Raw genomic sequence first — 57259 nt, forward strand, 5'->3', positions numbered from 1 at the left:
TATTTAACCGCTGGACTCTCGTTATGACTGAGGGACTGCCGGGGGGCAGGTCACATACATCACGGCTAAATTCAAAATAGGTTCAATTCCCCAAGCCGGAATCGAGAATGGTTCCTCCGGGCCAAATCATCTCGCGCATCAGCAGACTTTGGCACAACGCAGCGTTTGCCTGTTTGTGACGCACACGTCAGGAACCGGCCAAAGCGGTCACTGCATGCGCAAGTCTAGACGGTAATGAAAATTGCGATGTCAGCGTAAAGGATCAAGCGGGGTCTGGTACTGTGTGAACGAGAGGCCATTCGTTCTACGTATGCAACGGGGGTAGACCCCCGCCACACCACTTGGCAATTTTGGCCAACCAAGCCGCCCGATGGCAGAAATATACCATATCATGCACTCAAATTTCACGATGCAAGTTTGGGTCAATTCCAAATTCTCCCTAGCACCTAGCCTGACACGAGACCATTCCAGCCATGGATGTTTCGGCGGGGGGCTATTCAGGGGAGTCAATTATCATGGGCAGGCACATTTCTCGCCTTTTTGCGACCGGTACGGCGCTCACGACACTGCTTGCCGGCCAGGCGGCCATGGCACAGGCCGATCAGGCGGCGGCCGGCGATCAGCCAAGTAGCGAAATCATCGTCACGGCCACACGCAAAAGCGAAAGCATCAACAAGGTCCCGCTCAGCGTCAGCGCTCTCTCGCGCGAAGCGCTCGACAGCCGCGGCATCCGCAACTTCAGCGACGTGATCCGCCAGACCCCGGGCGTCAGCTTCGAGAAATCGAACACCACGACCAACATCGCGATCCGCGGCGTGAACTCCTCGGTCGGCGCGGCGACCACCGGCATCTACATCGACGACGTGCCGATCCAGATCCGCCAGCTCGGCTATGGCGGCGGCAATGCCTATCCGGTGGTGTTCGATCTCGACCGTGTCGAGGTGCTGCGCGGGCCGCAGGGTACGCTGTTTGGCGCCGGGTCCGAAGGCGGCACGGTGCGCTTCATTACCCAGCAGCCGAGCCTGGATGTGCTCAAAGTTTATGGGCGTGCGGAAGGCAGCGCGACCCAGCATGGCGCAGCCAACGGCGAGGCCGGTGTTTCGGTCAGCGCGCCGCTGATCCCGGGCAAGCTCGGTCTTGTCGCCAGCGGCTACTACCGCCGCGATGGCGGCTTTGTGGACCGCATCAGCTCGTTCACGAACAAAGTGGTGCAGAAGAACGCCAACTCCACCGACAGCTATGTCGGGCGCATCGCGCTGACTTGGCAGCCGGTGGACAACGTCAGGATCACCCCGGCGGTATTCTACCAGAACGTGAAGGCTGCAGACAGCGGCGAGAGCTGGGAGAAGTACTCCAACTACGACAAGCATGTCTTCATCAACGCTAACCAGCTGGCCGAGACGAGCAAGGACCGCTTCACGCTGGCCTCGCTCAATGTCAGCGTCGGGCTCGGCGGGGTCGATGTGATCGCGGTCGGCTCCTACTTCGATCGCCGCCAGGCCTTCGTGCAGGACTACACAAACTTCGACCAGACGCTGTTCACCGGTGTCAATGCCCTGCCGTTCTTCCCTCAGCAGAACGCACCTTCGGACTTTGTGGTTGCGCAGAAGAACTGGACGGGCGAGCTCAGGCTGCAATCAAACAATACCGCCAGCCCGCTGACTTGGGTGCTGGGCGGGTTCTACAGCCACGCCGAGCAGACCTCGATCCAGATCGTGACCGATCCTTATCTGCCCGTCTACCTGTTCGGCGGGCCTGCCCCGGTTCCGGGCTTTTCGGTCTATGACCAGAACGCGCTGTCGACCGACGAGCAGGCCGCGGTCTTCGGGCAGGTCACCTACAAGATCACCGACAAGCTCTCGGTGCTCGCCGGTCTGCGCTACAGCCACACGATTTTCACGATCAAGGACATCGCGCAAGGCTTCGTGGTCGGCCCGCTGGTCGACGACCGCGGCCGCCAGAGCGAAAATCCGGTGACACCCAAGTTCGGAGTCAACTACCAGGTCACACCCGATACCCTGCTCTATGCCTCGGCCTCGCGCGGTTTCCGCGTCGGCGGCTACAATCCGCAGGTCGGCACCTTCTGCGGGCCGGAGCTTACCAGCATCGGCTATCCGAATGGCCGCCCGACCAATTTCAAGTCGGACTCGGTGTGGAGCTACGAGGCGGGTGTGAAGAGCAAGTTCGGCGGGATCGGCAGCGTACAGGCGAGCGTCTACCAGATCGACTGGACTGATATCCAGCAGGCGGTCGCGCTCAATAGCTGCGGTTTCCAGTTCACCTCCAATCTGGGCAAGGCGCGCAGCCGCGGCTTCGACCTGCAGGTAGAAGTTCGCCCGACCAATCGCCTCACGCTTCAGGCCGAAATCGGCTATGTCGATGCCAAGTTCCTTGACACGATCCGCGGCGGCCCGACTGCCGCAGCACCGTTCGTGAGCAAGGGCGATGCCGTGCTCGGCGCGCCGTTTACGGCCTCGTTCCACGCGCAATACGATTTTGACGCGTTTCGCGCCAAGGGCGGCTACATCCGGTCCGACTTCGACTACCGCTCGAAGCAGACCAAGCTGCCACCCTACCTTAATCCCGCGAACGGCGCGATCGATACTGCTCTCACCTTGCCGCCGGCGGTAGCGTTCTGGTCGGCGCGACTTGGCGTGAGGCCGGGCAATTTCGACATCTCGCTGTTCGTCAACAACATCCTCGACAAGTCCACCTGGACCCGGCGCGAGCGGGCGCAGAACCCGTTCGAGTTCTTCCGCCGGGAGACCCTGCGGCCGCGCACGTTTGGCGTGACCGCGTCCTACCGCTACTGATCGGAGCCGGATGCGCCGTCTGGCCCAAAGGCCGATGGCGCATCCGGGAGAGGGGAGAATGCCACGATGAGCATGCTGCGCCGCGCTATCACCGCCTCCGGTTTCGCGCTCTTTGCCTGCACTGTGCCGTTTGGCGCGCAAGCAGCGGAAAAGCCGCCGCTGCGCTTCATCAACGGGCACATCTATACGCCGCAGGGCTGGCGCAGCGTGATGGAAGTGCGCGGAGACCGGATTGTGCGCATCGGCACGCGGGCGCAGGCAAAGAATTGGACGCGCGGCGCCGCGAAAGTGGTGGACCTTGGCGGGCGAACCATTTTGCCCGGTCTCTACGACATGCACGTCCACCCGGTGCTTCAGGCCAAAGGCGACGAAGGCCGCTGCCGCATTCCGCAGGACGCCGGGCCGCAGCGGCTGCTTGAACTGGTGGCGGCCTGCGTGAAGGCGACCAAGCCCGGCGAATGGGTGAGCGGCGGCCAGTGGCAGTCCTCGCTGCTCGCCGGTACTCCGATCACGGCGGCCACGCTCGATGCTGTTTCGCCGGACAATCCGGTCATGCTCTACGATGTCAGCGGGCACAGCGTCTGGGCCAATTCCCGTGCGCTCGCCTCGGCAGGGATTGGCGCCGGCACGCCCAACCCCGAAGGCGGAATCATCGAGCGCGACAGCGCAGGCAAGCCCACCGGCGTGCTGCGCGAAACCGCTGGCCGGCTCATCACCGTCAAGGTTCCGCCCCAGCCGCTGGCCGAAACCGAACGGCAGTTGACCGGACACCTCACGATGCTCGCGGGCTTCGGCGTGGTCGGCTTTGTCGAGGCCATGGCCTACCGGGACGACCTCACGGTCTATGCCGCGTTGGCAGACAGGGGCATTCTGAAACAGCGCGTGCAGGCCTGCATCGCGTTTTCGGAATCGGGCAAACCCAATCCGGAATTCGAACGCACGCTGGCAGACCGGAAGCAGTTCGTGCGGGCCACGTTCAACGCCGATTGCGTCAAGGTCTTCGCAGATGGCGTGCCCACCGAAAGCCATACCGGCGCGATGCTGGCAGACTATCAGGCCGGCCAGCCCAACGCCCCGGCCAAGGGCCTGCTGTTGTTCGATCCGGCAGCGATGGCGGCCGACGTGACGCGCTGGGACAAGCTCGGCGTGACGGTCATGTTCCATGCGGCGGGTGACCGCGCGGTGCGTGCGGCGCTCGATGCGATTGCTACAGCACGAAAGGCCAACGGCATGCGCGGACCGATCCACCAGGTCGGTCATTCCACCTTCGTCGATCGAGCTGACATGCCGCGCTTCAAAGCTCTGAACACGGCGGTCGAATATTCGCCCTATCTGTGGGACCCGCAGCCGATCAACGACGATATTACCAGCGCCGTGGGCAGCCCGCGGATCGACCGGGTCTGGCCGATTCGCGAAGGCTTTGAATCCGGCGCGCTGGTTATCGCCGGGTCCGACTGGGCGGTGGTGCCCTCGCCCAATCCGTGGATCGGAATCGAAACCGCCGTGACCCGGCGCAACCCGGGCGGCGGCGCGCGGAGCTATGGCTTGAAGGAGGCGATCACGCTGCGCCAAGCGATCACCATGTTCACCATCGATGCAGCGCGGCGCATGGGCATGGGTTCCAAGGCGGGCTCGCTCGAGCAGGGCAAGCTGGCGGATTTCATCGTGCTGGACCGTGATCCCTTCGCCATCCCCGTCACCGAGATTCACAAGACCACCGTGCTCGAGACCTGGGTTGGTGGCAAACAGATCTTTGCGCGGCCCAAGGGCTAAGCCGATGCGCGGATGGCTTGCACTCGTTCTGGCGATGGCAATGGCGGGGTGCCAGCAAGCCCCCGATCCAGCGCCCGTCCATGCAGGGCCAGCCATTGCCGCCATTGAAGCGGCTGCGACCGATTGGCCGAGCTACGGCGGACAAGCCTCGTCCACCAAGTACTCTGCGCTGGACCAGATCAACCGGGAGACGGTGAAGCACTTGCGCAGGGCCTGGACCTGGCATTCGGGCGAAATCTCGTTCGGAAGCGACACGGTCGATTTCACCGTCAGCGAAATGACGCCGATCTACGCCAACGCCCGGCTCTATGGCTGCACGCCCTTCGGCCGCGCTGTCGCGCTAGATCCCGCGACCGGCCGTGAAGTCTGGTCGTTCGATCCGCGCAAGCCGCGCACCGGCAACATGTACCATGAGAACTACTGCCGGGGCGTCGCCTATTGGCAGGCGGATACCGCCGAGGCCCGCGCACAACCTTGCGGCAAGCGCATCCTCTATGCCGCGCAGCATGCCGTACTTCACGCGATTGATGCCGATTCTGGCCGCGTCTGCACAGGCTTCGGCACAGGCGGGCACGTCGATCTCGCCGCGCTCGACTACAAGGGCGAGGGCAAGCCCGCCACCACTTCGCCGCCTGCCGTCTGGGGCAATGTCGTCGCGCTCGGCGCGGCGGTGCAGGACAACATGTACCGCAATTCGCTCGACGGCATCGTGCGCGGGTTTGATATCGTGACCGGGCGGGAGCTGTGGAACTGGAATCCTATCCCGGACGATCTTTCGGCGGTAACCGGTGCCGCCAATGCCTGGGCGCCGCTTTCGGTCGACGCCAAGCGCGGCTGGCTGTTCCTCCCCACCGGCAGCGCCAGCTGGGACACGCTGGGGGTCAACCGCATTGGCCGCATCCCCGATGCCAATGCCGTCGTCGCGCTCGACATGCGCACCGGCCAGAAGGTTTGGTCGTACCAGACGGTGCACCACGACCTGTGGGACTATGATCTGCCCGCCGCGCCCACGCTGGCGACGATCGACCACCAGGGCCGCGCGGTCGAAGCGGTGATCCAGGGCACCAAGACCGGCAATGTCTTCGTGCTCGACCGCGCGACGGGCCAGCCGCTGTTTCCGGTGAAGGAACGCCCCGTCCCTCGCAGCGACATGCCAGGCGAACAGGCCGCCGCGACGCAGCCGATGCCGGTCCTGCCCCGGCCGGTCACCTCGCAGACGCTCAAGACCTCGGATGCGTGGGGTCTCCTCGGCTTTGACACCTCCGCCTGCCGCAGCCGCCTTGCCGGCCTTCGCAACGAAGGCCTGTTCACCCCGCCGAGCATCAGGGGATCGCTGCTCCATCCAAGCTTCCTCGGCGGCACCAACTGGGGCGGGATTGCCTATGATCCCACGACCGGCCTTGCCGTGGTCAACTCCTCGAACCTCGCCGCCTCGGTCCGGCTCGTGCCGCGTGCCCGGTTCGACGCCAAGCGCGATGTGCATCCCGGTGTCTCGTACTATGAGATGCAGGGCTCGCCTTATGTCATGCTGCGCGAGGTGCTGCTCTCGCCGCTCGGCGCCCCCTGCAACCCGCCGCCCTGGGGACAGCTCACCGCCATCGACATGAAGACGGGCCAGACGCGCTGGCAGGTGCCCTTTGGCCGCCTCAAGCTCTCCACCGGGCTCCTGACCCCGAGTTCCTGGGGTGCGCCCAATCAGGGCGGGCCGATCGTGACGCGCGGCGGGCTCGTGTTCATCGGTGCCAGCCTCGACAGCGTGTTTCGCGCCTATGACATCCAGACGGGGCGGCAGGTGTGGTATGCAGCGGTCCCCGCGCCGGCCACCGCCACGCCGATGACCTTCCGGCACACCGACGGGCGGCAATATGTCGTGGTGTCCGCCGGCGGCCATGGCGGCTTCGGCACCCAGCTGAGTGATGCACTGGTCGCATTCGCCTTGCCGTGAGCAGAGCCTATGCGCGCGGCGGGTTCTCGGCACCTGCCTTGCGAAAACGCTGAGGGGTGGTGCCGAAATGGCGGCCAAACCGGCGCACGAAGCTCGCGCTCTCGGCAAATCCAACAGATAGCGCGATCTCGGCGACATCGCGCTGGCTTTGCCGGAGCAGGCGAGCCGCCGCATGCATCCGCCGGTCGTTCACGAGATCGCGCCAGCGCATCCCTTGGGCCTTGAGCCTGCGGCTCAGCGTGGCCACCGAGACACCCATGCTGGCCGCCACCTCGTCCAAGGTCGGCGTCCGGTCGAGCGGGCTCGTTTCCAGCACCCGGATGATGTCCTTGTGCGACCGGGCCCGCCGCGCGCTGTCTGCCACGCGGCGGCGCAAGTGTTCCTCGACGATCGGGTACAGCTCCGGATCGATCACCGGGCTCTTGCAGCCGAGGAAATGATCCTCGAACGAAAACGAATTGGTATCCTGATCGAAGAACACACCGCAGCGGAAAAATTCGCGGTAGACCCGCTCATCACCCTGGCAGGCATGTTCGAAACGCACTTCGATCAGCTCGAATTCCCCGCCGACATAGTTCCGACACATGTTGTGCATCAGCGCGATCGAGAACTCTGCATCCTGCCGCCGACTCTGCAACGTTTGATCGGTGATCATGTACTCGAACGTCGCGATCCCGCCTTGCGCCGAGAAGCGGTTGCGCACGGCGTCCTGAATCGTCGCCAGATAGGAATCGAACCCGGTGAAGGCCGCGCGCAGCGACGGGGCGCTGAGGAACAGGAAACCGAGCGCACCAAGGCTGTTGAGCGCCCCAAGCCGCCCCGCCTGCAGCCCGAGATAGGGATTGGCCGCTTTCACCGCGGCCAGTTCCAAGAACCCGAGGAAATCCTCAAGCGGCATGACGCCCTTTGCATTGTCCAGATCATTGCGGCGCAAGTGGAACCCGGCGAGCAAAGGCTCGGGATCACAGCCCACCAGATCGAGGCAGTTTGCAACATGGCGCAGGACGAGCACCGAAATCGTCGGCTTCAGCACGCCGCGCCCCCGCTTGCGCTAGTCGTCCCTGCGGTCGCCCCTGAATGCCTTGCCTGCACGCGCGAAGGTCCCCTTCCCGCCAAATCACGCCGACAATCCACCACTCAGCCACCACTTTCAATGCCAATGACAGACATTGGCCGCTCCGGCCAAGCCGGGGACTGCGCGGCCTTGGCCTATTGGCAAACCAAGCGGGACGCGTTTCTCTCGGTCGCACTCCTGCAGGAAGGACCCATTCCGCATGCCCTTAGCAAAAGCGCAGTCCATCGTTCGGTTTGGCACCGCCTCCCTCCTCGCCATGGTCGCCGCAACGGGACCGGCTCAGGCGCAGCCCGCGCCGGTCGACCTGGTCTTTGTCCACGGCACGGTGCTGACCCCTGCCGGAAGCGCGCAGGCGCTCGCGGTGGCGAACGGCACGATTGTGGCAGTCGGCTCGGATGCCGAGATCGAGGCTATGGCGCCCGCCGCTGCGCAGAAGGTCGATCTGGCGGGCCGGACTGTGATGCCCGGGCTCTATGACATGCACGTCCACACCTATTTCGCGGGGCGCGACAAGCTATCGTGCCGCTTTGCGCAAGGCGCAGGCGCGGCGGCGATTGCCGCCGCGGTAAAAGCCTGCGCGGCCAAGGCCAAGCCGGGGGAATGGATCCTCGGCGGCAGCTGGGTGGGCGCGGCCTTCAAGCCGGGCGAACAGAACCGCCGCCTGCTCGATGCGGCAGCCCCGAACAATCCGGTCATGCTCAACGACGAAAGCCTGCACAGCGTGTGGGTCAATTCGCGCGTGCTCGAGATTGCCGGGATCACGCGTGCCACGAAGGCACCTGAGGGCGGGGTGATCGACCGCGATGCCAAGAGCGAACCCACCGGCGTGCTTCGCGAGGTGATTGCCCGCGATATCGAGCGGTTCATTCCCAAGCCCAGTGCCGAGATGCAGGCAAACGCAATCAAGGTCGCGACCGACGAGATGCTCTCCTACGGCATAGTCGGGTTCACTGACGCTGCCGTGCGCCGCGAGATGATCGAGGGCCTGTCCGGCTACGCGCGCTCGGGCGGCCTCAAGCAATATGCGCGCGGGTGCATCGTCTGGGGCCCGAATTCGGGCGACAGCGAGGCGTTCATTCCGCAGCGGCAGGCGTGGAGCGTTGGGCGGCTCAAGCTGGATTGCGTGAAGATGTTCCTCGACGGCGTGCCGCTCGAAGGCCGCACCGCCGTCATGCTGGTGCCGTATGAACACCGCGGCGGGGCGCATGATGATCAGGGTCCGGGCGAGGGGCGCGGCCTCAAGCTGATCCCCGAGGACAAGCTTTTCCCGGCTGTGACTGCGTTCGACCGGCAGGGCATCCAGGTCAAATTCCACGCAGCGGGCGATGGTTCGGTGCGCGAGGCGGTGGAGGCCATCGCCGCGGCCCGCAAGGCCAACGGCGACACCGGTCCGCACCACGAGATCGGCCATAACACCTTTATCGACGTGGCCGATGTGACAAAGGGCCGCGAGCTGCACTTCACCTGGGAGCTTTCGCCCTACATCTGGTGGCCCACCCCAATAACCTCGGTGGATATCGCCAAGGCCGTCGGCGCGGAGCGCATGAAGCGGCTCTGGCCGATGCGCGATGTCGTCGAGAGCGGGGCCAACGTGGTCATCGGCTCCGACTGGCCCGTGGTGCCCTCGGTCAATCCGTGGATCGCTTTCGAAACGCTGGTCACGCGCCAGGTACCGGGTGCGACGGGCGATCCGATCAACGCGGGCCAACGCATTTCGCGCGAGCAGGCCATGGCGCTGCTGACACGCAATGGCGCGGCGGAAATGGGGCGGCTCGATCGCGGCGGGACGCTGGAGCAGGGCAAGCTCGCTGATCTCATCATCCTCGACCGCAATCCGATGACCGTGCCTGTCGGCGAAATCCATCAAACCAAAGTGCTGGCGACCTACATCGCGGGCGAAAAGGTGTTCTCCGCACCCGAAGGAACCTCGAAATGAGCGGCCCCACCCTGTTCCTCACCGACGAGCGCACCTTTTGGCACAGCACCGGAGTACAGGCGCTGTTTTTGCCGATTGGCGATTGGGTCGAGCCGCCCTCGGGCAGCTACGGTGCCGATACGCCGGGATCGAAGCGGCGTCTGCTCAATCTGGTTCGCGCCGCCGGGTTTGACCAGCATCTGGAGGTGCGCAGCGCCGCCCCCGCCACACGCGAGGATCTGCTGCGCATCCATCCCGCCAGCTATATCGACGAGTTCAAGCGGCTGAGCGACGCTGGTGGCGGTGAACTCGGCGTGTTCGCGCCGTTCAGCAAGGGCGGCTTCGAAATCGCGACGCTGTCTGCGGGGCTCGCTATTGAGGCAATCGACGCGGTCGCCAGTGGCCGCGCGCGGAATGCCTATGCCCTGTGCCGCCCGGCAGGGCATCACTGCCTTGCCGACCAGTCGATGGGCTTTTGTCTGCTTGCCAACATTCCGATTGCGATCGAAGCCGCCAAGGCGCGGCATGCCTTGGCCCGCGTGGCGGTGGTCGATTGGGATGTCCACCACGGCAACGGCACGCAGGCAATCTTCTATGACCGCGACGACGTGCTGACGATCTCGGTCCATCAGGACCGCTGCTTCCCGCCCGGGTACACCGGCCTCGATGATCGCGGGGAAGGCGCAGGACTTGGCGCGAACCTCAACGTGCCCCTGCCTGCCGGCAGCGGGCATGAGACCTATCTTGCGGCGCTCGAACGAATCGTGGTCTCCGCCCTGGAGAGCTACAAGCCCGATCTGATCGTCGTTGCCAGCGGCCTCGACGCCAACGCCGTAGACCCGCTTGCCCGCCAGCTTCTGCATTCCGACAGCTTCCGCGCCATGACGGCGCGCATGGTCGAAGTTGCGGACGACCTGTGCGGTGGGCGCCTCGCCGTAATCCACGAAGGGGGCTATGCAGAGGCCTATGTCCCGTTCTGCGGGCTTGCGATCCTCGAAGCCCTGAAAGGCGAGCGCAGCCCCGTTGTGGACCCTGAGCTCGACTTCTTCGCAGCACAACAGCCCGATTCGCGTATGGTCGCCTTCCACTTCGAATTGATCGAGGAGATGCGCAGCGCCGCAGGGCTGTGAAGCTGCGCCTGTCACGCGGCAGGCTGATCGGCGAGGACTGCCCGGCACATCTGCCGAGCCGATGGGGGCGAGTGCATGAGCGGTCGGGATTGGGTTATCTGGGCAATCGGGCGGATCGAAGCGGATTTCAACCGTTCTGCCGATACCCACCTGATCCCGCTGCCGGTCCCAGCATTGCCGCATATCGCGCTCTATCTGAAGGACGAATCGAGCCATCCGACCGGCAGTCTCAAGCACCGGCTCGCTCGCTCGCTGTTCCTTTATTCCCTATGCAATGGCTGGATTGCCGAAGGGCGCCCGATCATAGAGGCCTCGAGCGGTTCGACCGCGGTTTCGGAGGCCTATTTCGCCCGCATGCTCGGCCTGCCGTTCATCGCGGTGGTGCCCCGCAGCACCGCCCCGGCCAAGATAGCTGCCATCGAATTTCATGGCGGAAAATGCCACTTCGTCGAAAGTGGTGCCCAGATGTACGAGGCAGCACGCAGCCTCGCTGCCGAGTTGGGTGGTCACTACATGGACCAGTTCACTTACGCAGAGCGCGCAACGGACTGGCGCGCAAACAACAACATCGCAGAATCGATATTCACGCAGATGACCCGCGAACCGCATCCCATCCCAGCGTGGATCGTTTGCGGCGCGGGAACGGGCGGCACATCAGCCACGATCGGTCGCTATGTTCGCTACAATTGCCACCCGACCCGGATCTGCGTTGCCGATCCCGAAGCTTCGGTGTTCCACAAGTACTGGGCCGACCGGAGGGTGACCAGCACGATTGACCCGGCCAGCTTGATCGAAGGCATCGGGCGTCCGCGGGTCGAGCCCAGCTTGATGCCCGATGTGGTCGATCACATGGTTGCCGTGCCAGACGCGGCCAGCATCGCCGCTGCCCGCGTCGTCAGTCGCTGGCTCGGCAGATTGTGCGGCGGGTCAACCGGCACCAATATCTGGGCCTGCGCTACGCTTGCCAGCGAAATGCTGGGGCGCGGGGAAACCGGATCGATCGTCTCGATCCTCTGCGATGACGGGGCGCGTTACCGGGATACGATCTTCAATGACACATGGCTGCGCGCACAGGGCATCGACTGCGGCGCATACGAAGCGGTCATGGAGCGGTTTTTCGAAACCGGACAATTCGTCGCCGTAGCTTAGGCCGTCTCGCCGTTGTCGATCACCATCGACGCTCCGTTGAGATACCGGTCTTCCAGATAGATCGCCTGCACCTCACGGGAATGGCTGGTGCCTCGATCGGTCCTCTACGCCCCATCGGCAACACGCAGAGCGCTTCGATGATGGCCGCTTCGAAGCGACTTATCGGCAGCTTAGGCTCCTCCGGTCAGGTCTCTCATGCTCTTGTTGATCATGGGCACAAGGACCCGGGAACATGCTGTTTGAAGGGGGGGAGTAGACACACCCTACGCGACTTGTCGTTGAGCTTAAGAGTTTGAAAATAATGAAAGCTTGAGTGATTCTCGTCTGATGTTGCAACTCAGGTAGAGTGACTTCAGGGGCTGCAGCGCTGTGCAATGTGCATGGTCCGGAACACGAAACGCAGGAGCAACGCGCCGTTTGAAGCCCGCAAATGGGCTGAGCTCGCGACTTACTTTACGATACGGACGCTTCGCCCCATTTCCCCGCACGGACCGCTTCCATTGGGCGAGATGCCCGTTGAAGTTATCCCGCCTCCGCCTTCCTGATTGCAGTCACGTTCTCCGCGACGCCTGACAGCGAGGGCGCGGCAAATCGGCCCCAGGCGTCCATCAGCGCGCGGCGCAGGTCGCGCAGGTCGCTGCGGAGGTAGGCCTGCTCGGTTGCGGTGCCGACCTTGTGCGCGAGTGCCATCTCGGCGACCATGGCGGGAATTGTCGGGCAGCGCTCTGCAGCGAAGTCGCGGAAGGCGGAGCGGAAGCCGTGGACCGTTTCATCCCGCCCAGCCGTCCGCAGCGCCTTGGTGAGCGACATATCAGAGAGCGGGTTACCTCTCAGACCGGGGAAGATCAGACCATCCCGCAACGCTTCATCTGGCTTCCACTGCTTTAGCAAAGCTATCGCTGCATCCGAGAGGGTGACGACTCTTCATCAGCGCTGCTGGCCGGGTCCATGTGCCGGCCTCGAGATCGATCTGTGCCCACGTGGCGTTTCGCACCTCGCCGGATCTGGCGGCTGTCAGGATTGCAAACAGCATGGCGAATCGGCTGGCCGTGGCCTCCTTGGCGAGCTCATCCGCGAAGAAGGTTGGGATCTCTAAAAACGGCATGGCAGCGAAGTTCTTGCCCTGCTCCTGCTTGGCGAGACCCGAGCGCAGTTCCCGTGCGTCCGGCAAGGCATCCCGCCGCCAGCCACGCGCTTTTGCGAAGGCCAGCACCTGGCCGATGCGGCTGCGCACTTTGCGAGCCATAACAGGCTTGCTCGTCCGGATCGGTGCCAAGGCGACGATCACGTCCGCGCTGCCAATGACGTCGACCTTCGCAGTGCCAAGCCTCGGCACCGCATGTTCCTCCAGCGATGCAAGAAACGCGTTGGCCGTGCGATCTGACCAGCCCGACTTGAGCGCCGCGTGCGCCTCGGTGACGGCGATCGCGAATGTGGGGGTGGCACGCCGCTCGCGATCGCGTTCTGCGATAGGATCGGCGCCGGCCTTGGCCAGCTTCCGAAGTGCGGTGGCTTTCTCCCGCGCCTCCGCGAGCGAAAGGATCCGGCGAAGCATAAGAGGCGTTTCATCGACCTCGCCTCTATTCCGCCCCGCCATCGATGTCGGCCGCGCCGAGCCCGATGTCGCGCCGGCGCTGGCCGTCCTTGATGCGGAGGACCCAATTGCGAGCACCAGTCGGCGCGACGATCAGGAGCAGGCCAGTACCGTCCACCAGGACACGCTTGCGGCGCTTGCCGTCCGGGCCGACGCCCGGCTTCGCATTCCTGACTTGCAACACCGTCAGCTTGCCCATGTCTTCCCCACTTTTTTCCCCACATTTTGTGCTGGAAGTCGGTGGAAGTCAACGCAGGTATTTGCAAACTCGCGTCAGAGGGATATTGAAAAAACGAGAAAAAACAGAATTATCTTGGAATTAGTCGGAAGCTTGCGGCAGCAGGCCCTAGTCTTCGCGGGGCATCCATTTTCCATTGCAAGCACGCCTTAGCCGGGCGGCCTGAAGGCCGGACCGGCTGGTGGCCATCGCCTCCGGTACAGCCCGGGTCTTGATCGCGGCGGCAAGTTGCGCTTCGGTGGCTGCAGGGCTGGAAGGTGGTTCGGTGTGGCATGGTGACAACAGCGCGCAGGTTCGGCAGCGAGATCGACCGTCCGTTCTTCACGGGGATGTCTTTCCTCCTCGCTGCCGTGTTCGCGGTCGGTTTCGGCCGATCATATGTTCATGATTTCGGCAAGCTCGACACCTGGCCGATCTGGGTCCATCTCCACGGCGCAGTCATGATATCGTGGGTCGTGCTCCTGCTGGTGCAGGGCGCGCTTGTCCGCAGCGGCGCAAGGGCGGTGCATCAGCGGCTGGGGCTGCTTTCGATCGGGCTTGTGGTGATCATGGTGCCGCTAGGCATGGCGACCAACGTCATGGCGATCCAGCGCGGCGCGGTGCCGCCGTTCTTCACGCCCGCCGAACTGTTTGCCGTCGATCAGCTCGACGTGGCGCTGTTTGCGGCACTCTTTGCCTGGGCGCTGGCGCTGCGGCGCACACCGGCCTGGCACAAGCGGCTGCTCATCAGCGCCACGGTTCTGCTCACCTATCCGGCCATCGCCCGGATCAGCCTGATCCGCGCGTTCGGGCCCGATTGGGTCGTTCCGCTCTCGGTCGGCCTGATGCTGGTGCTCGCGCTGCTGGGGCCGCTGCACGATCTGGTGCGCTACAGGCGGGTTCATCCTGCCTTTGCGTGGGGCGCGGGGATCGTCTTTCTGGCGCAGCCGGCGCACACTCTGCTGGCCGCCAGCGCGCCCGTGCAGGCCATCGTCGGCGAGATTCTGGCGTCGGCGCCCCGCACCTGAATCGGGTAGCGACGCGGCAAAAACGGCAAACCGGAGGCATCCGCCATTGCGATTCGATGCGCCGCTTGCGACATGCTGGCAGCATGACCGACGATGAGACCAGCCACGAGCTGACCGACCGCAAATTCTACAAGGCAGAGCAGGAAGCGAGCTTTGTGGAAGCGCACGAGCGCACCACGCCGCAGCAGCAGGACCCGGCCTATCGCCTCGCTTTCCGCGATACCGATTTCCTGCTGCGCGAGGAGCTGCGCCCGGTGCGCTTCCAGCTGGAACTGCTCAAGCCCGAGATGCTGCTCGACGAGGCGGGGATCGGCTCGACGCTGGTGATCTACGGCTCCGCGCGCATCCCCGCGCCCGAGGAAGCTGAAGTGGTGCGCGCCGCCGCGTCCAGCCCTGAGCAAACGGCCGTGGCCGAGCGCCTTATCGCCAAGTCGAAGTATTATGAGGAAGCGCGCGAATTGGCCCGGATTGCCGGCCGGAGCGCGGTGGTCGAGGACGGCAAGCGCCACTTCGTGATCTGCTCGGGCGGCGGGCCCTCGATCATGGAGGCGGCGAACCGCGGCGCGGAGGAGGTCGGCGCGGAATCAATCGGGCTCAATATCACGCTAAGGCACGAGCATACGCCCAATGCCTATGTCACCCCGCACCTCTCGTTCCAGTTCCACTACTTCGCGCTGCGCAAGATGCACTTCCTGCTGCGCGCACGGGCAGTGGCGGTGTTTCCCGGCGGCTTCGGCACGTTTGACGAGCTGTTCGAGCTTCTGACCTTGATCCAGACCGGCAAGATGCAGCCGATCCCGATCATGCTGTTCGGCGGCGATTTCTGGCGCCGGGTGGTGAGTTTCGAGGCGCTGGCCGAGGAAGGCGTGGTCAGCGCCAAGGACCTCGACCTGTTCCACATCGTGGAGACGGCGGCCGAGGCCTGGGGGCATATCACCGCGTTCTACGGGCTGGATCTGGCCTAGCGGACCGCGAAGTGCCCCAGCGGCCCGTGCCCCGCACCGAAGCCCGGCGCGGCCAGCAGCGCGGCGCGGACGAACTGGCGGGCCTCGGCCACCGCATCGGCGAGTGACAATCCGCGCGCCAGATATGTGGCGATGGCGCTCGATAGCGTGCAGCCGGTGCCGTGGGTATGGCGCGTGGCGATGCGCGGTGCAGTCCAGACCACATCCGCTTCGCCCGGCACAGCCAGCCGGTCGGTGACGTCCGGCCCTTTCGCATCACCGCCCTTCGCGAGCCACGCGATGCCCCTCGCGCGCAAGGCCGCTTCGCCGCCAAGCGCGACAAGTTCGGGCACGTTGGGTGTGGTCAGGGTGGCAAGCGCCATCAGCCGTTCGAACGCGGCAATCGTGGCTGCGTCAGCCAGTGCCGCGCCGCTGGTCGCGATCATCACCGGATCGAACACGATGGGGACGGCGAAGCGCTCCAGCCGATCTGCCACAACGGCAGCGATTTCGGGCGAACCAAGCATCCCGATCTTGACCGCATCGACGCCGAGATCGCCGGTGCAGGCATCTATTTGTGCCGCCACCATGGCGGGGCTTGCGGCCTCAACCAGATGCACCCCGGTCGTGTCCTGCGCGGTGAGAGCGGTCACGGCGGTCATGGCATAGCCGCCGAGCATGGTGATCGTCTTGATATCGGCCTGTATGCCCGCCCCGCCGCCTGAATCCGAACCGGCAATGGACAGCACGCGGGGAGGGGTCATCCCTTGAATTTCCGAACCGTTGAAGGCGGATGCTTGGCGTGGTGCTTTGCCGCGCGGCTGGGGCGGTCCAGCAGCTCGCCGCCGCAGTTGGGGCAGCGGTCATCGAGCGCTTCGGCACATTCGGCGCAGAAGGTGCACTCGAACGAGCAGATGAAGGCGCCCGGCGCCTCTGCCGGAAGATCGGTGCCGCAGCGTTCACAATCGGGGCGCATTTCCAGCATGGCAGGTTCTCCTCAGGCGGCTTTGCGTACCGCATCGCAGATCGTGTCGACCACTTGCTCAACCTCGCGCGCGTCGTCGCCTTCGGCCATTACGCGAATGACCGGTTCGGTGCCCGAGGGACGGATGACAAGGCGCCCGCGCCCGGCCAGTTGGGCTTCGGCCTCGGCAATCACCGCCTTGACGCTCGCGGCCTCGAGCGGCTTGCCCCCGGCAAAGCGCACGTTCTTGAGGAGCTGCGGCACGGGATCGAACAGGTGCAGCGTCTCGCTCGCGGGCTTGCCCGAAGCGACCAGCGCGGCGAGGACCTGGAGTGCGGCAACCGTGCCGTCGCCGGTCGTGCCGTGGTCGGTGAGGATCATGTGGCCCGATTGCTCGCCGCCGACATTGTAGCCGCCCTCGCGCATCTTCTCGAGCACGTAGCGGTCGCCGACGGCGGTGCGGACGAGATCGAGGCCAAGGCTGTTCAGATAGCGCTCGAGCCCGAGGTTCGACATGACCGTGGCGACCACGCCGCCGCCGCGCAGGGTGCCGGCTGCGTGAAGCCGCCCGCCGATCAGCGCCATGATCTGGTCGCCGTCCACGGTCTGGGCCTTCTCGTCGACCACGATCAGCCGGTCGGCATCGCCGTCGAGCGCTATGCCGATATCGGCGCGCACTTCGCGCACGCGGGCTTTCAGCGCGTCGAGATGCGTGGAACCGACCCCGGCGTTGATGTTCTTTCCGTTGGGTTCAACGCCGATGGCGATGACTTCGGCGCCGAGTTCCCACAGCGCGGAGGGTGCGACATGATAGGCCGCGCCGTTGGCGCAATCGACCACGATGCGCAGCCCGTCGAGCCGGACATTGTGCGGAAGCGAGGCCTTGACCGCATGGATATAGCGGCCGCGTGCGTCCTCGATGCGGCGGGCCCGGCCCACATCGCCAGAGTCGGCAAGCGGCATTTCCTGTTCGAGCATGGCCTCGATCGCTAGCTCGGATTCGTCCGACAGCTTGTAGCCGTCGGGGCCGAACAGCTTGATCCCGTTGTCCTCGAACGGATTGTGGCTGGCGGAGATCATCACGCCGACATCGGCGCGCATTTCGCGTGTGAGGAGCGCGACGGCGGGGGTCGGCATCGGGCCAAGCAGGACCACGTCCATGCCCACGCTGGTGAAGCCGGCGGTCATCGCGTTTTCGAGCATGTAGCCCGAAAGGCGCGTGTCCTTGCCGATCACCACGCGGTGGCGGTGATCGCCGCGCAGGAAGTAAGTGCCGGCAGCCTGGCCGACTTTCATCGCGGTCGCGGCGGTCATCACACCGGCGTTGGTCCGGCCCCGAATGCCGTCGGTGCCGAAGAATTTGCGTGCCATGGCCTGAAACGTATCCCTGTCTGCCAAGAGTGTCTGCCGCGGCGGACGGCGCGGATTGCCTTATGCCCCTACACGCTTAATGTCACCGACCCATGAACCAAGCGATTAACGATCCTTCATCCGAGGGTGATGCCCGTCAAGCGAGCACGCTGCCCGAGATTACCCGCGTGCCGACACTGTGGACTTTCGTGGGGCTGGTCTGCGGGCTCGGGCTGGGTCTCCTGCTCGCGGTGCGCGCGCCGGGCGCGCTGGCACCGGTGCTGGCAGTGGTCGAGCCGGTGGGGGACATGTGGCTGCGCGCGCTTCGCGCCACGATCATTCCGCTGGTCGTCTCGCTGCTGTTCATGGGTGTGGTGCAGACCGTGGCCGCCGCGCGCGCCGGAGCCATGGCGCGGCGCGCGCTCGGCTGGTTCTATCTCATCCTTGCGGGCGGATCGGCCATGGCATGGGCGGTAACCCCTGCCTTGCTGGCGCTGATCCCGAGCCCGCCCGGCGCGGCCGCGGCACTGCGCGCGGGGTTGGATTCCACCAAGGCCGACGCTGCAGGACCATTGCCGGGGGCAGGGGATTTCGTCGCCTCGTTCGTGCCGGCCAATGTCTTTTCGGCCGCTGCGAATGATGCGATCCTGCCGCTGCTACTGTTCACGGCGATCTTCGCAGTGGCTGCCGCGCGGCTCGGCACGCGCCACCGTGAGAGCCTGCTGACCTTCTTCGAGGCGATTGGCGGGGCAACGCTGATTGTCGTCGGCTGGATCCTGTGGACCGCACCGGTCGGCGTCTTTGCGCTCAGCCTGGCGGTTGCGGCGAAGACCGGCACGGCCGCGATCGGTGCGCTGGCGCATTATGTGCTGATCGTCACGCTCACCGGCACGGTCATGTTTCTTGCGGCCTATCCGATCGCGGTGATCTTTGGGCGCCAGCGACTGGGAGCCTTTGCCCGCGCGGTGATTCCGGCGCAGGCGCTCGCCTTGTCCACGCAGTCCTCGCTCGCCTCGCTGCCGGCGATGCTGGGGGCCTGCCGCCAATTGGGCGTGCGCGACCGCGCCGCCGAGTTCACTCTGCCGCTCGCCGTCGCGCTGTTTCGCGGCACTGGTCCGGCGATGAACTTCGCCGTGGCGATCTACCTTGCGCACTGGCTGGGCGTGCCGGTCGATGGCTGGCACATGGCGGCGGGCTTTGCGGTCGCCTCGGTGATGAGCTTCGGCGCCGTGAGCCTGCCGGGCGCGATCAGCCTTGTCACCTCGTGCGGGCCGATCGCGCTGGCGATGGGTGTGCCGGTGGGGCCGCTCGCGTTGCTTGTGGCGGTGGAAGTGCTGCCCGACCTCATGCGCACGCTTGGCAACGTGACGCTCGATGTTGCGGTGACAACGGTGGTCGATGCGATGCCAGGTCTCGACGACGAAGCTAGCGACTGAGCCCGGAGGCCGGCCGGAACAACGGTTCGCCAAGCAGGAAACCGATCACGTTGGGGCGGCCGAGATTGTCGAGCAGCGCCTCGATGATCAGCAGGATCGGCACCGACAGCAGCGCGCCGGGCACGCCCCAGATCCACGAGAAGTAGCTGATCGCGAGCAGGATCGAGACCGGGCTCACCGTCAGGCGCGCGCCGAGAATGGCGGGCGTCACGAAGTTTGCCTCGATCGCATGAAGCCCGAGGAAGGCCAGCATGGGCACCAGCCCCACCGCGACCGAGCTGGCCGTGCCAAGCCCGACCAGCCCAAGCAGGGCCATCATCGCCAGCGGGCCGAGATAGGGCAGGAAATTGAACACGAAGGCGAGGCCGCCCCACATGATCGGCGCGCTGAGGCCAAAGGCATAGGCCCCGCAGGCGACGATCACGCCGACACCGAGATTGATGAGCGCGACAGTGAGCAGATAGCCCGCCACCCGGTCCTGCACATCGCGCATCACGCGGGCGATGCGCACCGAGGCGTTGACGCTTTCGCCATCGCGCGTGAGGCGGCGGCGCACGCGGATGCGCGTATCGATCATGAAGAAAGTCATCAGCAGGATCAACAGCGCTTCCAGCACCACGCTCGGCGTGGCGAAGGCGACCTGCTCGATCACCGACGGCGTGGCCAGGACCACCTCGCGCGGGCTGTGGCCCATGAGGCGGGCCAGCTGGCGGTTGAAATCGTTGATCCACGCAAGGTTGCCGCGCAGCTCGGCAAAGCGGCGGCTGACGACGCTCAGCATGTCCGGCACCTGATCGACCATGGCGAACGCGGGCTGCAGGATCAGCGCGAGCGCCAGCACGATCACCCCGGCCATGGTGAGGATCGCGATCAGGGCTGCAAGCATGTCGGGCAGGCCAATGCGGCTCAACCGGTCGGCCAGCGGCGCAAGGATGATGGTGATGACGACTGCGGTAACGGGCGGGAGGAAGACCACCGAGCCGATCGAGAGCACAAATGGCAGCGCCAAGAACAGGCCTAGCATGAGCAGCAGCACGATCGCCGATTGCAGCCGTGCGCGCGCATCGCCGGCCCATTCGCCGGTCTCGTCGACAAGGGCGGGCACCGCTGCACGGGCTTCGAGTTCGGGATCGGGCATGTCGGCCATGATGCCTTGCTATCTGGCCCGCCGATGTGGCGGGATCAAGGCCGCCCGGGGCACGTGCGCCTTACGTAGCGAGCGGCTTGCCGTAGATTACGTATTCCTTGTTGACGGTGCTATCGATGGCATCGGCGATGGCGACCATCCCCTGGTTGTCATCGAGGATCCAGCCGATTTCGCCGCGCGTCGAACCATAGCGGGTAACCGAATTGCGGCGGATGTATTCGATCATCATGAAAGCGAGCTGGCTGGCGAGGCGCGAGGCCTGCAGCTTCTTGCGTACGCCCATCAAGGGTACGCGCATCGTGCGCACGCGCGGATTGCGCAGCCAAAGGAGGAGCTTGGCCCAGCCAAACGGAAACAGCGAGCCGCCCATCGGTTTGATCACTTCGTTGAGATCGGGCAGGGTCATCATGAAGGCCACCGGCTCGCCGTCATACTCGGCGACCATGATCAGGTCCTCGCGCACGATCGGTTTGAACTTCTTGCCGGCATAGGCGATCTCGGTGTCGGTGAAGGGAACGAAGCCCCAGTTGTCCGACCATGCGTCATTGAGGATGTCGAGGATCAGCTTGGCCTCGGCATCGAACTTGCTCTTGTCCACCCCGCGAATGCGGATGCGCGGGTTCTTCTCGCCCGAGGCGACGATGCGCTGGATGAGAGGTGGGAACTCCTTTGTGATATCAAGTTCGTACGTCAGCAGCGACTTGGCGGGCGTGTAGCCCAGCGCCTCGATGTAGGCGGGGTAGCGCTTGCTCTGGTGACCCATCATCACCGTGGGCGATTGCTCGAAGCCGCGCACGAGCTGGCCCGGCTCTTCCCAGATCGACATCGAGATGGGGGCGAGCACGCGGTCCATGCCCTTCTCGCGCAGCCAGTCCTCGGCGCGGGTGATCAGCGCCTTGGCAACCGCCTCGTCCTCGGCTTCGAGCAGGCCCCAGTTGCCGACACCCGGGCCCATGCCCTGCACCGGATCCATCGCGGTGGCGAGGTGGTCGATATGTGCCGAAATGCGCCCGACGACCGCACTGCCGCGGCGGGCGAGGAACAGCTGCACATCGGCGTGCTCGAAGAACGGGTTCTTGCCCGGGGTGATCAGTTCGACCGCCTCCATGCGCAGCGGCGGCACCCAGGCCGGATCATCCGCGTTGATGCGGTAGGCCAGGTCCACAAAGGCAGTGCGATCGGCCTTGCCGGAAACCGGGGTGATGCTTACTTCGCCGCTAGTGTCTGGGGTTCCGGCCACGATCTTGCCTTTGTTTGTAAGTAATCGAAACGATGAAAGGCTTGCCTGCGTTGGCCCGTGCCGGATTGTCAAGCCGGACGCAGCGCAGAGAAGCCTTCGGGTCAATCAGGATAACCGGATGCTTGCCTCTCCCTCTCTCGATTCGGACGCTGCGCCTGATCCGCAGATGGCGCGCGAAGCGTCCGGAGAGGCCTCGATTCTGGCGCGCACGCCGGATGACAAGGCAATGCTGCGCGCCGCTGTCGAGCTGACGCGCGATCTGGGCGAGGCGAAGCCGTCGGTGTTCTGGCCGGATATGCTGGCGTCAGCGCTCACCGGCTATGCCGCTTTGGCGGGGACGATTCTGGCCGGAAACGTTTGGGTGGCGGCTATGCTCGGCCTGATCTCGGCGCTCGCGCTCTACCGCGCACTGCTGTTCATCCACGAGCTGTCGCATATCCACAAGAACGCGCTGCCGGGCTTCCGCCTTGGCTGGAACCTGCTTGTCGGCATTCCGCTGCTAACGCCCTCGTTCATGTATGAAGGCGTGCACCCGCTGCACCATGCGCGCACGCGCTATGGCACAGTGGAAGATCCGGAATACCTGCCGCTCGCGCTGATGAAGCCGTGGTCGCTGCCTGTGTTCCTGCTGACCGCGCTGCTGCTGCCGGTGGCGCTGCTGGTGCGCTCCGCCGTGCTGGTGCCGCTGGGCGCGGTACTCCCGCCGCTGCGCCGCCTGGTCTGGGCGCGGGCCTCTGCGCTGGCGATCAACCCGGCCTTCAGCCGCCGCCCGCCCGAAGGTGATTTCGCGCGGATGGTGTTCTGGCAGGAAGCAGGCGCAGCTGCTTGGGCGTGGTTCCTGCTGGGCTGGTCGGCGACGCATGGCTGGCGCCCGCTGCTGATCGGCATTGCGGTGATCGCGCTCGGCGCGGTGCTCAATCAGGCACGCACGCTGGTGGCGCATCTGTGGGAGAACGAAGGCGAGGCGATGACGGTGACGGGGCAATACCTCGATTCCGTCAACGTGCCGCCGCCGGGTTGGGTGACGGTGCTGTGGGCACCGGTCGGCCTGCGCTACCACGCGTTGCATCACTTGCTGCCGAGCGTGCCCTATCACGCGCTGGGTGAGGCGCACCGCCGGCTCAGCGCGGAACTGGGTGCGGGCTCCACTTATGCAAGGTCCAGTTATGCCGGGCTGTTCCCGCTGCTCGGGCGGCTGGTGCGCAGCACGATGACTGCGCGCTAGCGCATCACTGCCACGTAGATCCCTACCGCGATCACCAGCACCGCAAAGCCGCGCTCGACGATGCCGCGCCGGGCAGCGAGGTAACGCGCGCCGGCAAGGCCCAGCGCCGCACCACCAAGGCCGCCCATGACGAGCAGCGCGACCAGCGGCCAGGCCACAAGACCCGAGAACGCATAGGACGTGGCGGTCGTGGCCCCTAGCGCGGCGACAACGACCAGCGAGGTGCCAGTTGCATTGCGCATCGGCATTGCGGTCGCCGCGATCAGGCCGGGCACGATCAGGAATCCGCCGCCGATCCCGAAAAAACCCGCCAGCAGCCCGGTGCCAAAACCTATGGGGATGAGCCGGGGGAGCAGTTGCCCCGCGCTGGTGCGGGTGAGGCGGACGTCGGCGTGCTCTTCGCCCCGGCGCGGGCGCAGCATGGAGAGGCCGACGCCGATCATGAGGAGGCCGAAGAGTAGCAGTAGGCGGCGCCCGTCGAGCGCCTTGCCCACCTCCGCGCCGATCGCGGCACCGAAGACGCCCGAGACCGCGAAGACCCCGGCGCAGCGCCACTTGACCGTGCCGGCGCGGGCATGGCCGGCAAGGCTGACAAGCGCGTTGAGCGTGACTGCCACTGCGCTTGTCCCGACCGCTGCATGGGCCGAACCGACGCCCACGCCGTAGACGAGCAACGGAGTCATCAGGATCGATCCCCCCGCGCCGAGCCCGGCAAGGATCAGGCCGATAAGCCCGCCACTGCCCAGCGCCGCGAGGATCATGGCGAGTTGCATGGGCTCAGGTCGCCACGCGCCGGTTCCAGGGCATCATCGCCAGCAGCTTGGCCATGCCGCACCAGCCGGTGCTGCCGGCAAAGAGGAGGCCCGCGCCGACAAATGCGGAGAGCCCCAGGAAAGCGGGCTGAACCACAAGGCCGAGGACCACGCCGATCACGACCAACGCACCGGCCGTGATCTGCACCTGGCGCATGATCTCGAGCGGGGCCTTGCTGTTGTCGGCCACCGGCAGTCCCGCTGCGCGCCAGGCATCGAGCCCGCCTTCGAGCAGGTAGGCAGGGCAGTCGCTGGCAGCGGCCAGCAGGGCCGCATTGGCGCCGGTGCGCATGCCGCTGCGGCAGTGATAGACCACGGCCGGAGCGTCGCCGACGCGGCCAAGCGCATTGATCGGGCGGTTCTCGGCGCCCGGAATACGGGCGCGGGCGTGTTCGTCGGCGCTGCGGATATCGACAAGCCTTGCGCCGTCCGTGATCAGGCGGTGGGCCTCGTCTGGGGTGATGGTGGGCAGTGTCATCAGGTTAGTCCTTTGCACAATAGAGCTGGTAGAGCGTGGCGAGCAGGGCCTCGATCCGGGGATCGGCAAGGCGGTAGCGCAACACCTGCGCCTCACGCGTGAAGGCGACGAGCCCGTCCTCGCGCAATCGGGCGAGGTGCTGCGAGAGCGCGGATTGCGAGAGGCCGACGCGCAGCGCGATGTCCCCCACCTTCATCTCGCCCGCCTCGGCGAGCGAGCAGAGCACCATGAGCCGGTGCGGATTGGCGAGTTCGCGCAGGATCGCGGCTACCGTGGAGGCGTTCGCCTCGAACGCGGCTATGTCGAGGGGAGGGTGGATCGTCATACCGACCTGTATATCAGGGATTGCTAATTTAGCAAATACTAATATAAAGACCCATGAAAGGACCCCCGACATGCCCGATGCACCTGAAATCCTTGTCTTCTTCGATGAACCGACCCAGACCGCGAGCTATCTCGTGGCCGACCCGGCAACGGGCAGCGCGGCGGTAATCGACCCGGTGCTGGACTATGATGCCGTATCAGCCCGGATCAGCTCGGCTTCGGTCGAAGCCATCATGGCGGCGGCTGAGGAGCGCAGCTGGCGCATCGAGATGGTGCTCGAAACCCATGCCCATGCCGATCATCTCAGCGGAGCGAAGCTGATTGCCGTGCGCACCGGGGCGTGGATCGGCATCGGAGCTTTCATCACGAAAGTACAGGACGTCTTCAGGCCGATGTTCGGGGCGCATGATTTGCTGCCGGATGGCGGGGACTTCGACCGGCTGCTGCATGATGGCGATGTCTTGCCGCTGGGCAACCTTGCCTTCACGGTGATGCACACGCCGGGGCACACTGCGGCCTGCATCAGCTTCGGCATCGCGGATGCGGTGTTCGTCGGAGACACGCTGTTCATGCCCGACTACGGCACCGCGCGGACCGACTTTCCCGGCGGCGATGCCCATGCGCTTTACCGCTCGATCCGCCGCCTTCTCGCGCTGCCGGTCGAGACGCGGATGTTCCTGTGTCACGACTACAAGGGCCCGGGCCGGACGGACTTTGCGTGGGAGACCACGGTCGGCGCGCAGCGGCGTGACAACGTGCACGCGCATGATGGCATCGATGAGGCAGCCTTTGTCGTTCAGCGTCAGGCACGCGATGCGGGTCTCTCGCCCCCGAAGCTGCTCCTGCCCTCGATCCAGGTAAACATCCGCGCCGGAAGGATGCCGCCTGCCGAGGCGGGGCTGGGACCGGTACTGCGTCTGCCGCTCAGCGCCGGTGATCCGCTCGCCGCTACTCTTCTGTCCTGACGAGCACCGTCTCGCCGATGAGGAAGAACAGGAAGAACGGTGCCCAGGCGGCGAGCAGCGGCGGGTAGCCGCCGAAGTTGCCCATCGCGAGCGCGGCATTGTCGACGACGAAATAGGCAAAGCCGAGCGCCATCCCTATCACCGCGCGGATAAACAGCATGCCCGAGCGCGCGAGGCCGAAGGCGGCGACCGCGCCGAGCAGCGGCATGAGCAGCGCGGAAAGCGGGCCAGAGAGCTTGTGCCACCATTTGCCCTCAAGCTCGCTGGTGCGGTACCCGGCTCCGCGGATCGCGTCGATCGATAGCGAGAGGCGGGCGATGGATTCCCCATCAGCATCGGCTTTGCGGATCACCACTTGTGCGGGGTCGACTCCCTTGGCGAAGACCTGCTCGGCGCGATAGGTCAGGCGCCGCGCGCTCTGCACGTCAAAGCCGGAAGGGCTGGTGAAATGCCAGCCGGGCTTCGCGTACCGCGCTTCGGGCGAGCGCACGATCTCGATCACCATGCCGCCGGCATCGCGGCGATACCAGCTGACATCGCGCATGCGCGTGGCCATGCCCAGGCCCTCGACCGAGCGGGCGAAGAGGATATTGGTCCCGTCCTGCAGCCAGACATTGGTCTTCACCGCGCTGTCGCGCGGGATCGCGCCGTAGTCCACCGCCTGCCAGGCCTTGAGCGTGGCGGACGAGCGCACGACGACGCGCTCGTTGAACGCGAAGGTGACGAGCGAAGTGATCGCGGCAACGAGGAACAGCGGCGCCAGCACCTGATGCGCGGAAAGCCCGGCGGCCTTGAGCGCGATAACCTCGCTGTTCTGGTTGAGCGTCATCAGCGTGATGATCGTGGCGAGCAATACCGAATAGGGCAGGAAGCGGCTGATCAGCTGGGGTATGCGCAGGCCTGCATAAGTCAGGAGTTCGCCCTGCCCGTTGCCGGGGGCGGCGAGGATGCGGCCGCTTTCGCTAAGCAGATCGAGCATCTGCAGCACGAGCACCAGCATGAGCAGCACGGCGATGATCCGCACCGCGAACAAGCGGGCGATGTAGAGCGTGACAGTGCGCGAGGGGAAGAACTCAAACTGCATCGCTGGCCTCCGCCGAGGGACCGGCAAGGCGCGGCTTGCGCGTGGCGAACAGCTTCATCACGCTGCGTGAAAGCTTGGCAAAGCCGGTTTCCAGCGCGCCGATCGGCTGGCCGCCGGGCACATAGGCAAGGCGCCAGTACATCGCCACGATCAGCGCGGCAAACAGCGCGAAAGGCCCCCACAGCGCGAGCGTGGGATCGACGCGGCCAAGGCTGGAAACGTCCTGCCCGTATTCGTTGACCTTGTGATAGGCCACCACCATCACGATCGAGACGAACACGCCAAGCGCCGAACTGGAGCGCTTGGGCGGCACGGCAAGCGCGACGGCGAGCAGCGGCAGCAGGAACATCATCGCCACTTCGACTAGGCGGTAGTTGAGGCTGGCGATGCTCTGGTAGCGGGCGGCCTGGGTCGAATCCTTGCTCCAGCCGATGCGCAGGAGTTCGGGGAGGAAATACTCGCGGTCACGCTCGCCGCGGCTGCGGAACTGCTCGATCTTGGGCAGGTCGATCGGCAAGTCGTGCGTCGCGAAAGTCAGCACGCGGGGCGAATTGATGCCCGGCCCGTCCTGCACGATCTGGCCTTCGGAGAGGCGCAGGATCACCGTATCGGGGTTTTCCTTGTTGGCAAAGAACTGCCCCTCGCGCGCGGAGATGACGAGGACCTGACCGTCTTTCGAGGCGATGCGCGCGAAAATGCCGCGCAGATCGCGGCCCTCGTCGCGGCTTGCGTCGACGCGCAGAGCGGTGCGGTCCTGCAGCGTGTTGAACTCGCCCACCTTGATCGAGGCACCCAGCGCGCCCGAGCGCAAGTCGAACTGCAATTGCTCGTAGTAGTAGCGCGAGAGGGGCTGGAGATAGCCGACGATGAGCAGATTTAGCGCGGCAAGCACCACGGTGAAGATATAGGGCATGCGCAGCAGGCGGGTGTAGGAGAGGCCCACCGCGCGCATCACATCGAGTTCGGACGACGTCGCCAGCCGCCGGAATGCAAGCAGGATGCCGAGCATCAGCCCCAGGGGAATCGCGAGGCTGGCATATTCGGGCAGGAGGTTGGCCAGCATCTTGAAGACGACGCTGACCGGGCCGCCTTCGGTCGCCACGAAATCGAACAGCTTGAGCATCTTGTCGAGCACGAGCAGCGACGCGGCGATCACGAAGACCGCGCACATCGGCACGAACACGAGCCTGGCGATGTATCTGTCGGTGGCGTTAAGGAAGGGCAAGGGCTGGGCGGCTCGCTGGACCGGAATGGTGCCTCCGGTTAGCCCGGTTCACAGGCGGGCGGAAGCCGAAAACGCCGGGGCAAGCGGGCAGGCGCGAATCACGCCTTTTCGAGCGTGCATTGCAGCGGGTGCTGGTTCTGCCGCGCGAAATCCATGACCTGATTCACCTTGGTCTCGGCAATTTCGTAAGGGAAGATCCCGCAGACGCCGACGCCCTTCTGGTGGACATGGAGCATGACCCGTGTCGCCTGCTCGAGGTCCATGTGGAAAAAGCGCTTCAAGACCATCACGACGAATTCCATCGGCGTGTAATCGTCGTTGAGCATAAGCACCTTGAACATGCTAGGCTTCTTGGGGCGGGTGCGCGTCTTGGTGGCGATGCCGACCTGGTCGTCGTCTCCGCCGCCCGGACCCTTGGGCTCGTCATCCCCTGCCGCGCGGACCGGGCGCACGGCGCAGGAGAGCGTAGACATCGCAAATGCGGCAGGGCCCTCTGAGGCGCTGGGATCGGATTTCTGAACCATGGCGTGTCCTGAATATCGCATCGCACCGACCCGCGTACAAGAGGGGGGTGCAAACTTGGCCCCAAAGTCCGGCTGAGGCGACCGCTTCTCAGCGCAAATGCTTGCAGAAACGGAAACGGGCCGGGCGGGGTTAAACCCGACCGGCCCGCAGTCCGTCTAGTGTCTGCCCGCGCCGCGGCGTGGGCAAACCGCGCCGATCAGGCGGCGTGCTTGATCTTTTCAACCGCGAGGCTGACGCGGTTCGAGATCGGCTGGAAAGCCTCGCTGGCGAGCTTGAGCATGGCTTCGCTGTTCTTCGAGGTCGCGGCCATCGCGGCGTCGAACTGCTTGCGCATCATCGCGTTCTGCTTTTCGAAGAACTCGGTCGGCGACTTCACGGCGGCCAGTTCCTTGATCTCGGCAGTCATCGTTTCGACAACCGACTTGCTCTCGGCGACATAGCTCTTGCCCATTTCCTGCAGGCCGCTGGCGAGGATCTTGGTCGATTCGACCACGGCCTCGACGTTGCCCTTGGTGAAGGCGCCCATGTCGCCCAGCGCGGCCTGGCTCTTTTCGAGCGCGGCCTTCGCCTTGTCGGCAGCGTCCTTCATTGCGGTCTGGATGGTCTCGGTCATTTCGGTGGTGGTGGTGGTCATGATGCTAAAATCCTTCTGCTTGGGGGCCGCACTCTTCGAGGAGGCGGTCGTGGTCTTGGTCTTGGTAACGGGGGTGATCGCCGTGGCGACGGGCTTGGGCGCCGGCTTTGCAACCGGAGCCTTGACCTTGCGGACCGGCGTGGGAGCCGGAGCCGCTGCAACGGCAGGCGCTGTCACCTTGCGGGGACGGCCGGGCTTGGCCTTGGGCGTGGCTTCAGCAACCGGTGCGGCCACCACTTCCACGACTTCCGGCTGCCCGAGCGGCTCGGCCGGGTGGACCGCCGCCTCGGCGATCGGCGCCGCGCTTGCTGCGGGTGCGATGTCCTTGACTTCGTCTTCCATGGTCTGACTGCTCCTGCGCCGGGCACGCCCCATCCACACAATCCAAGAGTTTGGATCAGTAGAGGACCGTGCTGCAGTGCACAAAATAGGCATCTGCAGGCGCGAGGTCAAGTTTTATTGTGCAGTGCACCATCAAACAAAAGTGCCCGAAAGTCCGGGGGCATCGCGGTGCCGGCAGGGCCCGGTTCAGCGGGTCTTCACATAACGGCCCGGCGCGTCCTCGATCACCGGGTCGCCGCGCCCTCCGGGTACGCGTTTGCCCTTGGCGGGGATGGTCGTGCTGTCCTGCATGCGGATCCACTCGATCCAGTCCGGCCACCAGCTACCCTTGGTTTCGCGCGCCCCGGCGACAAATTCGCTGAGCGTGGTGGCCGGGCCGTCGTTGCGCCAGTACTGGTACTTGCCCGCGTCCGGCGGATTGACCACCCCCGCAATATGGCCCGACCCCGCAAGCACGAAGCGCCAGGGGCCCGAGAGCAGCCGGGTGAGTTTCCAGACGCTTTCCGCCGGCGCGATGTGATCCTCGCGCCCCGCCTGGATGTAGCAGGGGGTGGCAACAAGATGGAGGTCGATCGGGGTGCCGTCGATCTCCAGCGAATCGGGCATGACCAGCCGGTTGTCGCGGTAGAGGTCCTCCAGATAGGCCTTGTGCCACTTGGCGGGCAGGTTGGTCGTGTCGCCGTTCCAGTGCAGCAGGTCGAAGGCGGGATAGTCCTCGCCAAGCAGGTAGTTGCTGACGACGTAGTTCCAGATCAGATCCGGCCCGCGCAACAGATTGAAGGTGGCCGCCATGTAGCGCCCGTCGAGGTAGCCGTCGGTCACCATGCTTTCGAGCAGCTTGATCTGGCTGTCGTCGATGAAGGTCTTGAGGTCGCCCGCCTTCTCGAAATCGACCTGCGCGGTGAAGAAGGTGGCGGAGCGTACCTTGTCCGCCTCCCCGCGCCGCGCCATCAGCGCCAGCGTTGCCGCCAGCGTGGTGCCGGCCACGCAGTAGCCGATCGTATGGGTCTGCGGCACGCCGAGCCGCTCGCGCACCAGATCGATCGCCTCGACCTGAGCCAGTACGTAGTCGTCCCAGACGATGTCGGCCATCGAGGCATCGGCCGATTTCCAGGAGACGACAAAGACAGTGACACCCTGCTCGACCGCCCAGCGGATGAAGCTTTTCTTGGGGTTGAGATCGAGGATGTAGAAGCGGTTGATCCACGGCGGGAAGATCAGCAGCGGCACTGCGAGCACATCCTCGGTCGCCGGGCTGTACTGGATCAGCTGGTAGAGCGGGGTTTCGTAGACCACTTTGCCCGGGGTCACCGCGATATTGCGGCCCAGCTCGAAGGCCTCGGGGTCGGTGTGGGTGAGCTGACCCTTGCGCAAGTCTGCCAGCAGGTGCTCGGCGCCTTTGACGAGGTTTTCGCCGCGGCTTTCCAGCGTGCGCTCGATTACCACCGGGTTGGTCATCGGGAAGTTGGCCGGGCTCAGCGCATCGACCACCATCTTGGTGAAGAACTGCACTTGTTGCTGGCGCTCGGCCGGCAGACCCTTGACCTCCGCGGCCATCGCGGTGAGCCGCTCGGAGAGCAAGAGGTAGGTCTGATGGACCAGCGCGAACCAGGGCTGCTCGGCCCAGCGCGGATCGGCAAAGCGGCGGTCCTTGCGCGGCAGCTCCGCCGGATCGGCGGCCTTGGCTGCCGGGCCCATGCCGTAGCGGCCCAGCACCGTGGTCCAGAGCTCGAGCCCGTCTTCCCAAAGCTTCGCCTGCGTTTCAGCCTGCGAGAGCGGCAGCGCGGCATACCAGTCGCCGAACAGCGATGTCCAGCGGGCCAGATCGGCCATGCGGGCGAGCACGGGTTCGACTTGTCCGGCTTGCTCGGCCCCGTAATCGAGCCACATCTTCTGCAGCTTCGCCGCCGACATTGCCCAATGCTGGAGATCGGCCGGGTCGGGCGGCGGAGTTGCGGCGGTCGGCAGGAACGGAGCGAACAGCGCCTGCACCGCCTCGCCCTGCTGGCGCATCAGATCCTCGATGACCGCCCCGTCGAGCGGGCTGTCTGGCGTCTGGGTAGGGCTTGCGGGTTCGGCCATGGTGCTCTCGTATCCCTTTGCGCGTGAATGCCCCTATAGCGCCGATCGCGCCGCTTGTGAGCCCTTCCGGTTCCCATGAACGGGCGATTGTCGTAAGGGGCCGGATGGCGCGGTGCTTTTGCCGGGCCAATGGAGTGAGTAACCCTGTCGTGACCGAAGAATTCTACCGCATGAAGCGCCTGCCGCCCTATGTCATCGCCGAAGTGAACGCGATGCGGGCCGCCGCGCGCGCCCGCGGGCAGGACATCATCGATCTCGGCATGGGCAACCCCGATCTGCCGCCGCCGCCGCACGTGATCGAAAAGCTGTGCGAAGTGGCGATGAAGCCTGATGCGCATGGCTACTCCGCGTCCAAGGGTATCCCAGGCGTGCGCAAGGCGCAGGCGAATTACTACGCGCGCCGCTTCAACGTGGAGCTTGATCCCGAGACCGAGGTCGTGATGACCATGGGCTCGAAGGAAGGGCTCGCCAGCCTTGCCACCGCGATCACCGCGCCGGGCGATGTCGTGCTCGCGCCCAATCCCAGCTACCCGATCCACACCTTCGGCTTCATCATCGCTGGCGCCACGATCCGCTCGGTGCCGACCACGCCCGATGAGCGCTACTGGGAATCGCTTGACCGCGCGATGCGCTACAGCGTGCCGCGCCCCTCGGTGGTGATCGTCAACTACCCTTCGAACCCCACGGCCGAGACTGTCGATCTTCCCTTCTACGAGCGCCTCGTCGCCTGGGCGCGCGAGAACAAGGTCTGGGTGCTTTCGGACCTTGCCTATTCGGAACTCTATTTCGACGGCAACCCGACGCGCTCGATCCTCGAGGTGCCGGGCGCGAAGGATGTTGCGGTCGAGTTCACCTCGATGTCGAAAACCTTCTCGATGGCCGGCTGGCGCGTGGGCTTTGCGGTGGGCAACAAGCAGCTCATTGCCGCGCTCACCCGCGTGAAGTCCTACCTCGATTACGGCGCCTTCACGCCGATCCAGGCCGCGACCTGCGCCGCGCTCAATGGCCCGCAGGACATCGTCGAGTCGAACCGCCTGCTCTACCAGAAGCGCCGCGACGTGATGGTTGAAGCCTTTGGCCGCGCCGGGTGGGAGATACCTTCCCCACGCGCTTCGATGTTCGCATGGGCCCCGCTGCCGCCGGCGCTGCGCGAGATGGGCAGCCTCGAATTCTCGAAGCAACTCCTTACCCACGCCGAGGTCGCGGTCGCGCCCGGTGTCGGCTATGGCGAGGACGGCGAGGGCTACGTGCGCATCGCCATGGTCGAGAACGAGCAGCGCCTGCGCCAGGCCGCGCGCAATATCCGCCGCTATCTTTCCAGCATGGGCGTCAACGCCAGCGCGGCATGACCTTTGGGAGCAGGACAGACCGATGAAATTCCACGACCGCGTCAGTGTGACCATCGCAGATCACGTCGCCCATGTCCTGCTCGACCGGGCTGACAAGATGAATGCGCTCGATGATGCCATGTTCGATGGGATCATCGCCGCCGGCAGCCACTTGCACCAGGCCAAGGGCGTGCGCACGGTCGTGCTTTCGGGCGCGGGGCGTTCGTTCTGCGCGGGGCTCGATCTTTCGAGCATGGGGCGCACCGACCGCTGGGAAGGCGGCAGCCTCGTCGACCGCACGCACGGCAATGCCAATCGCGCGCAATATGCCGCGATGGTCTGGCGGAACCTGCCCATGCCGGTGATCGCGGCGGTGCACGGGGTGTGCTTCGGCGGCGGGCTGCAGGTGGCAAGCGGCGCGGACATCCGCTTCATTGCCCCCGATGCGCGGCTGGCCGTGATGGAAGTGAAGTGGGGCCTGGTGCCAGACATGGCCGGCTATGCCCTGTGGCGCGGCAATGTGCGCGACGATGTGCTGCGCGAGCTCAGCTATACCCACCGCGAATTCTCGGGCGAGGAAGCGGTCGGCTTCGGCTTTGCAACACATGTCGATGCCGATCCGTTGGGCAGGGCAATGGCGCTGGCGCAAGAGATCGCCGGCAAGAGCCCGACCGCCGTGCGCGGCGCCAAGCTTCTCTCCAACCGCACCGCGCACATGGACGAGGACCAGATCCTCATGGCCGAAAGCAAAGTGCAGCACGAACTGATGTATTCGCGCAACCAGGTCGAGGCGGTGAAGGCGGGCATGGAAAAGCGCGCCGCCGATTTCATCGACCCCTGAGCAGGCCAGCGGCGCCGCAGGGAAAGAATCCCGTTGCGGGCGGCCCGGCGCTCGGCTAACCGCCCCGTTCCACGCTGATGCGCATCGGGGCCCGATGGCGGAGTGGTTACGCACCGGACTGCAAATCCGTTTACGCCGGTTCGATTCCGGCTCGGGCCTCCATTTCACCATTTGAAGACGTCCAATGGCGTCCGGTAAATGGCTGTTTTCCAGCATTTTTCCTGATATACTTTTCCACGTCGGTGCGTGGTCGATCCGTCCGCATCCGGGACCATTGATGGATGGCATCCCGGTGCTGGACGCAAAAAGTCCATCAATATCGGTAGCCGCAAACCGCGAGCCGCCGCCTCAGGTCCGACGCGCCAGCGCATCGGACACCCGTTCAAGCGCCGCGCTAAGAGGGTCGCGTTCACCCAGAATGCGGAACGTGCCGTTGAGGGTGAAGAAGCAGTGGCCGTGCACCGTGGCCAGCAGCGAGCGGGCGAGCGGTTCGGCTTCTGCCGTGCGCGCTTCGGGCAGGGCGCGGGCTACCTCGCGCGTCACGATGCGGACGATCGCGGTGACCTTCTCCAGATAGTCCTCGGGCGGCGCGATATCGTCGGGCAGGCGAAAGTCGTAGAGCGCGGCCCAGGCGTGGCGGTGGACCACAGCGAACTCGAAATAGGCATCCACAGCCAGCTTGAGGCGGTCGCCCCCAGCGCCTTCGAGCCTGCTTTCCAGATAGTCGCGCCACAGGTCGAGCGTGCGGCCGTTGATCGCGGAGATCAGCTCGTCGTAACTACCGAACACGTTGTAGATCGTACCGATCGAATAGCCGATCCGCTTGGCCACCTCGCGCGCGGAGAAATGCGCGAAGCCGACGTTTTCCATCTGCCGGTGGCCTTCGGCGATGATGATCTCGCGCAGCTCCGCGCGGCTGTGATCGGACCGGCGCCCCATCTCCTGCCTTCCTTCTTGTGCGATGCCGGTGCGTATGGGCACTCTGCGGTTGAGGGCGGGCATAGAGTGGAAATTGAACACTGTCTATTATTTTTATTGAACAGTGATCATTTTAGCGTTAGGCCGTAAGCGTCACATGGGGGATTCGTCCGGGTGTTCACATTCATCGCCTATATCGCCATCGCCGCCCTGGCCCTGCAGCTTGCCGATACGCGCCGCCAACTAAGGCGGGCCGAGGAGACTCTGCTGGAGGCGGCCAAGCGGATCGGTGCGTTGCAGCGCCATGCCGGACTTCTGCCGCCAAAGCCCGGCGAAGTGGTCGATCCGGCTGCTTGGCGCCCCGCCGCCGCGCCGGAGGCTCCGCCGCCTACTCCCCCTGTGGCGTCGGCTCCGGCGCCAGCGCCGGAACCAAAGCTCGAGCCTGCTCCGACACCTCGTGAGCCGGCTACGGCCGCCCATGCCGCCCCGGCCCCGGCTCCCGTTGCACGCTCTGCGCCGGAACTCGAACCAGAACCCGCTGTCAGCCTTGCCACGCGTTTCGAAGTGCTCTTCGGCAAGCAACTGCCGATCTGGGCCGGCGGCATAACGCTCGCCATCGCCGGTGTGTTCATCGTCAAATATGCCATCGACGCCGGCTTCTTTGCGCGCATCTTCACCCACGGCGTGCAGGTGATCGCCGGGTTGCTCTTCGGCACCGGGCTGATCGCCGGGGCGGAACTTGCCTGGCGCAATGAGGATCGGGTGCGCGACAGCCGTGTGCCGCAGGCGCTTTCTGGCGCGGGGCTCGCCACGCTCTATGCCAGCGTGCTCGTCGCGGCGAGCGTCTATCATCTGATCGGCCCGGCGACCGGATTCCTCGGCCTTGCCTTGACCACCGCCGTCGCACTGGCGCTGTCGCTGCGCTTCGGTGCGCCGAGCGCGGTGCTCGGCCTCATCGGCGGGCTGGTGGCGCCGACGCTGCTCGGCGCGGGCGATCCCAATGTGCCGCTGCTCACCATCGATCTTGCGCTGACGGTGGGCGGACTCGTCGGGGTCTCGCGAATGCGGCGCTGGCCGTGGCTCGCGCTGGCCGCGCTCCTCGGCGGGGCGAGCTGGAGCCTATGGCTGGTGCTCGGCGCCGGCGCGCTCGATGCGCTCTCCGCGCTTTCAACCGGCGGTCTTGTGCTCGTGCTTGCGCTTGCCCTCCCGGCGCTGACGCTCGACGGACCGCGCCGCGCGTTGCTGCGCAGCGCCTCGGCCGGGGTGGGCGCGCTGCAACTGGCGATCCTTGTCGCGATTGGCGGTTTCGTGCCGCTGCATTGGGGCCTGTTCATCCTGATCGCGGCCGCCGGGCAAGTGCTCGCCTGGCGCGACCGTGGCTTTGCCATGGTGCCCCCGATCAGCCTTGGCCTGTCGGTGCTGCTGCTGGCCTTGTGGCCCGCCCCGTCGGTGGGCTGGTTTGCCTCGATCGGCCTCGCGCTCGCCGTGATCCACGCTGGCCCGCTACTGGCGCGGCTGTGGCAGACCGCCGGCGATTACAAATCCGCGATCGAGCTTTCCGCTCTCGCCCTGGCGGCGCCCGCGCTCGTGTGGCTGCATTTCCCCTTGCTGGCCGATGCGGCGCTGGCCGGGATCACGATCGGCGCGGCGCTGCTGCCTGCCGCAGCGCTTGGCCTTGGCTGGCGCAAGAAGGAGCGGGCGGAGGACCTGCGCTTTGCCGGGCTGACCGCGGTCATGGGGCTGCTGCTGGCCGTGGCAGGCCTGCTGCTGGCGCCGCACTGGGCCGCGCCGCTGGTCCTTGCCGCGCTCGGCCTCGGTCTACTGCAGTTCGGCCAGATCGCGCGCGATCGCTGGGTCGAACCCGTCGCGGCGGTGATGAGCCTTGCCAGCCTGCCCGCGCTGCTGGCCACATCGCCGGCCGGTGCGGAACTGCCCCGCCTGCTGCAAGGCGCAGATGGCCTGGCACCCGCGCAATCGCTGCTGCGTTGGGGCGGCCTCGCGCTCCTCGTGCTTGCCTTCGCGCTGCGTTTGCGCGGGGCCTCGCTGCAGCGCGCGGCGCAGGCTCTGGCGGCGCTGCTCGGCTACGGCCTTGCGGCGCAAGTCCTGCCCGCCAGTGCGCTGGTGCTGGTCCCCGCCTTCGCCGGGGCCGGACTGCTGCTGGCGATGCAAAGGGTGCCAGCAGCGCGGCTGCTCAGCCCCGCCGCCACCTTTGCCGCGCTCAGCCTCGGCTGGGCAGCATGGCCCATGGCGATCTGGGGCATGAAGGGGCTCGAATCGATTTCCGGCCTGCCGATGCTGATCGATGATCCGATGCTCGCACCGGGGCCGGTGCTGCGGCGCCTTCTCGTGCCTGCGCTGGCGCTCGGCAGTGCGCTGTGGTTGCAGCGTGGCCGCCTTGGTCCGTCCGCGGTACGGGCCGGGCTGATCGGCAGCGGACTGGTCGGCGGGATCGCGGTTCATGTGCTTTACCGGCTCGGCTTTGCCAACGTGTTCGGCGCGGATTTCACCGCGACCGGACTGGCCCAGCGCGCCCTCTGGGAAGGGCTGCTGCTGGCTGCAGGCTGGGCCATGCTGCAACGGGCGCGACTGGACTTTGCGCGCGCCCTTCTGCTCGCTGGTACAGTCCATGCGCTGGTCTACACGGACGTTCTGCATGACCCCCTGTGGAGCGCGCAAGCAGTCGGCGCATGGCCGCTCGTCAACCTGCTCGCGCCTGCCTTTGTGATGGTGCCGCTTGGTCTTGCGCTGTTCGCACGGGCCTGGCCCCAGCGACCCGCCGCATTCGAACGGATCTGCCAGTTCGCGTGGATGGGGTCGGTTGGCCTGTTCGGCTGGGCGACGCTGCGCCAGGCTTTCCACGGCAGCCTCCTGATCGAACCCGGCGTGCTGCCGGCGGAGAACATCCTGCGCTCTCTGCTCCTGCTCGTGCTGGCGATCGGCTTCCTGTTGTGGGGCATCCGCCAGGCGCGTCATGATTGGCGGATCGCCTCACTGGTGCTGATGCTCGGCGCTGTGGGCAAGGTGTTTCTGTTCGATGCCTCGGGGCTGGAAGGCCTGCTGCGGATCGGCTCGTTCGTCGCGCTGGGCTTCAGCCTGATCGGGATCGGCTGGCTCTACAGCCGCCAGCTGGCCAAGGGCGGCGCGGACGAGGGGTAAGCCGGTGGCCCTTTGGCCCCGCTTGCCTCACCCTGCGCAATCTGGAACACCGATTCCAGCGCGAAGCCCGCAAGGAACGTTCATGTCTGCCCTGTCTCCGTTGCAGCAGAAGATCCACAGCCAGAAGGCCGACAATCCGGCGATGTATGGCGCGATCGACTTTGCGCTCGTGCCCGAACGGCTGCTGCGCGGCGATCCGGCGGCCAGCGACCTGCGCGGGCGCTGGGCGCGTGATGCGGCGCGGCTTCAGGCCAACACGGCGCTGATCGAGCGCATGGAAGCCTATACCATGCTCGGCGATACGGTAGCGGACCCCTATGCCGCGCTGATGCCGCAGCTCGGTTTCCGCCCGCTGGTCGACATGCTGGTCAAGGCCTGCGACGCCGGTCTCGAGGCGGTGCCGGACGCGCCGGAGGAACTGCACCGCTTCATCCGCGCGATGGAGGCGCGGCCGGCCTGGGTCGACATGAAGCTCGTCGAGGAGGGGGCCCGGCTCCAGCGCAATGCCATGGCGCATTTCGCGCCCTGGGCGATCCGCGGCGGGTTTGTCGCAACCTTCATGAACAAGTATGCCGCGCTGCCCATGGCGCTAACCGGTACGCTGTCAAACGCCACCGCCGCGCGGCGCATCAAGGAAACCGCGACCTTCTTCGGCACCAGCACCTTGCCCGGCGCGCTCGAACGCTTCGGCCCCGGCTTCAAGGCGGCGGCGATGGTACGCCTGATGCATTCGATGGTGCGCTTCAACGTGCTTTCCCGGGCGCGCTGGGACCAGGCGGTCTATGGCATCCCGATCCCGCAGGTGGACCAGATGCCCGCCGGCCTCATCAGCGACTTCTTCCTTTCGACCAAGGCGCTCGGCGAGCGGCGCACCCGCTTCAACGCCGAGGAGCGCGCGCAGGTCGAGCTCAGCCGATATCGCTGCTTCCTGCTCGGGCTGCCCGAGGACCTGCTGGCCGACACCCCGCAAGGCATCGTCGACAACTGGAACGCGCGCATGGTCACCCTGCGGCGCGGGTTCGACGATACGACCTGCGGCGAATTGCTGCGTGCGACGATGGCGGCGGACCTCGGCGATCTGAGCACCCCGCAAGGGCGGCTGCGCGAACAGTTCGAGCGCAGCTTTTCGAAGATCTACTTTCTCGAGAACTTCTGCGACGGCAAGGAAGCGCGGGCGCGCGAGTATGGCGTGGACATCGAACCGGGCGACCGCATCCGCGCGGGCCTGGTCGGTGCGCGGGTCATGGCCGGGATCAATGCCCATCGCCTCGCGCGGCAGCTGCCCGTTATCGACACGCTGGCGGACCGGCTGCTTGTCGGCAAACTGAAGCGCTATCTCGGCACGCTGGGCCACGCCGAATTCACCACCGATGCCAGCAAATACAAGCCGGCTACGGCAACCAGAACGGCTTGAACACCATGACCGGCATTATCCTGCACGAGTACGGTTCCTCGCCTTTCTCGGAAAAGATGCGCATCTGCTTCGGCATCAAGGGGCTGGCGTGGTCGGCGGTCGATCAGCCGGTGATCATGCCCAAGCCCGATCTCGTGCCGCTCACCGGCGGCTACCGGCGCATCCCGGTGATGCAGATCGGCGCGGACATCTACTGCGACAGCGCGCTGATCGGGCGCGAGCTGGAGCGGCGCTTTGGCGGCCCCTCGCTTTATCCCGCAGGCTCGTCCGGCTTTGCCTCGGCGGTGGAGCAATGGTGCGACAAGGGACTGTTTCAGGCGGCGGTGATCGCCATTTTCGGCACGCTGGGCGATCAGGTCGATCCCGCCTTCGTCAAGGACCGCGAAGCGCTTTCCGGCCAGCCGTTCAACATTCCCGCGATGAAGGCCATGGTGCCGTTCGCACTCAGCCAGATCCGCGCGCACATCGCGCTGCTGGCGGATCATCTGGCCGATGGCCGGCGATTTCTGGAAGGCGATGCGCCGGGGCTGGCAGATGCGGCGGCCTACTACAACTTCTGGTTCATCTTCAATTTCTGCCCGGTGCTGGTCGATAGCCTGATGGAAAATGACGGGGTGGACGACTGGTACGGCCGCGTTACCGAGATCGGCCATGGCGCGCGCGCGGTGATGACCCCGGCCGAAGCCATCGCCATCGCGCGTGATGCAGAGCCCGCGCCCACAACCGTCCTGCCCGCCGACGCGGAGCTTGCCGGTCGCCGCGTGCGCGTTGCCGCCACCGACTACGGCTGCGATCCGGTCGAGGGCATTCTCATTGGATCGACCCGCAGCAGTGTGACCCTGCGGCGCGAGGTTGACGGGATCGGCACTCTCGCCGTCCATTTCCCCCGCCTCGGCTTCCGGATCGAGCGCGCCGGCGACTGAGCCCCGCAATTCGTTCGTTGACCAATCGGCTGCGCGTGGCATGGCCGCGCGGCGCAGTTTGGAAGACAGATGACCTCGCCCGTTTCCGCTCCCGATGGCTTCTTCGTTGTAGAGGCCGACCGCTACGTGCCCACTCGCCACAGCCGGGGCTACTGGATGCCCGGCTCGCTCAACGGTGCCGCCGTCGCCAGCCTTCTGGCCGCGGTGCTGGAGCAGCGCCATGTCGAGCCCGGCTGGATTCCCGTGCGCTTCGTGGTCGATCTGCTCGGCATGGCGCGCGACGAGCCGCTCGAGGTGTCGACCCGCGTCGTCAAGTCAGGCGGCCGCCTGCGGCTGGTTGAGGGCGAGATCGTGCAGGGCGGCCAGCTGGTCGCCCGCGCGTCCCTGCAGTCGCTGCGCGAGACCGAGGCGCCGGCGAACCCCACATGGCAATCCGCCCCCTGGTCAGCGCCGCATCCCGAGACAGTGGCGGCGGCATCATGGAGCCCGGCTTTCGAGATCAGGCCGCTGCCGCCCGAAGCGGCGCGCGTAACGCGTGCCCCGCTGCCGCCCGGCGATGCGGCGCAGTCGAACATGCCGGTGCTGGGCCCGCTCGCTCCTATCGCCAACCGGCAGACCTGGCTGACGGTAAGGCGGACGGTGATTGCCGGAACCCCGCACACCCCGTTCACGCGGCTCGCCACGGCGGCGGATTTCGCCAGCCCCTTCTCGCACAGCAGCGAGACGGGCATCGACTACGTGAATACCGACTTCACGATCTACCTTCACCGCCTGCCGGTGGGGGAATGGCTCGGCTTCGAAATGGTCGGCCACAGCGCCCGTGCCGGGATCGGCATCGGCGAATGCTGGGTGCACGACGAGGCGGGTCCGCTTGGCACGATCAACGTCTCGGCCCTCGCGCAGACCCGGCGCGGCTGAGGTCAGGCTTCCAGACCCTCCGCCCCCTCCGGCGCGGCGAGGCGCTGCAGGACCAGCGGCAGCTGGTCGTTGCCGAAATAGAGGAAGCGGCCATCGACGATCAGCGTGGGTGAGCCGAAGGCGCCGCGGTCGATCGCTTCCTGCGTGTTCTCGCGCAGCCGGGCCTTGCAGGCATCGCTCGACGCCGCCGCGCGCAGGGCTGCGCCGTCAAGGCCGCAGGCATCGGCGATCCGTTCAAGTTCCTCCGGCTCGTCGATATTGCGCTGCTCGGTAAAATAGGCCTCGAACGCGGCTTCGCTGAAGCGCAGCAGGGCTTCCGGATCGTCTTCCAGCGCGCAGCAGAACCGCATGGCGTGGACGGACTTCACCGGGTGGTGCGGGGAAGGAAAGTTCATGGGCAAACCGGCAAGGCGCGCCCATTCCTTCAGCCAGATGAAGCTGCGGCGGAAGCGCGGATCATCGGGGTTCTGGCGGCTTTCATAGACCCGCTGGTTGACCGCGTTGAACACTCCGCCGACCAGAAACGGCCGCCAGCGCACGGCCACATCCATGCCAGCGATCGCCGCCCGAAAATTGGCAAAGGCGATCCGCGTCCACGGAGAGGACAGATCGTAGAAGAACTCGACGCTGCGGCTCATGGCTTGTCCTCCGTTATGCCGAACAGCACGCGGCGCGCTTGCGCATCGTCTTGCGGCCGCCGGTTGATCCGGTCGCTGCCCACGTCCATGCCCCGGCGCAGGGCGGGCCGCTGCTTGAGCCGCTCGTACCAGCCATGCAGCGCGGGAAAATCGGCAAGGGGAAGCCCCTGCGCCTTCCACGTCCGGATCCACGGGAAGCAGGCCATGTCGGCAATCGAGTAATCCTCGCCCGCAACATGGGGCTCGCGCGCCAGTTGCCGGTCGAGCACACCATAGAGCCGCAAGGCCTCGGCGCGGTAACGGTCGGTGGCATAGGCGATGCGTTCCGGGGCATAGAGCCGGAAGTGCCCGTGCTGGCCGAGCATCGGGCCAAGGCCGCCCACCTGCCAGAACAGCCATTCCATCACCTGCTTGCGTCCCCTGAGGTCGGCCGGCAGGAACTGGCCGGTCTTTTCGGCCAGGTAGAGCAGGATCGCCCCGGTCTCGAACACCGGGATGGGCTCGCCGCCATCGGCGGGCGCGTGGTCGATGATGGCGGGGATGCGGTTGTTGGGGCTCACCGCCAGAAAGTCCGGCGCGAACTGCTCGCCTTTGCCGAGATCGATCCAGCGGACGCGGTAGGGCAAGCCGCATTCCTCCAGCATGATCGTGATTTTCCAGCCGTTGGGCGTGGGTGCGCTCAGCAGTTCGATCATGGCCGCACCCTCCCCGGTTGGCTTGTGCCGTTGATGGCCTCCCCGTCAGCTATATCGGGCGCGGCGCGCGAGGCAACATGCGGCGTGGTCTCGGCACTCCACAGGTTGAGCCGCATTTACCATCGGCACGCCGCTCTTAGGGACAACTGCGTAGGGCAGCGGCGCGCTTTTTTTCGTCAGGTTTACGATTTGGAAGGCGATCCCGCCGCATGGACGCAGCGTGGGGCCCCCTCTGTGCCCGCCGCCAGGCAGTTTCGGCCGGGCAGCAGCGCAGGGTCAGGGTCCCGGTCTCCTTGAGGCCAGTCTGTTGAAGGAACATCGCCACATGTCGCGCCAGTCGAATGCAATGGGAGGCAAACTCGGCGCCCACGTGCGATCGCTGATCGTCGGCCTGCTGCGCGATACGGCGGGCAACACGTTGGGCATCGCGCTTGCCACGATGATCCTGCTCGTCAGCCTTGCGGGCAGCGGGACCGACATGGCGCGTGCCTACATGACCAAGACAAGCCTGCAGAACGCCTGCGACGCGGGTGTGCTGGCAGGGCGCAAGGCCATGGCGACTTCGGGTACCTACGGCACACCGGAGACGGCGAAGGCGAACAAGATGTTCAACTTCAACTTCAACCCGAACGCCACCAACGCAAACTCGATCACCTTCAACACCTCCTCCACCGGCACCGGCGCGGTGAGCGGGACGGCGACCACCGTCATGCCGACGGTGGTCATGGGCATTTTCGGGTTCAGGACGATCACGCTGACCGTGGCGTGCAGCGCCGAACTCCAGATGGCGAGCGCCGACGTGATGTTCGTGCTCGATACCACCGGCTCGATGGCCTGCGACCCCAACGGGACTGACTGCGACAGCGACTCGACCTCGAAGATCATGGGCCTGCGCCAGGCGCTGCGTGATTTCTACAAGACCGTGGCGGCCGCCGTGGTCGACAAGACCAACACGCGCATCCGCTTCGGCTTCGTGCCCTATACCACAACCGTGAACATGGGCGCGATTGTCGCGGCCGGGCAGATGCCGACGAGCTATTTCGCCAATACCCAGCCCTTCCAGACCGCGCTCGCGAACTTCAACACGCCGGTCTATATTCCAACGGTCGGCTCGCCGGTGGCCAGCACCGAGACTTACGGCTCGAACATCACGCAGACCCAGTGCAACAGCTACGGGGTGAACAACTATCCCAGCGCAGGCAGCAACCCTGTGAACTCGGGCGGTCCGGCCCCGACCGCTACCGTCCAAACGACCTATTCGTACAAGTCATGGACCAAGGTCGGCACAAGCACGAGCACTGTCGGCACTTGCGTGCGCAACAAGTCGGTGACGACGACGACCTATGTCACGCGCTACCAGTTCACCAACTGGACCTTCAAGGCCGCAACGATCAACGTGAGCGCGTTCAAGGGCATGGGCAGCGTGCCGGTCGTGACCGATATCGCCTCAAATGCGACGGTGCCCAACCAGGGCACCTATGACATGCCCTCGCTCGCCGCGCTCAATGGCACCACCGGTGTGACCGGCCTTACCACGACCAATGCCCAGTGGGATGGCTGCATCGAGGAACGCCAGACCGCGCAAAACCTCGCCATGAACCCGGTGCCCAGCGGCGCGACCGATCTCGACATCGACTCGGTGCCTACAACTGATGCTACGCGGTGGAAGATCTACGAGAATGATCTGCTGTGGTATCGCGGCAGCACCAATACGACCTCGCGCACCGAAACCAGCCTCCAGAGCGACACCTACCGCGAGAATGCGCAGTGCCCGCCGCGCGCCAAGCTGTTCACGGACGTCGACACGTCGGCCCCGACTGTCGTGCCGACCTGGCTCGAAACCTACATCACCACGCTGGTGGCAAGCGGCAGCACCTACCATGATATCGGCATGATCTGGGGTGCTCGCCTCGGCAGCCCGACCGGGATCTTTGCCAGCAACGTGACTGTGGATTCGACGAAGTATCCCTCGGTCAGCCGCCACATCATCTTCATGACCGACGGCGAGATGGCACCGTCCACCACATCCTACAGCGCCTATGGCGAAGAGCTCTACGACAACCGCGTGGCGCCCTCGGGCACGTCGAATTCCACGCTGACCAATTATCACAACAACCGCTATCTTGCGGCCTGCACCAAGGCCAAGAACCTCGGCTATACGGTGTGGGTGATCGGCTTCGGCCAGTCTCTGACGACGCAGATGACCTCCTGCGCCACCGCGGGCCGCGCCTACTACGCGAGCGATACCACCGCGCTCAACAACACCTTCAAGTTCATCGCCGGCCAGGTGGCCGACCTGCGGATCAACAAGTGATGGCCCCCTCCGCTCCAGCCGGGCGCCCAGCCCGCCTCACGTTCCGCCGCCTGCTTCGCGATCGTCGCGGCGTGAGCGCGGTGGAGTTCGGTTTGACCGCACCGATCCTGTTCCTGGTCGTGTTCGGCACGCTTCAGATTGCGCAGGCCTATTACGTCAAGACAGTACTCAACGGTGCGGTGAATTCCGCGGCGCGCAAGTCCTCGTTGCAGAGCGGCCAGACCGGCTCGACCTCGCTCGACACACTCGTCTCGAAGATGATCAAGTATGTCATGCCGACGGCGAACGTGACTTTTACCCGGAAGAACTATTCCGAGTTCTCCGCGGTCGGGATGCCGGAAGACTTCACCGACACCAACAAGAACGGCAAGTACGACTCGACCGAGTGCTTCGTCGACATGAACGCCAACGGGGTGTGGGACTCCGACATGGGCAAGTCCGGCCTCGGCGGCGCGAACGACGTCGTCGTCTACACGGTCACCGTCTCCTACAAGCAGTGGTTCGGTTTTGCGAAGATGTTCGGCCTGCCCGAGAACCAGACCATTCCTTCCACCACCATCCTAAAGAACCAGCCCTTCGCCACGCAGGCGAGCCGCTCGGGAACATCGGTATGCCCGTGACCGCAAGTCCTTTGCTGGCTCCCGCCACCGCTTTCGGCCGCGTCCGTGCGCTCTGCACCCGCTTTGCGCACGATACCGGGGCGACCAGCGCGGTCGAGCTCGGTCTTGCCCTGCCGTTCCTGATGGGTCTCGCGCTCACCGGGGTGGAAGTCGTCAGCCTCGCGCTTATTCACGTCAAGCTCAACCAGCTTGCGATCACCGTGGCCGACAATGCCAGCCGCGCGAAGCAGACGCAGGTCAACGGCGCGCCCCAGTTCCGCGAATACGATGTGAACCAGGTTTTCCGCGCCGCCGCGCTGCAGGCGGAGGATCTCGACATTCCGAACAACGGCCGAGTCATCCTCTCCAGCCTGCAGGTCAATTCCTCGAACGGGCAGTGGATCGCGTGGCAGCGCTGCTGGGGCAAGAACACCTGGGCCTCGCGCTATGGCGTGCAAGGCACCGGCGCCACCGGCACCGCGTTCAAGGGTATGGGCTATACCTCGACCAAGATGACCGCCGATACCGGCACCGCGATCATGTTTGTCGAGATCGCCTACAACTACAAGCCGTTCTTCCTTGGCAGCATTCTTCCGGCCAAGCTCATCCGCAAGGAAGCCGCGCTCTATGTGCGCGACGACCGCGACCTGACGCAGATCTACAACCCCTCGCCCACGCAGACGGTCGCGAGCTGCTAGGCCGCAGGCTCGGCTGACGGCGCGGGAACGAACCGGCTGATCGCCCAGGCCACTGCGCCGAACCACAGCGCGCCGAGCACCACTGCAAGGATCGCCTGGCGGAAATCCTCGCCCTTCTGGATCACCGGCGCGTTGAGCACGGTGATGAACAGCATCGTGCTCTGGTTGCAGAAGAACGCCGCGCGCCCCGCCACGACGAGGAACACTGCGCCGATCATCAGCAGCAGCGCGAGCGCGATGATTGCGGGGCTGCCCTGCATTGTGCCGGTCTGCAGCAGAAAGCTCATCCCTGCGCCGGTGAGCGCCCCTGCCAGCGCGGCGGGCAGGGCCTTGAGCGAGAGCTCGTGCAGTGCCGACCAGGCCCAGAGGAGCAGGAAGCCAGCGTAGAGCGGCACGACCTTTAGCCATGCGCCCAGCGCGACGAACCCCGCGATCACGACGATCACGCCAAGGGTGACGATGGCCGCCTGCCCCAAAGGCATGGGGGCAGCAGGCGCGGCGGCGCCAGCGGTGGTGGACATGACAGGGCTCTCCCAAAGTGCCCGGTGCGGATGGCCCGCCCGGATCTGGCGCAAGGCTCGCCTGCGGCCCAGGCAATGTCAACCGCGCGGGGGTGTGGGCGGACTTTGCCCCGTGCGGTCACGGTGCTAGGCCCCTTCCCATGATTGCGCATCTCGACCCCTTCCTCGCCATTTCCATTTCCGCGCTCGCCCAGCGCCTTGTCGCGGAGGGCCGCTCCGTGATCCGCATGGAGTACGGCCAACCTTCGACCGGCGCGCCCGCCGCCGCGCTCGCCCGCGCGCGCGAGGTGCTGGACGCGGAGGACAAAGGCTATTGGGAGAGCCCGGACCTGCTTGCCCGGCTGGCCCGCCATGTGACCGAAACCACCGGGGCGGCGACTGCGCCAGAGCAGATCGTGCTGACCTGCGGTGCCTCGCCGGCGCTGGTCATCGCGCTGTCGCTGCGCTTCGGGCCGGGTGCGCGCGTCGCCATCGCGCGGCCGGGCTATGTCGCCTATCGCAACACAATGCGCGCGCTGTTCATCGAGCCGGTGGAGCTGCCCTGCGGTCCCGAGGTCGGCTACCAGATCACCGCCGCCGCGCTCGCCGCGCTTGATCCCGCGCCGGACGGCGTGATCATCGCGAGCCCCGCCAACCCCACCGGCACGGTCATCGTGGCCGAAGAGATGGCGGCGATTGCCGAAGTCTGCCGCGCGCGCGGCATTCGCATCGTCTCGGATGAGATCTATCAGGGCATAACCTACGGCGCCCCCGCAAGCTCGATGCTTGCGTTCGAACCCGATGCGATCGTGGTCAACAGCTTTTCCAAGTACTTCAGCATGCCCGGCTGGCGGCTCGGCTGGCTGGTGGTGCCGCCCGACCAGGTGGAGCCCGCAAGGGCGCGCATGGGCAATCTGTTCCTGACGCCGCCCACGCTCAGCCAGCATGCCGGGCTCGTCGCGCTTGATTGCACCGATGAGCTTGATGGCCACGTGCGCACTTATGCGCGCAACCGCGACTTGTTGCTGGCGGCGCTGCCCGCCATGGGCCTTGCCCGCATCGCCCCGCCCGACGGGGCGTTCTACGTCTACGCCGATGTCGGCCACCTGACGGACGACAGCATGGCCTTCTGCATCAGGCTACTGGAGGACACCGGGGTTGCGACCGCGCCGGGGATCGATTTCGATCCGGTCGAAGGGCACCGCTTCGTCCGGTTCAGTTTCGCTGTCTCGACCCCGCTGGTCGAGGAAGCCATCGCGCGGATGGTGCCCTGGTTCCAGGCGCAAGGCGCGGCCGCGCAGGGCTGACACGAAAAAGGGGGCAGCCTTGCGGCCGCCCCCCGATCGGTTGCGAAAGTCCGCGCCTTAAAGCGCGATGGCGAGCGAGGCGCGGGCCGAATAGCCAGTGCCGCCGCCTTCGAGCTTTTCGTAGCCGCCGCTGATCTTCCACGTGTAGTCGAGCCCGCCCTGGATCAGGCTGACTTCGCCGGTCCAGGCCGAAGGCATCTGCTGGCCGGTAAGCGTGAAGGTATCGCCGCCGCTGGCGGCGCCGCGGTTGAATGTCGCAATCGTGTTGCCCACTTCGCCCGAAATGCGGCTGCGGCGCCCGCCTTCAACCTCGACCGTGAAGGGGCGGTTTTCGTAGTTGCCCGGCGCCGTGCTCCAGCTCGCGACAAGCGTTGTGGTGCCGTTCACCACCTGGCTGGTGCGGCCCGCCAGCGTCAGCGCCAGAGGGGCGTTGCCGGTTTCGGTGTAGCCGTTTTCCTTCAGGCGGAAGTATTCGATCGTCGCGCGCGGCTTCAGCTTGAAATGTTCGCCGACGTTGATCGCATAGGACACACCGCCAGCGCCGGAGATCATCGTGCCCTTCCACTTGCCGCCCGCGCCGTAGCTGAACGACTGGCTGTCGACAGTGCCGGTGAAGGTGCGGGTCGAAGTGAACGAGGGCCGGCCATAGCCGATCCGCGCATAGGCATAGAGCGGACCTGAGGCGAGCCGCCAGAAGGCCGCTACCTCGACATCGCTGACCTTGACCTTTTGCGTGGCGTCGGTGGTCGAATTGCCCGAAAAGTAGGTGAACGAGCCGCCGAGATGGCCAAAGCCGAACTTCTTTTCAAAGCCCAGCGAGAGCCCGCCGCCGCTGTTGCTGTAGCCTGCCGTGGTGCCGGCGGTCTTCTTGCCCTTGAAGTAGATCGGCTCGAGCCAGGCGCCGGCATCGCTGATCGTGAACCAGCTCGAATCGTCGTCGATCCGCCGTGCGGCAAGGCGCGTGCCACGGCTGAGGAGATCCAGCGATCCGCCGGCATAGTCGGGCAGCATCTGGTTGAACTGGGTCTGCAGCGCGGCGGTATCGGCCACCTGCAGCAGGCTCGACTGCAGCAGCGTGTCCTTGCCCGCATTGGCAAGGATTGCGCTGTAGGCCTGCGACTGCGGCAGATTGAGCCCGATCTCGCTCGCCGACTTGCGCGCGATCGTGAGCGTCACGTCATTGCCCACTGCGGCGATCGCGCCCTTGTAGAGCACCGGCATGTTGAGCGCCGAGGCGCCGACGTTGGACCCGCCGGTCAGCGTGCCGGCGCTGAGCACCGTATAGGTGCCCTCGGCCTTGGTCAGCGAGGTGATCCGCGCCGAGATCTTGGAGCCGCTGGCGAAGTTCGCGGTATCGGCCACCAGCTTGGAGGCGGTGCCCGTCGCGCCGTCGACATAGACGCCGAGCGTGCCGTTGGCGCCGACGTCGAGCGACTTGATCGTTGTCGTGGTCGCCGCGTTGGCACCGAAAGTGCCGCCATTGACGGTCACCGCCAGCTGCGATCCGCCGGTCACGGTGCCGCGGTAGATCGCCTTGTCGGCAAGGGTCAGGGTGCCCACCTGGTCGTTCAGGATCAGCGTGCCGGTGAAACGCGAATTGCCCGCCATGCTCATCGAAGCGGTGCCAGCGCCGAAATCGACGTCGCCGATGTACTTGGCATCGTCGGCCAGCTTCACCGTGTCGTTGCCCGCGCCGAGGAACGTCTTGCCGGTGATCTTGCCCGAGCCGACGTCGAGCGTATCGTTGCCGCTGCCGGTGTAGATGTTGCCGGTGATCGAGGTGTAGACCTTGGCCTTGTCCGGATCATAGCCGGTCGCGTCCTTCTCGGTCTTCTGGGAGGCGGCGTCGGTGGTGTTGAGATACTGCTTGATCGTCACGCCCGAGGTATTGGACGAAACATCGATCGCGGCGAGCTGGTCCTCGCTCGAACCGGTGACCGAGATGTCGCCGGTGTTGTCGATTGCGGTCAGCGTGCCCGACAGGTCCTTGATCGCCGAGGACGAGCCGATGCCCGGCTGGCTGATCACCGCGCTGATCGTACCGCTGTTGTAAAGCGAGCCGACCGTCGAGCCGGCATTGATGAGAATGCCGACTGCTGCCGAATCAACCGTGGTCGCGGTAATATTGCCGCTGACGCCGATGCCCTTGGTCAGTGTGACATTGCCGCCCTTGCCGCCAATCACCACTGCCGAGGCATTGGTCGAGCTGTAGGTGGCGCCGGCCGTCACGCTGCCGTCGATGCCCAGCGAATAGGTGCCGGTGCTGCTCGCGCCGCCGCCAACCGTGATGTTGCTGGCGCCGCCGACCTGGATCGCCGGGCTGTTGCCATAGGACTGGATCGAGCCGGTGGTCTCGGTGGTCGAGCCGCTGGTCGAAGCCGTGGTCACGATGATCCCGCCGCCGACGTTGCCGTTGATCTCGACTGCGGCCTTGCCGGTGGAAAGCGCGCTGCGCGGCAAGGTCTGGGTGCTGCCGTCGTCTGCGGTGTAGGTGGTCGCCTGCGAGAGCGAGCCGTTGATCTTGACGATCCCGCCGACGTCGCCGTTCACCACAAGCGCCTGCGTGCCGCTGCCGATCATGCCGATCGTGCCGCCCGCGCTGACATTGCCCGAAACCGCGCCGGTGCGGATGCCGACCGAATTGTCGCCCTTGACCTTGATCGTGCCGGAGTTGGTGACCGAACCGGTCAGCGCCGAGTCTATGGCGATGCCGGCCGAGTTCACCCCGTCCACCGTGATCGTGCCGCTGTTCGAAACGTTGCCCGTCACTGCGGCGCCGGGCGCCACGCGGATGCCGTAGCGCCCGCTCGCCTGCGCGATGGGGCCTTCGGGGATGCCGTTCTTGTCGCTGTCGGGGGCGGTGAAGGTTTCGATCACCTGGATTGTGCCGGCGTTCGAGATGTTGGTGGTCGTGCCGCCCTGGACCACGATGCCCGCAGCGCCGTCGCCGGCGCCCATGTCGAGCTTGCCGCCGTCCTGGACGGTTACGTCCTTCGATGCATCGACCGTGACCGCCGTGCCGGTATCGAGCTTGATCGAACCGTCCTTGGCCACTGTCACCGCACCTGCGGCAGACGTCAGCAGCGGAACGGTCGTTGCGGTGCTCACAGTGGTGTCGGCAAGGGCCGGGCTCGCTGCCGCGAGGAGGGCGACCGGGGCGGCCGTGGCGAGGAGGCGGGCCGCGTGCTTCACGGTGCGGGCGATCGGGGTCGAGCTGTGCATCGGTATCGTGTCATCCGGCAAGGGGAGGGGCTGCCTCGCGGCAGTCCGCGCCCATATGGTACCCTCTCCGGCGCGCCGCGTCATCGCGTGCCGGCATTCAGTGGTGCAAAATCGCCCGCAACCACGCCAGAATGGCCGTAGCAGCACGCGATTTGGGCGCCTCTTAACGCGATTCTGCGCCATGCCTTAGCGGAAAATTTCAGCAACCCCGCGCGCCGGTAAAGTTCCCGTTCAGGTCCGGCGTCCCCGCCCGGGTCCGGGCGCATCGGGCACCAACCTGAAAGCGCTTGCGGGGCGCGGCGGGCGTGGCCATGGTGCGGAGCTGGGGGTCTGGGGCATTTTCATGGAAGAGGCCAGTGGCTGGACGCATTCTGCTCGTCGAGGATGATCAACAGATCGCCGACTACATCGTCTCGGGCCTTGCCGAGGAAGGCTTCACGGTCGACCGTGCCGACAATGGCCGGGACGGGCTGTTTCTCGCCACCGACAGCCTGTTCGATCTTGTCGTGCTCGACCGGATGCTGCCCGGGATGGACGGGCTCGCGCTGCTGAAAGCGATGCGCGCGGCCGACGTGCCGACCCCGGTGATCCTGCTTTCCGCGCTTGGCAGCACCGATGACCGCATCTCCGGGCTGACCGCCGGCGCGGACGATTATCTCAGCAAGCCCTTCTCGTTCGGCGAGCTGCTCGCGCGGATCCATGCTCTGCTGCGCCGCGCCGCGGGCGGGGTGCGGCAGGCGCAGGAAACCACCTTGCGCTGCGCCGATCTCGAGCTGGACCGGCTGACCCGGCAGGTGAAGCGCGGCATGCGCAAGATCGCGCTCCAGCCACGCGAGTTCCGCCTGCTCGAATACATGCTGATGCACGCGGGTGAGGTCGTCACCCGCACCATGCTGCTCGAGGCGGTGTGGGACTATCACTTCGATCCCGGCACCAACGTGATCGATGTCCACATCAGCCGCCTGCGCCGCAAGATCGATGACGGCGAGGTGCGGGCCCTGTTCCACACAGTGCGCGGCGCGGGCTATCGTCTGGCGGTAGACTGATGGCGCGGCTCTTGCCCCGGCGAGGCCTCTCGCCGACAATGCTGCGCCTGATGAGCGCGATCTTCGTGCTCCAGGTTCTGTCGAGCGCTCTCGCGATCCTGTTCCTGCGCGGGCAGATGCTCGACGTCGTACGGATCGACCGCGAGCGGCAGGTAATCGACGTGCGCGACGACCTGCTCGCCGCCTATTACGACGGTGGGCGCGAGGAACTGGCGGACTTCATTACCGCGCGGCGCGGCAGCGCGGCGGACCCTGCGGTGTTCATCGCGCTCACCGGCAAGAATGCGCCGGTGTTGAGCAACCTGCTGCGCGTGCCGACCATCCTGCCTGCCGCTCGTCCGCAGCCGGTCGCCGTGCAGCGCGGGGTTGGCCAGCCCCCTGCGGAGGGGCTCGCACTCGTCGGCCAGCTGCCTGATGGCGAGCGGCTCGTGGTCGGGGTGGTGAGCCTTTCGGAACGGCGCATCGACCTTGCCTTTGCGACCGCAGCGGGCCTGACCATCGCGATTTCGGTGCTGATGGCGCTGCTCAGCGCGGCGGTGGTTGGCATTGTCATCAGCCGGCGCACGCACCTCATTGCCGAGACCGCCGCCGAGCTTGCCTCGGGCAATTTTGGCGCGCGCGTCCCGATCGAGGGCACGGGGGATGGCTTCGACCACCTGCGTCGGCAACTCAATCTCATGGCTGAGCGCATCGGCGAGCTTGTTGCGCAGCTCGGCGCGGTTTCGGGGGCGCTGGCGCATGATCTGCGCTCACCCGTCGCGCGCCTGTCCGCCGCGATTGATCTTGCGTTGGCGCGGGTCGAGGATCCGCGCGCGATCGAGGCGCTGCAATCTGCCCGCGCCGATGCCGATGCGCTGCGCGCCATGCTGGAAACGGCGCTCGAAATCAGCATGATCGAAGGCGGCGTGGTGGAGGATCGCCGCCGCCCACTCGACCTGGCCGCCGTTGCCGAGGATCTCGTCGAGCTTTACGATCCGCTGGCCGAGCAGTCCGGCGTGCGGCTCGAGGGGCGGCTGGAGGCGGTCACTGCCTCAGCGGACCGCGAACTGGTCTCGCGCGCGCTCGCCAATCTCATCGACAACGCGCTCAAGTATGGCGGCAAGACAGTCACTGTCTCCACCGGCATGCGGCGCGATGCCAATGACGTGCTGTGGGCCGAGATCGCGGTTGAGGACAACGGTGTCGGCATTGCGCTCGCCGACCGGGCCCGCGCGGTGGAGCGGTTTGTGCGGCTCGACGACGCGCGCACTCGCCCTGGCGGAGGGCTTGGCCTTGCCATGGTCGCCGCGGTGGCGCGCCTCCATGGTGGCAGCTTCGAACTCTCCGATCCCTCTTCAGGCAGCAAGGGCCTTGTGGCCACCCTGCGCCTGCCCTGTTGAGACGCGTCCCGTCCGCTCGAGCTTGCCCCAGCCGATGCCAAGCCCCTGCAGCGCCGCGCCGACCGCGCGGATCACCACGCTGTACATCAGCTGGCGATAGACAAAGCGCTGACTGAGCAGCAACAGCGGCGGGAAGCGCCGCTCGCGCACATCGAGGCGGTAGGCGACCCAGCCGCAAATCAGGTCGATCAGAGTAAACGCTGCCCAATAGAGCCCCATGCGGAGCACGTCGGTCTGCGTCTGCGCCCAGCCGTGCTGCATCACCCTGACCACCGTGCCGACAATTGAAACGGCAAGCGCCAGATCGATCAGCGGCGAGATCAGCGCGAAGAGGATCTGGAACAGCCAGGCCTGCGGCATGCCGACGAAAGCAAGACCGGCGGGCTTGCGCTGCCACAACACCGGGCGGTGCTTCCACAGGCACTGCAGCGTGCCGAATGCCCAGCGAAAGCGCTGCTTGGAAAGCGCGGCCAGGGTCTCGGGCGCCTCGGTCCAGGCCACCGCGTCCTCATCGTAGCACACCTTCCAGCCCTTGCGCTGGATCGCGATGGTGAGGTCCTGGTCCTCGGCCAGAGTGTTCTCGGGATAGCCGCCGACATCGTTCAGCGCGCTGCGCCGCCACGCGCCGACCGCGCCCGGCACAACCATGATCGCGCCGAAGCGGGTGAGCGCGCGGCGCTCGATGTTCTGCGCGGTGATATACTCCACCGCCTGCCAGCGCGTGACGAGATTGACCCGGTTGCCAACCTTGGCATTGCCCGCGACCGCGCCGACCTTCTCGTTCTCAAACCAGCGCACCAGCCGCGCGATGGTCTGCGGCTCGAACTGCGTATCGGCATCGAGCGCGACGACAATTTCGCCGGTTGCCACCGCCAGTGCCCGGTTGAGCGCCGAGGCCTTGCCGCCGTTGACCATCGTCATCAGCCGCACGCTCGGATGGTTGCCGAAGGCTGCCGCAACCAGCGCGCTGGTGCGGTCCTTCGAGCCGTCGTCCGCCACGATCACTTCCATATGCGGATAGTCGCTGGCGAGGATGCGGTGGATCGAGCTCTCGATCACGCGCTCCTCGTTGTAGGCAGGGATGATGACGCTGACGATCGGCTGATAGCCGTTGCCGAGTAAGGGCACCTTGCGCCGGTCGGGCACGAGCGCAAGGCCGGTAAGGCCGAGCGCGCGGATCACGCCGAGCGCGATAGCGAAGAAGAAGCTCCAGTTGAGCGCGGCGAGCAGCAGCGCCAGGATCGAGAAGATCGCCACGTCGACGCGGACCGCGGCCAGATCCCAGCCCTTGACCTGCGGCATCACGTCGTCGCGTTTGAGGCCGGCGAGTGTGGAGGCGGGCACCAGGCGGTAGCCGTCGGCCTCAAGCCTCTCGATGATCTGCGGCAGTGCAAGCACGGTCTGCTCGCGGTTGCCGCCGCCATCGTGGAGGAGGAGCACATTCGCGCTGCGGTCGGACGCGGCGTGTTCGATCGCGTCGACCGAACGCGCGGCGATCTCTTCGGCGCTGCGCTTCATCCAGTCGCCCGGATCGGCATGGAGCCCAACCACGGTATAGCCCAGATCCTGCGCGATCAGCGCCGGCCCCAGTTCGTCGGCGGTGGTCGGCTCGGCATCGCCGAAATAGGGCGCGCGGAACAGGCGGGTGGAGCGGCCGGTATAGGCCTCGATCAGGCGCTGCGTGGCGTTGAGCTCGAGCCGGATGCCGGCCGGAGAATCCTCGGCCATGTTGGGGTGGGTGTAGCTGTGGTTCCCGATCTCGTCGCCGTCGGCCACCATGCGCTGGAGCAGGCTGCGTCCGGCCACGCCGTTCTCGCCGATCACGAAGAACGTCGCGGGCACGTGATATCGCTCCAGCACCGATAGGACCTCGGGCGTATACTTGGGATCGGGGCCATCGTCGAACGTCAGCGCGACCAGCTTCGCGCGGTCGCCGGTGCGGCGCACCACATAAGGGGTCGGCAGGCTGTCGTAGTGCTCGTCGTCGATCAGCGGCTGCCGGGCGGCGAAGTGAACGCTGCGCGTGCCGCTTTCGGGTGTCGCATCGATGCGCAGGATCTCACCACTGCCTTCGACATCGACGTTGTTGGCCTGCTGGATGCGGGCAAGGTCCGGGCGGCTGCCGTGGCCCTCGCGCCAGGCCTTGAGCGCGTTCCAGAAGCCGGGATCCTCCGCGCCCAGCCGCCACAGAGCGACCGAGCCGATGCCCAGCTGCGTGAGCATCTGCATCTGGTTCCAGCTCGCCGCCGCGTCGAGCATCCACACCTGATGGTGCTCAGACGGGGTCGCAGTGTTGGCATCCTCGTCGTCGAGATAGCCGAAGCCGGTGTTGCCGCTGGCCTTGTCCCAGCTGGGCAGGGTCCCGCTGTCGTGGGCGGAGAGCCAGGCTTCTTCGATGGTCTGCGCATCGGCATGGCCGCCGTGCCAGTCGTAGCCGTAGTTGCCGAGCGCAACGATCACCTTGCCCGGCGAAAGGCCCCGGACCTGCTCGGTGAGATGCCCGGCGAACCAGCCGTTCGAGGCGATCGGGCCGGGCTCGCCGCCCTGCCAGTGCTCGTCATAGGCCATGAGTACGACCTTGTCGGCCACTTCGGCCAGCCGCCTGGCCGACCATGCGGTATCGTCGATCGGCATCGTCACGGCGACAACGCGGTGCTTTGGCGCGAGGCGGGCGTGAAGATCGGCCAGCAGGCCGTGCAGCGCGGCAATCCCGGAAGGGGGCAGGTCTTCAAAGTCGATCATCACGCCGCCGTCGCCGGTCCGGTCGAGCGCCGCATCGATCTGGCCGACGAGCGCGGCCCGGCGTGCGGGATTGGCCATGAGCGCGGTCGCGCCCGTGCCGTCCCATTTGCCGTTCGCCGCGTTCTGCAGCACTGGCACGACGAGCGGGCGGCGCAGCGCGGAGGTCAGGATGCGGCGCATAGGCGCATCGTCGGTCACTGCGAGATTGCCGCTGTGGTCGAGCGAGAACAGCGTCGGCGCAAGCCAGTCGAGTTCGCCGACATGGCGCTCCAGCGTTTGCGCGCTGCCATCGGTCCACGAGGTGTAAAAGCCCACATTGAGCGTCTGTTCGCCGCCATGCGCGGCCAGTGCGGTGCGGCGGCCGAAGAGCTGGCCGAGCTTCTGCGACAGCCGGCTGACCTGTGTCTTGAGCGGGAAGGGAGCTTGCCGTTCGAAGCCCAGCGGCAGCGGCGGCGCCGGGGGCACTGTCACTACGGTCGTGGCGAAGACCACCGCGAGCACGAGCAGCGCGATCAACCCGGCAAAGGCACCCCGGCGGGTGAGGCGGCGGCGGCGGCCGGTGGGATCGAAGAAGATCGGACGAGACACGCGGGGCTTCCCTCAGGTTGAGCCGGCCATGCCAGTGCCGCGCGCCGGAGAGCGCTCTCCCCGCGCGGGATCGGACTGCGGCCGCAGGCTGGGTGACGATGGACGCCGGACAGGCAATCGGAACAGGGGACCGTCACGTCACGACTTCCGTGACAGACGTCCATCGCCGAGGTCCGCTCTAGGACTGCCCGCCCATCCGCCGGGTGAGCGGAACATTACCTTTTTGCCATTTTCAGATGGGTGGGCGCGGATAGGCGCTTGCCCGCAAGACCATCTGGGACCTCGCCGTGCCCGGGCCCAAGGGGCTGACATGGTTCCAGATCCAACCCGCCGCGCCGCGCTTGCTCGCCTTGCGCTGTTTCTGCCGGGGGCAGGTTCCGCCTACGCGAGTGGGCGCAACTTCGATCCGGGGCCGGGTCGCAGCGATGCGGTCTCGCGGCTTGCGCCTTATGTGCGCCACCGGCTCGTGACCGAGGAGGAGGTCGTCGCCGCAGTCCTGACGCAGCACGGCTTTGCCCCTGCCCGCAAGTTCATCCAGGAGGTCTGCTGGCGAACCTATTGGAAAGGCTGGCTCGAACTGCGTCCCACGGTGTGGCGGCGATATCTGGCCGAGCGCG

The 57259-nt window shown here is 66.0% G+C and carries 47 protein-coding genes and 1 tRNA gene (1 of these 48 cut by a window edge); 25 read left to right on the plus strand and 23 right to left on the minus strand.

The genetic code is table 11. The annotated features are described in order from the left end of the window. Nucleotides 1–515: 515 nt before the first annotated feature. From WCL10_RS11375 to WCL10_RS11385, 3 genes are all read left to right on the plus strand, one after another. A complete protein-coding gene (locus WCL10_RS11375) occupies nt 516–2813 on the plus strand; it encodes a TonB-dependent receptor (RefSeq protein ID WP_336895760.1) in 2298 nt (765 codons plus the stop codon). Between the two features lie 66 nt (nt 2814–2879). Beyond that, nucleotides 2880–4586 (plus strand): amidohydrolase, encoded by a 1707-nt coding sequence (locus tag WCL10_RS11380; protein ID WP_336895761.1) that lies wholly within the window; start codon nt 2880–2882, stop codon nt 4584–4586. A 4-nt stretch (nt 4587–4590) separates the two neighbouring features. Continuing rightward, the gene (locus WCL10_RS11385; RefSeq protein WP_336895762.1) at nt 4591–6531 is read left to right on the plus strand and encodes a pyrroloquinoline quinone-dependent dehydrogenase; all 1941 of its coding nucleotides are present in this window, start codon (nt 4591–4593) and stop codon (nt 6529–6531) included. A gap of 7 nt (nt 6532–6538) precedes the next feature. Here the strand turns inward: WCL10_RS11385 and WCL10_RS11390 are convergent, their stop codons facing one another. Then, on the minus strand, nt 6539–7564 hold the full coding sequence (locus WCL10_RS11390) for an AraC family transcriptional regulator (protein WP_336895763.1): 1026 nt from the start codon (nt 7562–7564) through the stop codon (nt 6539–6541). A 241-nt stretch (nt 7565–7805) separates the two neighbouring features. Here WCL10_RS11390 and WCL10_RS11395 point away from each other — a divergent pair, with 241 nt between their 5' ends. The 3 genes from WCL10_RS11395 to WCL10_RS11405 all read left to right on the plus strand — a co-directional run bounded on the left by WCL10_RS11395 (nt 7806) and on the right by WCL10_RS11405 (nt 11800). Next, on the plus strand, nt 7806–9542 hold the full coding sequence (locus tag WCL10_RS11395) for an amidohydrolase (RefSeq protein WP_336895764.1): 1737 nt from the start codon (nt 7806–7808) through the stop codon (nt 9540–9542). Then, entirely contained in the window at nt 9539–10651 is a 1113-nt protein-coding gene (locus tag WCL10_RS11400) for a class II histone deacetylase (protein ID WP_336895765.1), read from the plus strand. Before WCL10_RS11395 ends, WCL10_RS11400 begins: the two co-directional genes overlap by 4 nt. A gap of 75 nt (nt 10652–10726) precedes the next feature. Further along, a complete protein-coding gene (locus WCL10_RS11405; RefSeq protein WP_336895766.1) occupies nt 10727–11800 on the plus strand; it encodes a PLP-dependent cysteine synthase family protein in 1074 nt (357 codons plus the stop codon). 522 nt (nt 11801–12322) lie between these two features. Here WCL10_RS11405 and WCL10_RS11410 read toward each other — a convergent pair. From WCL10_RS11410 to WCL10_RS11420, 3 genes are read right to left on the minus strand one after another with little or no spacing between them, the layout of a single operon-like run. Then, the gene (locus WCL10_RS11410) at nt 12323–12610 is read right to left on the minus strand and encodes a hypothetical protein (RefSeq protein ID WP_336895767.1); all 288 of its coding nucleotides are present in this window, start codon (nt 12608–12610) and stop codon (nt 12323–12325) included. 55 nt (nt 12611–12665) lie between these two features. Then, nucleotides 12666–13355, minus strand: coding sequence for a hypothetical protein (locus WCL10_RS11415; protein ID WP_336895768.1), 690 nt, complete (start codon nt 13353–13355; stop codon nt 12666–12668). Between the two features lie 25 nt (nt 13356–13380). Then, nucleotides 13381–13593 (minus strand): Arm DNA-binding domain-containing protein, encoded by a 213-nt coding sequence (locus tag WCL10_RS11420; protein ID WP_336895769.1) that lies wholly within the window; start codon nt 13591–13593, stop codon nt 13381–13383. Between the two features lie 311 nt (nt 13594–13904). Here WCL10_RS11420 and WCL10_RS11425 point away from each other — a divergent pair, with 311 nt between their 5' ends. Together WCL10_RS11425 and WCL10_RS11430 are read left to right on the plus strand one after the other, a co-directional pair. Further along, a complete protein-coding gene (locus tag WCL10_RS11425) occupies nt 13905–14639 on the plus strand; it encodes a hypothetical protein (protein ID WP_336895770.1) in 735 nt (244 codons plus the stop codon). A gap of 83 nt (nt 14640–14722) precedes the next feature. Next, nucleotides 14723–15604, plus strand: a complete 882-nt coding sequence (locus WCL10_RS11430) for an LOG family protein (RefSeq protein ID WP_336895771.1) — start codon at nt 14723–14725, stop codon at nt 15602–15604. Here the strand turns inward: WCL10_RS11430 and thiD are convergent. Genes thiD through glmM form a run of 3 tightly spaced genes read right to left on the minus strand, consistent with a single transcriptional unit; the run spans nt 15601 to nt 17918 of the window. Further along, a complete protein-coding gene (thiD, locus tag WCL10_RS11435) occupies nt 15601–16347 on the minus strand; it encodes a bifunctional hydroxymethylpyrimidine kinase/phosphomethylpyrimidine kinase (protein WP_336895772.1) in 747 nt (248 codons plus the stop codon). The genes WCL10_RS11430 and thiD overlap by 4 nt on opposite strands. Then, nucleotides 16344–16568 carry a DUF1272 domain-containing protein gene (locus WCL10_RS11440; protein ID WP_336895773.1) on the minus strand — a complete coding sequence of 75 codons (225 nt, stop codon included), beginning with the start codon at nt 16566–16568 and terminating at the stop codon, nt 16344–16346. Before WCL10_RS11440 ends, thiD begins: the two co-directional genes overlap by 4 nt. A 12-nt stretch (nt 16569–16580) precedes the next feature. Next, nucleotides 16581–17918 (minus strand): phosphoglucosamine mutase, encoded by a 1338-nt coding sequence (gene glmM / locus WCL10_RS11445; protein WP_336895774.1) that lies wholly within the window; start codon nt 17916–17918, stop codon nt 16581–16583. 92 nt (nt 17919–18010) lie between these two features. Between glmM and WCL10_RS11450 the strand changes: the two genes are divergently transcribed. After that, the gene (locus WCL10_RS11450; protein WP_336895775.1) at nt 18011–19333 is read left to right on the plus strand and encodes a cation:dicarboxylase symporter family transporter; all 1323 of its coding nucleotides are present in this window, start codon (nt 18011–18013) and stop codon (nt 19331–19333) included. On the opposite strand, the gene WCL10_RS11455 is transcribed toward WCL10_RS11450, so the two are convergent. Together WCL10_RS11455 and WCL10_RS11460 are read right to left on the minus strand one after the other, a co-directional pair. Beyond that, a complete protein-coding gene (locus tag WCL10_RS11455; RefSeq protein ID WP_336895776.1) occupies nt 19323–20480 on the minus strand; it encodes an AI-2E family transporter in 1158 nt (385 codons plus the stop codon). The two genes, WCL10_RS11450 and WCL10_RS11455, sit on opposite strands and share 11 nt — an antisense overlap. A 61-nt stretch (nt 20481–20541) precedes the next feature. Next, nucleotides 20542–21720, minus strand: coding sequence for an N-acetyltransferase (locus WCL10_RS11460; protein ID WP_336895777.1), 1179 nt, complete (start codon nt 21718–21720; stop codon nt 20542–20544). Nucleotides 21721–21838: 118 nt separating this feature from the next. Between WCL10_RS11460 and WCL10_RS11465 the strand changes: the two genes are divergently transcribed. Further along, nucleotides 21839–22945, plus strand: a complete 1107-nt coding sequence (locus WCL10_RS11465; protein WP_336895778.1) for a fatty acid desaturase — start codon at nt 21839–21841, stop codon at nt 22943–22945. Here WCL10_RS11465 and WCL10_RS11470 read toward each other — a convergent pair. The 3 genes from WCL10_RS11470 to WCL10_RS11480 are packed head-to-tail and all read right to left on the minus strand — an operon-like array spanning nt 22942 to nt 24560. Beyond that, complete coding sequence (locus WCL10_RS11470) at nt 22942–23718, minus strand: sulfite exporter TauE/SafE family protein (protein WP_336895779.1); 777 nt, start codon at nt 23716–23718, stop codon at nt 22942–22944. The two genes, WCL10_RS11465 and WCL10_RS11470, sit on opposite strands and share 4 nt — an antisense overlap. A gap of 4 nt (nt 23719–23722) precedes the next feature. Continuing rightward, nucleotides 23723–24235: a rhodanese family protein gene (locus tag WCL10_RS11475; protein WP_336895780.1), complete on the minus strand. Its 513-nt coding sequence runs from the start codon at nt 24233–24235 to the stop codon at nt 23723–23725. Nucleotides 24236–24239: 4 nt separating this feature from the next. Next, nucleotides 24240–24560 (minus strand): metalloregulator ArsR/SmtB family transcription factor, encoded by a 321-nt coding sequence (locus WCL10_RS11480; RefSeq protein WP_336895781.1) that lies wholly within the window; start codon nt 24558–24560, stop codon nt 24240–24242. A gap of 70 nt (nt 24561–24630) precedes the next feature. Between WCL10_RS11480 and WCL10_RS11485 the strand changes: the two genes are divergently transcribed. Then, the gene (locus tag WCL10_RS11485; protein ID WP_336895782.1) at nt 24631–25524 is read left to right on the plus strand and encodes an MBL fold metallo-hydrolase; all 894 of its coding nucleotides are present in this window, start codon (nt 24631–24633) and stop codon (nt 25522–25524) included. Here WCL10_RS11485 and lptG read toward each other — a convergent pair. The 5 genes from lptG to phaC all read right to left on the minus strand — a co-directional run bounded on the left by lptG (nt 25508) and on the right by phaC (nt 31416). Next, the gene (gene lptG / locus WCL10_RS11490) at nt 25508–26608 is read right to left on the minus strand and encodes an LPS export ABC transporter permease LptG (RefSeq protein ID WP_336895783.1); all 1101 of its coding nucleotides are present in this window, start codon (nt 26606–26608) and stop codon (nt 25508–25510) included. The genes WCL10_RS11485 and lptG overlap by 17 nt on opposite strands. Further along, entirely contained in the window at nt 26598–27833 is a 1236-nt protein-coding gene (gene lptF, locus WCL10_RS11495) for an LPS export ABC transporter permease LptF (RefSeq protein WP_336895784.1), read from the minus strand. The genes lptG and lptF overlap by 11 nt, the downstream gene beginning before the upstream one ends. Nucleotides 27834–27931: 98 nt before the next feature. Continuing rightward, a complete protein-coding gene (gene clpS / locus WCL10_RS11500; protein WP_336895785.1) occupies nt 27932–28306 on the minus strand; it encodes an ATP-dependent Clp protease adapter ClpS in 375 nt (124 codons plus the stop codon). 248 nt (nt 28307–28554) lie between these two features. Further along, the gene (locus tag WCL10_RS11505) at nt 28555–29334 is read right to left on the minus strand and encodes a phasin family protein (RefSeq protein ID WP_336895786.1); all 780 of its coding nucleotides are present in this window, start codon (nt 29332–29334) and stop codon (nt 28555–28557) included. Nucleotides 29335–29520: 186 nt separating this feature from the next. Beyond that, the gene (phaC, locus tag WCL10_RS11510) at nt 29521–31416 is read right to left on the minus strand and encodes a class I poly(R)-hydroxyalkanoic acid synthase (protein ID WP_336895787.1); all 1896 of its coding nucleotides are present in this window, start codon (nt 31414–31416) and stop codon (nt 29521–29523) included. Nucleotides 31417–31565: 149 nt separating this feature from the next. Between phaC and WCL10_RS11515 the strand changes: the two genes are divergently transcribed. From WCL10_RS11515 to WCL10_RS11525, 3 genes are all read left to right on the plus strand, one after another. Continuing rightward, nucleotides 31566–32765: an LL-diaminopimelate aminotransferase gene (locus WCL10_RS11515; protein WP_336895788.1), complete on the plus strand. Its 1200-nt coding sequence runs from the start codon at nt 31566–31568 to the stop codon at nt 32763–32765. Nucleotides 32766–32787: 22 nt separating this feature from the next. Then, complete coding sequence (locus tag WCL10_RS11520) at nt 32788–33585, plus strand: crotonase/enoyl-CoA hydratase family protein (RefSeq protein WP_336895789.1); 798 nt, start codon at nt 32788–32790, stop codon at nt 33583–33585. A gap of 88 nt (nt 33586–33673) precedes the next feature. Further along, nucleotides 33674–33747: transfer RNA gene (locus WCL10_RS11525), tRNA-Cys, on the plus strand. Between the two features lie 186 nt (nt 33748–33933). On the opposite strand, the gene WCL10_RS11530 is transcribed toward WCL10_RS11525, so the two are convergent. After that, complete coding sequence (locus WCL10_RS11530) at nt 33934–34524, minus strand: TetR/AcrR family transcriptional regulator (RefSeq protein WP_336895790.1); 591 nt, start codon at nt 34522–34524, stop codon at nt 33934–33936. Nucleotides 34525–34677: 153 nt separating this feature from the next. On the opposite strand from WCL10_RS11530, the gene WCL10_RS11535 reads away from it, so the two are divergent. The 4 genes from WCL10_RS11535 (at nt 34678) to WCL10_RS11550 (ending at nt 40914) form a co-directional block, all read left to right on the plus strand. Beyond that, nucleotides 34678–37659: a DUF2339 domain-containing protein gene (locus WCL10_RS11535; RefSeq protein WP_336895791.1), complete on the plus strand. Its 2982-nt coding sequence runs from the start codon at nt 34678–34680 to the stop codon at nt 37657–37659. Nucleotides 37660–37741: 82 nt separating this feature from the next. Beyond that, nucleotides 37742–39073, plus strand: coding sequence for an oxygenase MpaB family protein (locus WCL10_RS11540; RefSeq protein WP_336895792.1), 1332 nt, complete (start codon nt 37742–37744; stop codon nt 39071–39073). Nucleotides 39074–39078: 5 nt separating this feature from the next. Then, complete coding sequence (locus WCL10_RS11545) at nt 39079–39996, plus strand: glutathione S-transferase family protein (protein ID WP_336895793.1); 918 nt, start codon at nt 39079–39081, stop codon at nt 39994–39996. Between the two features lie 69 nt (nt 39997–40065). Then, nucleotides 40066–40914, plus strand: a complete 849-nt coding sequence (locus WCL10_RS11550; RefSeq protein WP_336895794.1) for a thioesterase family protein — start codon at nt 40066–40068, stop codon at nt 40912–40914. 2 nt (nt 40915–40916) lie between these two features. Here WCL10_RS11550 and WCL10_RS11555 read toward each other — a convergent pair whose 3' ends face one another. Continuing rightward, a complete protein-coding gene (locus WCL10_RS11555) occupies nt 40917–41552 on the minus strand; it encodes a 2-hydroxychromene-2-carboxylate isomerase (RefSeq protein ID WP_336895795.1) in 636 nt (211 codons plus the stop codon). After that, nucleotides 41549–42247, minus strand: coding sequence for a glutathione S-transferase C-terminal domain-containing protein (locus tag WCL10_RS11560; RefSeq protein WP_336895796.1), 699 nt, complete (start codon nt 42245–42247; stop codon nt 41549–41551). The genes WCL10_RS11555 and WCL10_RS11560 overlap by 4 nt, the downstream gene beginning before the upstream one ends. Nucleotides 42248–42572: 325 nt before the next feature. Here WCL10_RS11560 and WCL10_RS11565 point away from each other — a divergent pair, with 325 nt between their 5' ends. From WCL10_RS11565 to WCL10_RS11575, 3 genes are read left to right on the plus strand one after another with little or no spacing between them, the layout of a single operon-like run. Next, complete coding sequence (locus WCL10_RS11565; protein WP_336895797.1) at nt 42573–44561, plus strand: Tad domain-containing protein; 1989 nt, start codon at nt 42573–42575, stop codon at nt 44559–44561. Next, nucleotides 44561–45181, plus strand: a complete 621-nt coding sequence (locus WCL10_RS11570) for a TadE/TadG family type IV pilus assembly protein (RefSeq protein WP_336895798.1) — start codon at nt 44561–44563, stop codon at nt 45179–45181. Before WCL10_RS11565 ends, WCL10_RS11570 begins: the two co-directional genes overlap by 1 nt. Beyond that, on the plus strand, nt 45172–45858 hold the full coding sequence (locus WCL10_RS11575) for a hypothetical protein (RefSeq protein ID WP_336895799.1): 687 nt from the start codon (nt 45172–45174) through the stop codon (nt 45856–45858). The genes WCL10_RS11570 and WCL10_RS11575 overlap by 10 nt, the downstream gene beginning before the upstream one ends. On the opposite strand, the gene WCL10_RS11580 is transcribed toward WCL10_RS11575, so the two are convergent. After that, complete coding sequence (locus WCL10_RS11580; RefSeq protein ID WP_336895800.1) at nt 45855–46379, minus strand: hypothetical protein; 525 nt, start codon at nt 46377–46379, stop codon at nt 45855–45857. The two genes, WCL10_RS11575 and WCL10_RS11580, sit on opposite strands and share 4 nt — an antisense overlap. Nucleotides 46380–46519: 140 nt before the next feature. On the opposite strand from WCL10_RS11580, the gene WCL10_RS11585 reads away from it, so the two are divergent. Continuing rightward, a complete protein-coding gene (locus tag WCL10_RS11585) occupies nt 46520–47665 on the plus strand; it encodes an aminotransferase class I/II-fold pyridoxal phosphate-dependent enzyme (RefSeq protein WP_336895801.1) in 1146 nt (381 codons plus the stop codon). A gap of 57 nt (nt 47666–47722) precedes the next feature. Here WCL10_RS11585 and WCL10_RS11590 read toward each other — a convergent pair whose 3' ends face one another. After that, complete coding sequence (locus tag WCL10_RS11590) at nt 47723–50887, minus strand: autotransporter outer membrane beta-barrel domain-containing protein (RefSeq protein WP_336895802.1); 3165 nt, start codon at nt 50885–50887, stop codon at nt 47723–47725. A 356-nt stretch (nt 50888–51243) separates the two neighbouring features. Here WCL10_RS11590 and WCL10_RS11595 point away from each other — a divergent pair, with 356 nt between their 5' ends. Together WCL10_RS11595 and WCL10_RS11600 are read left to right on the plus strand one after the other, a co-directional pair. Further along, nucleotides 51244–51933, plus strand: coding sequence for a response regulator transcription factor (locus WCL10_RS11595; RefSeq protein WP_336895803.1), 690 nt, complete (start codon nt 51244–51246; stop codon nt 51931–51933). Continuing rightward, nucleotides 51933–53312: an ATP-binding protein gene (locus WCL10_RS11600; protein ID WP_336895804.1), complete on the plus strand. Its 1380-nt coding sequence runs from the start codon at nt 51933–51935 to the stop codon at nt 53310–53312. Before WCL10_RS11595 ends, WCL10_RS11600 begins: the two co-directional genes overlap by 1 nt. Here WCL10_RS11600 and WCL10_RS11605 read toward each other — a convergent pair. Then, nucleotides 53268–56642: a glycosyltransferase gene (locus WCL10_RS11605; RefSeq protein WP_336895805.1), complete on the minus strand. Its 3375-nt coding sequence runs from the start codon at nt 56640–56642 to the stop codon at nt 53268–53270. The two genes, WCL10_RS11600 and WCL10_RS11605, sit on opposite strands and share 45 nt — an antisense overlap. A 310-nt stretch (nt 56643–56952) precedes the next feature. Between WCL10_RS11605 and WCL10_RS11610 the strand changes: the two genes are divergently transcribed. Continuing rightward, nucleotides 56953–57259 carry the 5' end (the start) of an FAD-binding domain-containing protein gene (locus tag WCL10_RS11610; RefSeq protein WP_336895806.1) on the plus strand. 881 nt of this gene lie beyond the right edge of the window, so the window shows 307 of its 1188 coding nt (coding positions 1–307); the start codon lies at nt 56953–56955; its stop codon lies beyond the right edge, outside the window.

Origin of the sequence: Novosphingobium sp. (assembly GCF_037133355.1) — a bacterium.
Lineage (GTDB): Bacteria > Pseudomonadota > Alphaproteobacteria > Sphingomonadales > Sphingomonadaceae > Novosphingobium.

Excerpts from the sequence above, each read along its gene's own strand:
- WCL10_RS11375 (WP_336895760.1), top strand. The coding sequence starts at position 516 with ATGGGCAGGCACATTTCTCGCCTTTTTGCGACCGGTACGGCGCTCACG.
- WCL10_RS11380 (WP_336895761.1), top strand. The coding sequence starts at position 2,880 with ATGAGCATGCTGCGCCGCGCTATCACCGCCTCCGGTTTCGCGCTCTTT.
- WCL10_RS11385 (WP_336895762.1), top strand. The coding sequence starts at position 4,591 with ATGCGCGGATGGCTTGCACTCGTTCTGGCGATGGCAATGGCGGGGTGC.
- WCL10_RS11395 (WP_336895764.1), top strand. The coding sequence starts at position 7,806 with ATGCCCTTAGCAAAAGCGCAGTCCATCGTTCGGTTTGGCACCGCCTCC.
- WCL10_RS11400 (WP_336895765.1), top strand. The coding sequence starts at position 9,539 with ATGAGCGGCCCCACCCTGTTCCTCACCGACGAGCGCACCTTTTGGCAC.
- WCL10_RS11405 (WP_336895766.1), top strand. The coding sequence starts at position 10,727 with ATGAGCGGTCGGGATTGGGTTATCTGGGCAATCGGGCGGATCGAAGCG.
- WCL10_RS11410 (WP_336895767.1), bottom strand. The coding sequence starts at position 12,610 with ATGTCGCTCACCAAGGCGCTGCGGACGGCTGGGCGGGATGAAACGGTC.
- WCL10_RS11415 (WP_336895768.1), bottom strand. The coding sequence starts at position 13,355 with ATGCTTCGCCGGATCCTTTCGCTCGCGGAGGCGCGGGAGAAAGCCACC.
- WCL10_RS11420 (WP_336895769.1), bottom strand. The coding sequence starts at position 13,593 with ATGGGCAAGCTGACGGTGTTGCAAGTCAGGAATGCGAAGCCGGGCGTC.
- WCL10_RS11425 (WP_336895770.1), top strand. The coding sequence starts at position 13,905 with ATGGTGACAACAGCGCGCAGGTTCGGCAGCGAGATCGACCGTCCGTTC.
- WCL10_RS11430 (WP_336895771.1), top strand. The coding sequence starts at position 14,723 with ATGACCGACGATGAGACCAGCCACGAGCTGACCGACCGCAAATTCTAC.
- thiD (WP_336895772.1), bottom strand. The coding sequence starts at position 16,347 with ATGACCCCTCCCCGCGTGCTGTCCATTGCCGGTTCGGATTCAGGCGGC.
- WCL10_RS11440 (WP_336895773.1), bottom strand. The coding sequence starts at position 16,568 with ATGCTGGAAATGCGCCCCGATTGTGAACGCTGCGGCACCGATCTTCCG.
- glmM (WP_336895774.1), bottom strand. The coding sequence starts at position 17,918 with ATGGCACGCAAATTCTTCGGCACCGACGGCATTCGGGGCCGGACCAAC.
- WCL10_RS11450 (WP_336895775.1), top strand. The coding sequence starts at position 18,011 with ATGAACCAAGCGATTAACGATCCTTCATCCGAGGGTGATGCCCGTCAA.
- WCL10_RS11455 (WP_336895776.1), bottom strand. The coding sequence starts at position 20,480 with ATGGCCGACATGCCCGATCCCGAACTCGAAGCCCGTGCAGCGGTGCCC.
- WCL10_RS11465 (WP_336895778.1), top strand. The coding sequence starts at position 21,839 with ATGCTTGCCTCTCCCTCTCTCGATTCGGACGCTGCGCCTGATCCGCAG.
- WCL10_RS11470 (WP_336895779.1), bottom strand. The coding sequence starts at position 23,718 with ATGCAACTCGCCATGATCCTCGCGGCGCTGGGCAGTGGCGGGCTTATC.
- WCL10_RS11475 (WP_336895780.1), bottom strand. The coding sequence starts at position 24,235 with ATGACACTGCCCACCATCACCCCAGACGAGGCCCACCGCCTGATCACG.
- WCL10_RS11480 (WP_336895781.1), bottom strand. The coding sequence starts at position 24,560 with ATGACGATCCACCCTCCCCTCGACATAGCCGCGTTCGAGGCGAACGCC.
- WCL10_RS11485 (WP_336895782.1), top strand. The coding sequence starts at position 24,631 with ATGCCCGATGCACCTGAAATCCTTGTCTTCTTCGATGAACCGACCCAG.
- lptG (WP_336895783.1), bottom strand. The coding sequence starts at position 26,608 with ATGCAGTTTGAGTTCTTCCCCTCGCGCACTGTCACGCTCTACATCGCC.
- clpS (WP_336895785.1), bottom strand. The coding sequence starts at position 28,306 with ATGTCTACGCTCTCCTGCGCCGTGCGCCCGGTCCGCGCGGCAGGGGAT.
- WCL10_RS11505 (WP_336895786.1), bottom strand. The coding sequence starts at position 29,334 with ATGGAAGACGAAGTCAAGGACATCGCACCCGCAGCAAGCGCGGCGCCG.
- phaC (WP_336895787.1), bottom strand. The coding sequence starts at position 31,416 with ATGGCCGAACCCGCAAGCCCTACCCAGACGCCAGACAGCCCGCTCGAC.
- WCL10_RS11520 (WP_336895789.1), top strand. The coding sequence starts at position 32,788 with ATGAAATTCCACGACCGCGTCAGTGTGACCATCGCAGATCACGTCGCC.
- WCL10_RS11530 (WP_336895790.1), bottom strand. The coding sequence starts at position 34,524 with ATGGGGCGCCGGTCCGATCACAGCCGCGCGGAGCTGCGCGAGATCATC.
- WCL10_RS11540 (WP_336895792.1), top strand. The coding sequence starts at position 37,742 with ATGTCTGCCCTGTCTCCGTTGCAGCAGAAGATCCACAGCCAGAAGGCC.
- WCL10_RS11545 (WP_336895793.1), top strand. The coding sequence starts at position 39,079 with ATGACCGGCATTATCCTGCACGAGTACGGTTCCTCGCCTTTCTCGGAA.
- WCL10_RS11550 (WP_336895794.1), top strand. The coding sequence starts at position 40,066 with ATGACCTCGCCCGTTTCCGCTCCCGATGGCTTCTTCGTTGTAGAGGCC.
- WCL10_RS11555 (WP_336895795.1), bottom strand. The coding sequence starts at position 41,552 with ATGAGCCGCAGCGTCGAGTTCTTCTACGATCTGTCCTCTCCGTGGACG.
- WCL10_RS11560 (WP_336895796.1), bottom strand. The coding sequence starts at position 42,247 with ATGATCGAACTGCTGAGCGCACCCACGCCCAACGGCTGGAAAATCACG.
- WCL10_RS11565 (WP_336895797.1), top strand. The coding sequence starts at position 42,573 with ATGTCGCGCCAGTCGAATGCAATGGGAGGCAAACTCGGCGCCCACGTG.
- WCL10_RS11570 (WP_336895798.1), top strand. The coding sequence starts at position 44,561 with ATGGCCCCCTCCGCTCCAGCCGGGCGCCCAGCCCGCCTCACGTTCCGC.
- WCL10_RS11575 (WP_336895799.1), top strand. The coding sequence starts at position 45,172 with ATGCCCGTGACCGCAAGTCCTTTGCTGGCTCCCGCCACCGCTTTCGGC.
- WCL10_RS11580 (WP_336895800.1), bottom strand. The coding sequence starts at position 46,379 with ATGTCCACCACCGCTGGCGCCGCCGCGCCTGCTGCCCCCATGCCTTTG.
- WCL10_RS11585 (WP_336895801.1), top strand. The coding sequence starts at position 46,520 with ATGATTGCGCATCTCGACCCCTTCCTCGCCATTTCCATTTCCGCGCTC.
- WCL10_RS11590 (WP_336895802.1), bottom strand. The coding sequence starts at position 50,887 with ATGCACAGCTCGACCCCGATCGCCCGCACCGTGAAGCACGCGGCCCGC.
- WCL10_RS11600 (WP_336895804.1), top strand. The coding sequence starts at position 51,933 with ATGGCGCGGCTCTTGCCCCGGCGAGGCCTCTCGCCGACAATGCTGCGC.